42 protein-coding genes (1 of these 42 cut by a window edge) are annotated in these 53,722 nt (G+C 71.4%); 29 read left to right on the forward strand and 13 right to left on the reverse strand.

Features of this window, described 5'->3' with window-relative positions:
* From ACFWU9_RS19510 to ACFWU9_RS19540, 7 genes are all read left to right on the forward strand, one after another.
* Positions 1 to 91: the final stretch of a ferric reductase-like transmembrane domain-containing protein gene (locus ACFWU9_RS19510; protein ID WP_384319944.1), read on the forward strand. Its footprint begins 1,046 nt before the window's first position; the window shows 91 of its 1,137 coding nt (coding positions 1,047-1,137); the start codon falls outside the window, past its left edge; it ends in the stop codon at positions 89 to 91.
* Positions 92 to 392: 301 nt separating this feature from the next.
* Entirely contained in the window at positions 393 to 2,672 is a 2,280-nt protein-coding gene (locus ACFWU9_RS19515; RefSeq protein WP_384319946.1) for a septum formation family protein, read from the forward strand.
* 56 nt (positions 2,673 to 2,728) lie between these two features.
* Positions 2,729 to 3,610, forward strand: coding sequence for an FHA domain-containing protein (locus ACFWU9_RS19520; RefSeq protein WP_384319948.1), 882 nt, complete (start codon positions 2,729 to 2,731; stop codon positions 3,608 to 3,610).
* The gene (locus ACFWU9_RS19525) at positions 3,607 to 4,812 is read left to right on the forward strand and encodes a serine/threonine-protein kinase (protein ID WP_384319950.1); all 1,206 of its coding nucleotides are present in this window, start codon (positions 3,607 to 3,609) and stop codon (positions 4,810 to 4,812) included. Before ACFWU9_RS19520 ends, ACFWU9_RS19525 begins: the two co-directional genes overlap by 4 nt.
* Entirely contained in the window at positions 4,809 to 5,768 is a 960-nt protein-coding gene (locus ACFWU9_RS19530) for a hypothetical protein (RefSeq protein WP_384319952.1), read from the forward strand. Before ACFWU9_RS19525 ends, ACFWU9_RS19530 begins: the two co-directional genes overlap by 4 nt.
* On the forward strand, positions 5,761 to 8,322 hold the full coding sequence (locus ACFWU9_RS19535; RefSeq protein WP_384319954.1) for an Hsp70 family protein: 2,562 nt from the start codon (positions 5,761 to 5,763) through the stop codon (positions 8,320 to 8,322). The genes ACFWU9_RS19530 and ACFWU9_RS19535 overlap by 8 nt, the downstream gene beginning before the upstream one ends.
* A gap of 5 nt (positions 8,323 to 8,327) precedes the next feature.
* The gene (locus ACFWU9_RS19540) at positions 8,328 to 9,563 is read left to right on the forward strand and encodes a hypothetical protein (protein WP_384319956.1); all 1,236 of its coding nucleotides are present in this window, start codon (positions 8,328 to 8,330) and stop codon (positions 9,561 to 9,563) included.
* 24 nt (positions 9,564 to 9,587) lie between these two features.
* On the opposite strand, the gene ACFWU9_RS19545 is transcribed toward ACFWU9_RS19540, so the two are convergent.
* The 5 genes from ACFWU9_RS19545 to ACFWU9_RS19565 form a co-directional block, all read right to left on the reverse strand.
* A complete protein-coding gene (locus ACFWU9_RS19545) occupies positions 9,588 to 9,953 on the reverse strand; it encodes a PH domain-containing protein (RefSeq protein ID WP_356595303.1) in 366 nt (121 codons plus the stop codon).
* Between the two features lie 295 nt (positions 9,954 to 10,248).
* The gene (locus tag ACFWU9_RS19550) at positions 10,249 to 11,097 is read right to left on the reverse strand and encodes a DUF4097 domain-containing protein (protein WP_384319958.1); all 849 of its coding nucleotides are present in this window, start codon (positions 11,095 to 11,097) and stop codon (positions 10,249 to 10,251) included.
* Positions 11,098 to 11,534: 437 nt separating this feature from the next.
* Positions 11,535 to 12,311, reverse strand: a complete 777-nt coding sequence (locus tag ACFWU9_RS19555) for an ABC transporter permease (protein ID WP_384319960.1) — start codon at positions 12,309 to 12,311, stop codon at positions 11,535 to 11,537.
* A complete protein-coding gene (locus ACFWU9_RS19560) occupies positions 12,308 to 13,831 on the reverse strand; it encodes an ABC transporter permease (RefSeq protein ID WP_384319962.1) in 1,524 nt (507 codons plus the stop codon). The genes ACFWU9_RS19555 and ACFWU9_RS19560 overlap by 4 nt, the downstream gene beginning before the upstream one ends.
* Positions 13,828 to 14,826, reverse strand: coding sequence for an ABC transporter ATP-binding protein (locus tag ACFWU9_RS19565; RefSeq protein WP_384319964.1), 999 nt, complete (start codon positions 14,824 to 14,826; stop codon positions 13,828 to 13,830). The genes ACFWU9_RS19560 and ACFWU9_RS19565 overlap by 4 nt, the downstream gene beginning before the upstream one ends.
* Before the next feature lie 168 nt (positions 14,827 to 14,994).
* Between ACFWU9_RS19565 and ACFWU9_RS19570 the strand changes: the two genes are divergently transcribed.
* Complete coding sequence (locus ACFWU9_RS19570) at positions 14,995 to 16,170, forward strand: sensor histidine kinase (RefSeq protein ID WP_384319966.1); 1,176 nt, start codon at positions 14,995 to 14,997, stop codon at positions 16,168 to 16,170.
* A complete protein-coding gene (locus ACFWU9_RS19575; RefSeq protein WP_384319968.1) occupies positions 16,167 to 16,853 on the forward strand; it encodes a response regulator in 687 nt (228 codons plus the stop codon). The genes ACFWU9_RS19570 and ACFWU9_RS19575 overlap by 4 nt, the downstream gene beginning before the upstream one ends.
* A 66-nt stretch (positions 16,854 to 16,919) precedes the next feature.
* Here the strand turns inward: ACFWU9_RS19575 and ACFWU9_RS19580 are convergent, their stop codons facing one another.
* Positions 16,920 to 17,924, reverse strand: a complete 1,005-nt coding sequence (locus ACFWU9_RS19580) for an alpha/beta fold hydrolase (protein WP_384319970.1) — start codon at positions 17,922 to 17,924, stop codon at positions 16,920 to 16,922.
* A gap of 685 nt (positions 17,925 to 18,609) precedes the next feature.
* Between ACFWU9_RS19580 and ACFWU9_RS19585 the strand changes: the two genes are divergently transcribed.
* A complete protein-coding gene (locus tag ACFWU9_RS19585; protein ID WP_384319972.1) occupies positions 18,610 to 21,489 on the forward strand; it encodes a LuxR C-terminal-related transcriptional regulator in 2,880 nt (959 codons plus the stop codon).
* A 187-nt stretch (positions 21,490 to 21,676) separates the two neighbouring features.
* Here ACFWU9_RS19585 and ACFWU9_RS19590 read toward each other — a convergent pair whose 3' ends face one another.
* The 3 genes from ACFWU9_RS19590 to ACFWU9_RS19600 form a co-directional block, all read right to left on the reverse strand.
* Positions 21,677 to 22,237, reverse strand: coding sequence for a hypothetical protein (locus tag ACFWU9_RS19590; RefSeq protein WP_384319974.1), 561 nt, complete (start codon positions 22,235 to 22,237; stop codon positions 21,677 to 21,679).
* A gap of 218 nt (positions 22,238 to 22,455) precedes the next feature.
* Positions 22,456 to 23,517, reverse strand: coding sequence for a threonine/serine dehydratase (locus tag ACFWU9_RS19595; RefSeq protein WP_384319976.1), 1,062 nt, complete (start codon positions 23,515 to 23,517; stop codon positions 22,456 to 22,458).
* A gap of 202 nt (positions 23,518 to 23,719) precedes the next feature.
* The gene (locus ACFWU9_RS19600) at positions 23,720 to 24,343 is read right to left on the reverse strand and encodes a TetR/AcrR family transcriptional regulator (protein WP_384319978.1); all 624 of its coding nucleotides are present in this window, start codon (positions 24,341 to 24,343) and stop codon (positions 23,720 to 23,722) included.
* A gap of 123 nt (positions 24,344 to 24,466) precedes the next feature.
* Here ACFWU9_RS19600 and ACFWU9_RS19605 point away from each other — a divergent pair, with 123 nt between their 5' ends.
* Both ACFWU9_RS19605 and ACFWU9_RS19610 read left to right on the forward strand, forming a co-directional pair.
* On the forward strand, positions 24,467 to 25,522 hold the full coding sequence (locus ACFWU9_RS19605; RefSeq protein WP_384319981.1) for an aldo/keto reductase: 1,056 nt from the start codon (positions 24,467 to 24,469) through the stop codon (positions 25,520 to 25,522).
* A gap of 209 nt (positions 25,523 to 25,731) precedes the next feature.
* Complete coding sequence (locus ACFWU9_RS19610; protein WP_384319983.1) at positions 25,732 to 28,362, forward strand: phosphoketolase; 2,631 nt, start codon at positions 25,732 to 25,734, stop codon at positions 28,360 to 28,362.
* Positions 28,363 to 28,920: 558 nt separating this feature from the next.
* On the opposite strand, the gene ACFWU9_RS19615 is transcribed toward ACFWU9_RS19610, so the two are convergent.
* Positions 28,921 to 29,637, reverse strand: coding sequence for a DedA family protein (locus tag ACFWU9_RS19615; RefSeq protein WP_384319985.1), 717 nt, complete (start codon positions 29,635 to 29,637; stop codon positions 28,921 to 28,923).
* Between the two features lie 270 nt (positions 29,638 to 29,907).
* On the opposite strand from ACFWU9_RS19615, the gene ACFWU9_RS19620 reads away from it, so the two are divergent.
* The 3 genes from ACFWU9_RS19620 (at position 29,908) to ACFWU9_RS19630 (ending at position 34,001) form a co-directional block, all read left to right on the forward strand.
* Complete coding sequence (locus ACFWU9_RS19620; RefSeq protein WP_384319987.1) at positions 29,908 to 30,552, forward strand: TetR/AcrR family transcriptional regulator; 645 nt, start codon at positions 29,908 to 29,910, stop codon at positions 30,550 to 30,552.
* A 94-nt stretch (positions 30,553 to 30,646) separates the two neighbouring features.
* On the forward strand, positions 30,647 to 32,884 hold the full coding sequence (locus ACFWU9_RS19625; protein WP_384319989.1) for an MMPL family transporter: 2,238 nt from the start codon (positions 30,647 to 30,649) through the stop codon (positions 32,882 to 32,884).
* 121 nt (positions 32,885 to 33,005) lie between these two features.
* Positions 33,006 to 34,001: a sporulation protein gene (locus ACFWU9_RS19630; protein WP_384319991.1), complete on the forward strand. Its 996-nt coding sequence runs from the start codon at positions 33,006 to 33,008 to the stop codon at positions 33,999 to 34,001.
* 34 nt (positions 34,002 to 34,035) lie between these two features.
* On the opposite strand, the gene ACFWU9_RS19635 is transcribed toward ACFWU9_RS19630, so the two are convergent.
* On the reverse strand, positions 34,036 to 36,225 hold the full coding sequence (locus ACFWU9_RS19635; protein ID WP_384319993.1) for an MMPL family transporter: 2,190 nt from the start codon (positions 36,223 to 36,225) through the stop codon (positions 34,036 to 34,038).
* Between the two features lie 202 nt (positions 36,226 to 36,427).
* Between ACFWU9_RS19635 and ACFWU9_RS19640 the strand changes: the two genes are divergently transcribed.
* On the forward strand, positions 36,428 to 37,204 hold the full coding sequence (locus ACFWU9_RS19640) for a vWA domain-containing protein (RefSeq protein WP_384319995.1): 777 nt from the start codon (positions 36,428 to 36,430) through the stop codon (positions 37,202 to 37,204).
* Between the two features lie 617 nt (positions 37,205 to 37,821).
* Positions 37,822 to 39,714, forward strand: coding sequence for a LamG-like jellyroll fold domain-containing protein (locus ACFWU9_RS19645; protein ID WP_384319997.1), 1,893 nt, complete (start codon positions 37,822 to 37,824; stop codon positions 39,712 to 39,714).
* 25 nt (positions 39,715 to 39,739) lie between these two features.
* Here ACFWU9_RS19645 and ACFWU9_RS19650 read toward each other — a convergent pair whose 3' ends face one another.
* On the reverse strand, positions 39,740 to 40,735 hold the full coding sequence (locus ACFWU9_RS19650; RefSeq protein WP_384319999.1) for a helix-turn-helix transcriptional regulator: 996 nt from the start codon (positions 40,733 to 40,735) through the stop codon (positions 39,740 to 39,742).
* A gap of 140 nt (positions 40,736 to 40,875) precedes the next feature.
* Between ACFWU9_RS19650 and ACFWU9_RS19655 the strand changes: the two genes are divergently transcribed.
* From ACFWU9_RS19655 to ACFWU9_RS19705, 11 genes are all read left to right on the forward strand, one after another.
* Positions 40,876 to 41,451 carry a DinB family protein gene (locus ACFWU9_RS19655; RefSeq protein WP_384320001.1) on the forward strand — a complete coding sequence of 192 codons (576 nt, stop codon included), beginning with the start codon at positions 40,876 to 40,878 and terminating at the stop codon, positions 41,449 to 41,451.
* Entirely contained in the window at positions 41,451 to 42,545 is a 1,095-nt protein-coding gene (locus ACFWU9_RS19660; protein WP_384320003.1) for a winged helix DNA-binding domain-containing protein, read from the forward strand. Before ACFWU9_RS19655 ends, ACFWU9_RS19660 begins: the two co-directional genes overlap by 1 nt.
* A gap of 194 nt (positions 42,546 to 42,739) precedes the next feature.
* Positions 42,740 to 43,498, forward strand: coding sequence for a GntR family transcriptional regulator (locus tag ACFWU9_RS19665; protein ID WP_384320005.1), 759 nt, complete (start codon positions 42,740 to 42,742; stop codon positions 43,496 to 43,498).
* 151 nt (positions 43,499 to 43,649) lie between these two features.
* Positions 43,650 to 44,774 carry a TIGR03364 family FAD-dependent oxidoreductase gene (locus tag ACFWU9_RS19670; RefSeq protein WP_384320007.1) on the forward strand — a complete coding sequence of 375 codons (1,125 nt, stop codon included), beginning with the start codon at positions 43,650 to 43,652 and terminating at the stop codon, positions 44,772 to 44,774.
* Between the two features lie 5 nt (positions 44,775 to 44,779).
* Entirely contained in the window at positions 44,780 to 45,478 is a 699-nt protein-coding gene (locus tag ACFWU9_RS19675) for a phosphonatase-like hydrolase (RefSeq protein ID WP_384320009.1), read from the forward strand.
* Positions 45,475 to 46,560, forward strand: a complete 1,086-nt coding sequence (locus ACFWU9_RS19680) for an ABC transporter ATP-binding protein (RefSeq protein WP_384320010.1) — start codon at positions 45,475 to 45,477, stop codon at positions 46,558 to 46,560. The genes ACFWU9_RS19675 and ACFWU9_RS19680 overlap by 4 nt, the downstream gene beginning before the upstream one ends.
* The gene (locus ACFWU9_RS19685) at positions 46,553 to 47,401 is read left to right on the forward strand and encodes a 2-aminoethylphosphonate ABC transporter permease subunit (protein WP_384320012.1); all 849 of its coding nucleotides are present in this window, start codon (positions 46,553 to 46,555) and stop codon (positions 47,399 to 47,401) included. The genes ACFWU9_RS19680 and ACFWU9_RS19685 overlap by 8 nt, the downstream gene beginning before the upstream one ends.
* Positions 47,388 to 48,185: an ABC transporter permease gene (locus ACFWU9_RS19690; RefSeq protein WP_384320014.1), complete on the forward strand. Its 798-nt coding sequence runs from the start codon at positions 47,388 to 47,390 to the stop codon at positions 48,183 to 48,185. The genes ACFWU9_RS19685 and ACFWU9_RS19690 overlap by 14 nt, the downstream gene beginning before the upstream one ends.
* A gap of 98 nt (positions 48,186 to 48,283) precedes the next feature.
* Positions 48,284 to 49,345 carry a 2-aminoethylphosphonate ABC transporter substrate-binding protein gene (locus ACFWU9_RS19695; protein ID WP_384320016.1) on the forward strand — a complete coding sequence of 354 codons (1,062 nt, stop codon included), beginning with the start codon at positions 48,284 to 48,286 and terminating at the stop codon, positions 49,343 to 49,345.
* Positions 49,346 to 49,521: 176 nt separating this feature from the next.
* Positions 49,522 to 51,018 carry an alkaline phosphatase family protein gene (locus ACFWU9_RS19700; protein ID WP_384320018.1) on the forward strand — a complete coding sequence of 499 codons (1,497 nt, stop codon included), beginning with the start codon at positions 49,522 to 49,524 and terminating at the stop codon, positions 51,016 to 51,018.
* Positions 51,019 to 51,118: 100 nt separating this feature from the next.
* Positions 51,119 to 51,685 (forward strand): snapalysin family zinc-dependent metalloprotease, encoded by a 567-nt coding sequence (locus ACFWU9_RS19705; protein ID WP_384320020.1) that lies wholly within the window; start codon positions 51,119 to 51,121, stop codon positions 51,683 to 51,685.
* Positions 51,686 to 51,862: 177 nt separating this feature from the next.
* Here the strand turns inward: ACFWU9_RS19705 and ACFWU9_RS19710 are convergent, their stop codons facing one another.
* A complete protein-coding gene (locus ACFWU9_RS19710; protein WP_384320022.1) occupies positions 51,863 to 52,549 on the reverse strand; it encodes a DNA-binding response regulator in 687 nt (228 codons plus the stop codon).
* Positions 52,550 to 52,615: 66 nt separating this feature from the next.
* Between ACFWU9_RS19710 and ACFWU9_RS19715 the strand changes: the two genes are divergently transcribed.
* Entirely contained in the window at positions 52,616 to 53,458 is an 843-nt protein-coding gene (locus ACFWU9_RS19715; RefSeq protein ID WP_384320024.1) for an oxidoreductase, read from the forward strand.
* Positions 53,459 to 53,722: the final 264 nt, after the last annotated feature.

The following is a 53,722-nucleotide window of genomic DNA, read 5'->3' on the forward strand; positions in this document are numbered from 1 at the left end:
TGTCCTGGTCGCGGTGATCGCCTCGGGCCGTGACGGCGGGCGTACGGTGCCGCCGGAGGACACGTCGTCCACACACGTCCACGACGACTGACGGCGACGACTGACGGCGGCGCCCGACACCGGCGCCCGCCACGCCCAACAACGGCACCCAACAACGGCGGACGACCGCTTCCCACCGCGGCCGTCCGCCGCCTCCCAACCGGACCGTTACCGTCCACCCCGTAACGTCCGCACCTTCTCCACCAGCCTGCCGCCTTCTCCGCCCCGCCCCCCGCGCGCAGGGGCAACCGGCCGCGCCGGAGCGGGCGTTGCCCATGTGAATTCCATTCAGTTGCCATGGAGCACGGCACCCGAGGTCGCCATACTTTCCAGAGGGAACAACCACCCTCGACATGGTCGATTCGGAGCGTGCTGTGATCGACGAGACGACAGCGGGGCTGCTGGAGGCGGCAGGCCCGCAGATGTACCGGCGGAACGCTTTCCGCATCACCGGTCTGCCCACATACGCGGACCGGCGGACGGTACGGCAGCGGCAGCAGCGCATCACCCCCGCGCTCGAACTCGGTGCCGACGTCGACCTCGGACACTCGCTCCCCGTCGGTCTCGACGACATACGGGGCGCCTTCGACCGTATCCTCGGCGACCCTCGCCGCCGGCTGGTCGACGAACTGTTCTGGCTCTGGGACGCGGACGAGGACGGGAGCGGGGGCGGGGACGGGGGCGGGAACGCGAGCGGCGTCGGCGGGAACGCCGTCGGGGGCGGAAGCGGCGGAACACAGCACGGGCAGGGCCCCTCCTGCGACTGCCCGAAATCGCTGCACCGCGACCACGACGCCGCCGTACGCGCGCACAGCGCGGCGCTCGACATCAGCGCCGACGAACTGTCGGCGCGCTGGGGTGACTCCGAGGCGACGCGACTGTGGACGGAGGCCTCCCGGCTGTGGGGCCAGGTGCTGCGCCGCGCCGTCTTCTGGGACCACGTGCGGCACCGTATCGCCGTCCTCGACGACCGGCAGCTCGACGACTCCGTGGTCGACACACTGCGCGACGCCATGCCGGCCACCCTGGTCAAGCCACTGATCGAGCTGGCGTCGACGGCGTCGAACACCGCCGACCGCCTGCTGCTCACCAAACTGGCGCACGGCTGGCCACTCGTACCGTCCAGCCTGGTCGAGGACCAGTTGGAAGAGGCCGCCGCGCCTCACTACGAGTCGCTCCGCGCGACCGCCAAACGGGCGTCGTCCCAGTTGGAAGGGGGGGACTGGGACGGCGCCGCGGCACAGGCGTACGAACACGCCCTGCCGGCCCTGAAAGAGCTGGAGGCCCTGGTCCCGTACGCCAGGCACCGGCGCACCTCGACCGCCCGCAACGACATCGCCGTCCTGCTCAACAACTGCGCCACCGCCGCCACGGACGCGCTCGGACCGGCCGCGAACCTGAAGGCGTCGAAGTGGTTCCGCACCGCGGGCGAACTGGCGACGGACCCGGTCACACAGCAGACGATCAGGACCAACCGCGAGGGTCTGCGCGACATGATGGAGACGTTCAACTCCATCGAGACGCAGGTCGAACAACTGGTCGCCGCCGGCCGCATCAGCCTCGCCAGAACCCTGCTGCTGAACGTCAAACGGCAGCTCGCCGGCGGCCCGGGGACCGAGGAGATCGACCAGATGCTGGCCGATCTCCGTGACTGGCCCCCCGGTTCGTACCTCACGGGCAGCTCGGGCGGGAACCGCACCCCCGGCCTTGGCCGCAAGGTCTTCACCCTGGTCATGGCCGTCGTGCTGCTGCTCCTGCTCGCGCGGGCGCTCACCGGCCTGTTCGACAACGACGACGGCGACGGCACTGGCGCCCGGCCGGGCGCAGGCACCGTCGTCCTCTCCGCCACCGACGCGGACGAGAACGACCCGGTGGGCGGCTGCATAGAGCGCGAGTCGGACTGGGAGATCGGCGCCCGCGAGGTGGCCGTGGTCCCGTGCGAGGACGCCCACTGGGGTGAGGTGGTGTCGTACGAACCGCTGATCAGCGCGGAGTCCACGTATCTCACCCGCACGTACCCGGGAGCGGACCAGGCGGTGGCGCTCGCCCGCTTCCGGTGCGAACTCAGGCTGGCCAGGCTCGGTGACGAGGGAGAAGGGCTGGCGGTGAGTTACACGGTGCCCCCCAAGGAGGTCTGGAACACGGGGGTCGGATCGCCGCTGGGCGCCGAGTACACGACGTGTGTGGTGCACCGGGCGGACAACGGGGCCATGACGGAGGAGGACCGGGTGCCGCTGAACATCACCGGAGGCGGGGCACCGGCGCTGATGGACACCTTCAGCCAGTTCGTCCGGGACAACGCGCCGGTGGGGTCGTGCGTCCAGACCAAGAAGGATCTGTCCGCCGAGTCGATCGATCTCCCCATCGTGCCCTGCGAGGAGCTGCATTGGGCGGAGATCATCGGCTACCCCGTTCTGTACGAGGCCGATTCCACACATTGGCCGGGCAACGAAGTTGTCTACGCCCGCGCGAAGGCCGCGTGCGAGGATCTGACCAAGGACTCGCCGAGCGCCAGCATGCGCCTGCATGTCGTCTATCCCGCCCAGGACTGGTGGAGTGGCCTGGACAGCCCGATCTACGCCATGTGCGCCATGTCCTACCCGGGTGACAACAGCTTCGGCGGCGGGCTGTGACCACACCCCCGTCCGAGCGGCGGCTACCGATGATGACCATGGAGGAGAGACGGTTGGTGGGGGTCAAGGGGGCCGCTCTGCGTGTGAGTTCACCGGAGGGGACACAGACCGTCTTCGAGCTGAGCGGTGTGTCGGTCACCGTCGGGCGCGCCGTGCCCGAGCGGGCCCCCGACGTGGGGCTCGGTCCCGACCCGCAGCGCTGGGTCGGGAGACTGCACTGCACCCTCGACTTCGCCGACGGCATGTGGTCGGTGACGGACAACGCGAGCGTCAACGGGACCCTGCTGCGGCACGGCGACACCATAGAGCGCCTCCAGGCGCGCAAGCGCATCCAGCACGGGGACACGGTGCTGATCCTGGGCGACATGGACCCCGAAGGGGAGCCGGTGTACTGGGAGTTGACCTTCCTGGACCCGCACACCACCCGGCCGGCGCCGTTCGGTTCGCCGTCGGACGTACGCCACACCGGGCCGTGCCTGCGGTACGACTGGGTCGCCGCCAGGGCGTACCGCAACGAGGACGGCGAGGAGACCCTCATCACCGGACTGCGGCCCCAGGGGCACCAGTTGCTGCGGTACATGGCGGGACGCAGTACGAGCGGGGCGGCCGTCGCCTGCGAACACGCGGAGCTGATCACGGCGTTGTGGGGATCGAACGAGGAGTGGGCGGCGCACCGCTCGTACAGCAGGGCCGACATCGCGGGTGTCGTACGGGCCGTACGGCGCTGCATCGAGTCGGATCCGTCGAATCCGAAGATCCTGGAGACGGTGACGGGCATCGGCTACCGGCTCAACGTCCTCTCGGTAGGCGGGAGTACGGGGCAACGGGCGGCCGGTGGCCATGAGGCGGGAGAGCGCGGCTCCAAGGAACGCGGTGCCGGCGAACGGGGTGCCGGGGAACGCGGGGACCACGCGGGTGAGGGGGAGTTAGGGCTATGACACTCCTCGGCCCCGGTGACCGGGTCAGCGACACCCTCGTGATCGACCGCCTGCTGGGAGAAGGGGCGTTCGCCGAGGTCCACCGGGTGCAACACGCGTATCTCGGCTCCCAGGCGATGAAACTGTTCAAGCGCGTCGCGTCCCTGGAGGAGACGGCGCAGATGCTGGACGAGGCCCGGCTGCTGTCGACCCTCGGACACCCCAACATCGTCCGGCTCTTCGACGCCAACACCGTACGGACCCGCGAAGGGCTGCGCGGCTACTTCACCATGGAGTACGTGGCGGGCGGCAGCCTCGAACGCCTCGCCGCCGCACACAAGTCGATGGTCCCGACAGAGCTGGTCGCCGAGGTGATGACACAGATCGCGACCGGTCTCGCCGTCGCGCACGCGCAGGACCCGCCGATCGTGCACCGCGACGTGACCCTCGCCAACGTCCTGATCGGCTACGACGATTCCGGCATGCGGGTGCGGGTGAGCGACTTCGGGCTGGCCAAGCGCGCCGATCCGTTCACGCATCTGGCCAGTGCCCAGGGGACGTACGCGTTCATGGCACCCGAAGTGATGCGTAACCAGGGCTACTCGTGCGCCAGCGACGTGTGGTCGGTCGGCGTGATCGCGTACCTGCTGCTGACGAACCGCTTTCCGTTCCACGGGGGCGGGGAGGAGTTCTCGTCGTTCTCCTTCGGGAGGTTCAACCGGTCGCTGCTCCCGCCGAGCAGTTACAACGACGAGGTCGACGCGGACCTGGACCGCATCGTGCTCGCCACGCTGGAGATCGACGCGCAGAACCGGCCGGCCACGGCCCAGTTCCTCGCGGACGCGCTGCGCGAGCGCGCGGAGTCGCTGGCGGACGCGGCGGCCGAGGCCGCGGAGGCGGCGCGCCGCGGCGGGGCGGACGGAGGCGGGGTCGGGGTCGGGGGCGAAGGCGGTGGCGGGGCTTCCGCGGGTTCCGACTCCGGTACGGCGGGGGCCTCGACGACCATCGCCGCCGCCGCTCCCAAGGGTCCCACCAAACGTCCCAACAGGCCGCCCACGGAACGTGCCAAGCGGCTGGCCGAAGAAGCACTCGCACTGGCCCGCTCGCCGGGGGAACTCGACCGCGCCGCCGACCTCATGGAGGAGGCCGTCAACTTGTCGCCATATCTGCGTGACCTGCATCTGTCCAAGCTCACGCTGTGGCGCCGGGGGGTGATGATGTGAGCGGGCGGCTCTCCCGGCTCATGGCCGACCTGCATCAGCGCAGGCACCACCGGGCCTTCCGGATCGCACCGTTGCCGTGGGACGAACAGTCGCGCGAGGAGCTGGAACGGCTGCTCGCGTCGGTGGCGGCATCGGCTGCGGCTGCCGCTGCGGCTGCGGCGGTGGCCGTGGATACGGGTGCGGGCTCCGGGCAGGGTGCGGGGGCCGGTGCGGGTGCGGTGTCCGGGGCGGGCGGTGGCGCCGGCTCCATAAGCGGCGGGGCGTCGGCGGGTTCGGACGGGTCCGGCGGCTCGGGGGACCCCGCCGGCCCCGTCGATCCCGCCGGCGATCCGCTGGACGCCAAGGCGCTGGCCGACGCCGCGACCAATCTGTGGCGTGCCCAGCGCAGGCTCAACCGCCGGGGGGAGGCGTCGTCTTCGCGTTCACGGCAGACCAGCCGCTATCTGCGTTACTGCCGCGAGGCGCTGGACGAGGCGGGGTTGCTCGTACAGGAACACGAGGGCGACGCGTTCCATGCCGGACTGTCGCTGGAGGTCCTGACCTTCCAGGAGGACGCCTCGCTGACGGCCGAGACGGTCCTGGAGACCGTCAAGCCGACGATCTATCTCAACGGCCGCCGCATTCAGATGGGCGAGGTGATCGTCGGCTCTCCGCCCGCGCCCCCTCCGTCGGAGCCCCAGCCTGAGCCTGTAGCCGAGCCCGAGCCCGAGCCCGAGCCCGAGCCTGTAGCCGAGTCCGTGCCCGGGTCCGCGCCCGCTGACGCCGTTCCGGCTCCGGAGGACGTGCGGCCGGAGCCCGAGGACTCCGTCCCCGCGGACTCCGTGCCCGTGCCCGTACCCGCGCCGGCTCCCGCATCCGCGTCCTCCCCTACCTCCACCCCCACCCCCACCCCCACCCCCGCATCTGTCCCGGAAGCACCGTCCAGCTCGGACCACGAGAGGACCGATCATGCGTGACACCGTCGACTTCGGTATCGACCTTGGTACGACCAACAGCGCCATCGCCGTCGTCGAGGGCGGCAACGTGTCCGTCATCAAGAACAACGACGGCTGGGACATCACACCCTCGGCGGTGTGGATCCCCAAGAAGGGCAGGGTCCACGTCGGCCGCCAGGCGCGGGACCGCGTGGAGCACGATCCGGGGAACGCCACGGCGGAGTTCAAGCTGGAGATGGGCCTCGCCGACTCACGTAAGACCTTCACCGCCGCCGACGTCTCCCTCAGCCCGCCGCAACTGTCGGCGGAAGTGCTCCGGTCGCTGCGCGCGGACGCCGCGCACCACACCGGCACCCCGCCCGAGTCGGCGGTGATCACGGTCCCGGCGGCCTTCGCCCTCAACCAGAACAAGGCGACCATCGAGGCTGCCGAGCTGGCCGGATTCACCTCCGCGTGCCCGCTGGTCCAGGAGCCGACGGCGGCGGCCTTCGCGTACGGCTTCCAGGACGCCACCGACCGGGCGTACTGGATGGTGTTCGACTTCGGCGGCGGCACCTTCGACGCGGCTCTCGTCAGCAAGCGCGACGGCGACCTGCGGGTGCTCAACCATGCCGGTGACCCGTTCCTGGGCGGCAAGCTGATCGACTGGGCGTTGATCGAACGGCTGCTGGTGCCCGCAGCCGCCACCGAGCTCGGGCTCACGGGCATGCGCAGGGACAACCCGCAGTGGCGCGGCAACTTCGCCAAGCTGAAGCGCGCGGCCGAGGACGCGAAGATCCATCTGTCCCGGCGGGACCAGATCGAGATGATGATCGACCTCAACGACGCCGACGGGAACCCCCTCACCCTCGAACACACGCTGACCCGTGGCGAACTCGACTCGATCGCCGAGCCGTTCTACGTCCGGGCCATCAACCTGTGCCGTGACGCGATCACCGAAGCCGCCCTCACCCCGGACGACATCGACCGACTGCTGCTCGTCGGCGGTGTGACGCTCTCTCCCGGCCTGCGCGAACGGCTGGCCGACCCGCGCCACGGCCTCGGCATCGAACTCGACGTCAGCCTCGACCCGACGACGGTCGTCGCTCGTGGCGCGGCGATCTTCGCCAGTACGGTCCGGATCCCGCGGTCGAAGACGGCGCCGGTCCCGGCCGGGCAGTTCGCCGTCGAGCTCTCGTACGATCCCAGTGTCACCACCCTCCAGCCCACTGTCGCCGGGCGCGTGCGCGGCTCTTCGGAGTCGGGGGCAGGGGCGGGGGCTGGAGCGGCCTCGGGGGCGGTTTCGGTGTCGAAATCCGGGGCCGGGTCGGGGTCCGGGTCGGGGATGAGCTTCTCCGGTTACACGGTGACGGTGAACAATCCGGACGGTCAGCCGCCGTTCCACTCCGGCGCCATCTCGCTGAACGCGGAGGGCGTGTTCATCACGGATGTGGCCGTCGCCCCGCACACGACGTCGAAGTTCGTCGTCGAGCTGACCGACCCGTCGGGCGCGCGCTGCGAACTCGCCTCCAACACGCTGTCGATCACCCACCGGGACGTGGAGTTCGGTGGCGTACGGCTCGCGCACTCGCTGGGCATCCAGCTCGCCGGGCAGGTCTTCGCGCCGATGCTGCGCAAGGGCGCGACGCTGCCGACGTCGGTGCGTGAGGTGTTCCGTACGTCGGCGGCGCTGCACCGCTCCGACGCGGACGCGACGATCCGGATCCCGGTGATCCAGGGCGAACGCACCCGGGCCGACCGCAACCGTGGGGTCGGCATGCTGGAGATCCGGCCGCGCGACATCCGGATCGACCTGCCGGCGGGCAGCGAGGTCGAGGTGACGGTCGAGGTCGACGCCTCCAGCATGGTCACCGTGGTCGCGGATGTGCCGCTGGTGCAGGCACAGTTCGAGGCGGAGATCAACTTGGACGACATCCGGGCCAAGGACCCCGAGGAACTGCGCGACATCCTGGACGAGGCCGAGGGGCGGCTGGTCGCGCTGCGTGGATTCGTGGCGGACGCCGGCTCGGCCGACGCCGAGCGACGGCTGGCGAAGCTGGACGAGGAGCGGTCCGTCAGCACGGCCCGCGAGCAGGTGGACGCGTCCGCCGTGGACAACGGCGCCGCCGCCACGGCGGAGGAGAGACTGCGCGATCTGCAGGCCGAGTTGGACGACATCGCGGACGCGGTGGGGCTGCCCGGTCTCGTACGGGATCTGCGGTCGGCGATCGCCGAGGCGGAGGAACTCGTGCGCCAGCACGGCGACACGGCCGACCGGCAGGAGCTGGCCGCGATCCAGAGCCGGGCGAACGAGGCGATCAACGCGCAGGACTCGGTGGCCGTTCGCGCACTCATCGACCGGACGGGGTCGCTGCTGTTCGAACTGGAGCGGCGGAGCCCCGACTGGTCGGTGAAGCTCTTCTACACGCTTCAGGAGATGCTGCGGGCGTCCGGGCAGGCCGGACCGCTCATCCAGGAAGGGCACCGGGCCATCGCGGCGAACGACCGACAGGGTCTGGACGCGGTGAACCAGCGGCTCTACCGGCTGCTCCCGAAGGATGAGCAGGAGAAGGTCGTCTGGCTGGGCAGGGCGTGAGCGGCATGACTGATGCCAGCGGTGGTACGAGCGGTGCGGGCGGGGCGGCGGGTGGGAGCGGGGCGAGCGGTGTGGATGGCGCGACTGGCGCGGGCGGGGCGAGCGGGGTGAGCGGGGTGCGGGTGACCGATTCCGCGCACGCGCGGGCCCTGAGCCTGCAACTCACCGTCAACCGCGCGCACTCGGCGGCACGCGCGGGCGATCTCGACCGGGCGGCGCGGCTGCTGGACGAGCTCGACACCGGCGGCCACCTGGACACGGCGCGGGTCAGCTTCGCGAAGGCCGACTCCGGCGCTCCGTCGGGCGCTGCCTCGGGGGCCGAACGGGCGACCGTGGTGGCCGCCCTCAACCTGCGGGCCAAGGTCCACGCGCAGCGGGGCGAGCTGACCGAGGCGGACGCGTGCTGGACCCGGGTGGAGGCGCTCGCGCCCGACGATCCGGACGCGGCGGCCGGCCGTCTCACTCTCGCGAAGATCGCCTCCGGACGCCGCCACGCCCGCCCGGTCGTCCACACCGGGCGGGTCGCGGTGATCGCTGCGGCGCTGGCCGCCACGGTGGCGGGAGTCGCCCTGGTCGGCGGCGCCGTCCGGCTGATCTCGGACGGTGGCGACGACGCTGGCCGACCCTCGGGTTCGGTGACCGAGGCGGACTCGGAATCGGACCGGCTGCAGGCCGAGTCGCGACGTGCCGATGAGTTGGCGAAGCGCATTGCCGACCAAGAGGCGGACGACTCTGCGGAGGCGGAGCGCCGCGACAGCACGCTCGACGAGGTCGCGAAACGACTGGCGATGCCGGGCGTCGAACTCCGGCGGCATGCCGATGACATCCAACTGGTCTTCAGCACGGGGGTGTTCCCGTACGACTCCGTGATCAGCCGGGAGGGTGCCACGGCCCTGACGGAGATCGGCCGCAGGCTGGCCGACCTGAACTCCGGTGCCGATGCCGGTCCGGGAGCCCCGGAGAAGGGGGCGGGGGCGGAGACCGGGGTGGAGACCACGGTGGTGGGCCACTCGGTCGTCGTGCCCGGTGGGTCCCCGAGCGGCGGCTCGGTGGTCGCCCTGGAGCGGGCCAGGGTCGCGGCCCAGTATCTGGCGGAGGACAGTGATCTGCGGCTGACGGACTTCCGGCTCGTCAGCGCGGACCAGCGGCGGGGCCCCTTCCCGGCGACCGACGCGAACGCCCCCCGGAATCGCACCGTGACGCTGCTGATCACCCCGAAGGAGCCACCTGCCGCCCGCTGACGTGGCTCCCCCACCCGTCGCTGACTACCGTGCGGCGAACTGCGTGAGGATGGCCTGCACTTCGTAGATGTCGACGCCCTTGGTGAAGGTTTTCTGGATCGGCACCGAGGCTCCGGAGAGCCAGATCTTCAGCTCTGCGTCGAGATCGAAGGTGCCGGCCGTCTCCACGGCGAAGTGCGTGATGCTCCGGTACGGGATGGAGTGGTACTCGGTCTTCTTGCCGGTTATCCCCTGCTTGTCGATAAGGATCAGCCTCCGGTCGGTGAAGAGGATGCTGTCCCGGATCAACTGGTAGGCGGCATGCACCTGTTCGCCCTGTCCCAGCAGACGCGCGTAGTCCTGCTGGGCGGTGGCCGGGTTGATGGTGTGTGCGTTTCCGAAAAGCGCCATGACATCCCCGATTCATCCAACGTGCACGATTTTCGTACTGTACGGCTGAGAGGGCCGGGGCCGGGGAGTCACCGTAGGCCCGTAGCGCAGCCGTAGCAGAGCTGTATCCGGGGGCCGGGTGCGCGAGATCCGGCGGGCGGGCGGGGGGGATTGGGGGGTCCGGGGCCCTGGCGTCCGGGCCGCTCTCCGAACTGTACGACTCCCTCCTACGAAGGACACGGAAGCCGAGCGGGGCTCCGCGGCCCCAGGGGCGGGGCCGCGGACGCGGAGGCCTGCTTCCGGACCTGATCACAGGTCAGACGCGCCGGACGGTGATGTCGCCAACGCCGGTGACGGCACTGACCCGGACGGTGTCGTCGGACTTCCGGAGCACGTCGGCGGGCCAGACGGCGTCGAGGCCGTTCCTCACCCTTCCGCTTAGGGTGCCGGTCTCCAGCGAGACGGCGGTGCCGCCCCGGACACCGACGTCCAGCGCGCCGACCGAGGATTCGAGCACGACGGTCCCGCGCATCACCTCGTCGACCCGGATGGCGCCCGCTGCCGTCTCGGCCCGGACATCGGCGTGTGCCCGCCCCACACTGATGGCGCCATTGGCCGCGGTCACCCGCAGGTTGCCGGTGACATCGGCCGCGTTGGTGTCGCCGTTGACGTTGCTGATGACCGCCGGCCCGTCGATCTCGCCGATCCGCACCCTGCCGCACCCGGAGATGTCGGACCGGCCGACCGCGCGCCGCACGTCGACATCGCCGTGCGAGGTGGTCACGCTCAAGGCGCCGGACTCGTCGACCCGGATGTTGCCGTACTGGGTCTCGAACCGGCATTCACCGATCCGCCCCTCGCAGCTGAGGTCCGCCATGGCCGAACTGCCGTGTACGGCGGAGCCGGTGGGCACCGAGATCTGTACGTGGATCGAGCCGCCCTTGCGGAACGAGGAAGGCCTCTGCTTCGGCCCCCTGATCAGCAACTTTCCATGCGAGTAGGTGACCTCGGTCTTCTCGGCGGCCTTCCGGTCGCTCTCACTGGAGGCGCTGCTCGGCCGTACCTCCACGACGGTGTCGGCGCGGTCCCCGGCGATGACCTCGACCGTGCCGAGATCCAACTGCACGTTGGCGGTGATCGGTTCAGGAGTGTTGAAAGTAGGCATGGCTGTCCCGTCCTTGTCGGTCTGTAGGAACCCCCGCCATCTGGGACGGAGGTGAGATGCATGGGCCGTGTCGGCGGTAGTCGTTGTGGCAGGGGCGGGGTTACCGCGTCCAGCCGGTGTGGCTCTGCCCGCTCCCCTGCGCCGGGCAGAGACGGTCGGCGTACCGCTTGAGGCCCATAACGCCATCATGGCATCAGTGTGGCGCCAAAGCAAGAGTGAATGGCTCAGAGGTGGCGCACCGATGGCGCGCCTATCCATCTGCTCTGGTGAAGCCGCAGTTCAGACGCCCCCTCCCGGATGTGTCACCGCACCGAAAACGGTGGTGTCACTGCCATGCACTCCCGGCACTCGACACCATCGAGTGCACCAGGCACCCCGAAGCTCCAGGGGGCCCTATGCGCCAGATGGCATCACCCCGGTTACCGCCGGCATCCGGCTCACGCGTCGCGGAATTTGAACATCGCCGCCCCCGCGACCAGCCCTGCTCCCGCCCATGCCCCCAGGACCGCGAGACCCGACCAGGGTCCGATGGGCAGGGCGTCCAGGTTCTTGGTCGCTTGAACGGCCAGCCCCGCCGAGGCAGGCGCCCACTCGCGTATTCGTTCCCGCCAGTCCTCGTTGCCCAGCAACTCGACCAGGGCGGGCAGCGCGTAGAGCAGCGCGAGCACCGTGGTGATTGCCCCGGCCGTGTCGCGGACAACGGCGGCCACGCCCAGCGCGAGCAGAGCTATCAGGCCTAGGTAGAGGACAGTGCCCACGGCCGCACGCAGGGCCGGTCCCTCGGCGAGGGAGAGAGGCGCCGCGCTGAAGCCGTTGCCGGGCAGGATCAACCGGCCGACGAACAGCGAGCCGAGCACGGCGACGATCCCCGCGGCCAGCGCTCCACCCGTGACGACCACCGCCTTGGCGGTGAGGACACGGACCCGGCCCGGCACCGCGGTCAGCGTGGCCTGGATCGTCCCCGTCCCGTACTCGCTGCTCATCGCCAGCACCCCGAACGCGGCAACGGCCGCCTGGCCGAGCCAGACTCCGGTGAGGCTGAGCCTGACGGTGTCCTCCTGACACTCGTCCGGCGACGGGCACTGGTCGGTCGACACCGTCCCGGTGGCGGCCGCGCCCAGCACCCACGTCAGCGCCGCCACGGCGACCAGCAGCCACCATGTGCTCGGTACCGTACGGAGTTTCGTCCACTCCGCGTGGAGGGCGCCCCTCATGCGTCCCTCCTGCGCATTCGCCAGACCGCGACTCCGAGGAGCACCACTGCCCAGGCGCACAGCACCAGGAGTCCCGCCCAGGGGCCTTGTGGATAACAGCCGTTCTCGGGAAGACAGACGGCGTCCACGTGCTCGTACTCCGGCAGCGTGCGCTGTACCGCGAAGCCGGCGAGCGGGGTCAGTTTCATCACCGATTGCGCGGCACCGATCGGCAGCCCGGAAAGCAGTACGAGCGGCAGGACGAGCGCGACCACGATCAAGGTGACGGCCACGGCGGTGTTCCGCAGGATCGCGCCCACGGCCAGAGCCAGCACGGCGACGGCGGCCAGCAGCACGGCGGTGCCGACGACGGCGCGCAGCACGGGCCCGTCGGTGAGGGCAACGTCCGGATGGAAGAGGGGATTGGGCATCCGCTCGCGCAGCTCGGGCTCGCCGAGCACGAACGACAGCACGGCTGCGACAAGGCCGGTCAGGAAGGTGACCCCGGCCAGGACGACGGCCTTCGCGACCAGCACCCTGCCCCGGCGCGGACTGGCCGTCAGCGTGGTGAGGATCACGCCTCGCCGGTATTCGGCGGTGATGAACAGCACCCCCAGCGCCACCAGCGGAATCAGCCCTATCTGTGCTCCCGCGAGAGACTGCTGCGTGAGGTCGGCGTCGGGTGTGAACGGCGCGACGTCGCCGGAGCCCGTCAATGTCCACGTGCCGGACTTCTCCGTGGAACCGCTGCCCAGCGCCCCCTTGAGGTCCTCGATGCTGCCCCCGCCGACGGTGTCCTGGCGCCAGGCACCCTGCCCGCCGTCCACCGTGGCATGGTCGAAGGCGGCGGTGATCCGTGCGGGCCTCCCCCCGACCGAGGTGGAGCCGAACTGCCTCTGCACCATGGTCTCTTGGGGCGTTGCCACGAACAGGCCCGCCTGAACGGTCTCCGGCAGGCCGGCGACCCGCGTCGTGCCGACCTTCGCCCACGTATCCCCGTCGGCCGACCGGTACGCGGTGAACCGGTCGTCGGAGCGGGTCAACCGCAGCCAGTGCGGCCGGTCCTGGGCGATGGCGCCCCCGGCGGAGTCGTGGGTGAAGTCCGACTGGAGCCGGACACCGTGTCCCGGCGTGATCATGACCGCCGCATAGGACGATCCTGCCTCCGTGCTCTTTTTGATCACCACTCCGGCCTTGGCCCACGGCTCGGCCTTCCGCCCTTCCCGTCCCTTGGGCGGGAACACCCGGGCGGTGACGCTGCCGTCGCCGGTCAGAGTCTGGTGCGTGAAGGGGAAGGTGTCGGAGACGACCCCGCCGTGCGGTCCCACCGGGGGCGGAGTGCGGTCTCCGGAGACGTCGCTGCCGCCGCTGAACGCGGAGAGCAGCGAGACCAGCACCGTGATCAACACTCCGGCGAGAAGTGTCAGGCTCCACCGGCGCACCGTGCGCAACTTGGTCCACTCGGCGTGCAGCAGTTGCGGGAACCCGTCGCGCGCGGGCGGGAGTTCGGAGCGGTAGGGGGTGATGGTGGGAGTACTCATGAGTGCGTCCCCTCCGTCTCGTTGGCCGTGATCGTTTCCGCGTTCGCCGCCGGTGCGGGGCTCGATGCCCTGCTCTCCGTCGGTTCGACCGTGTGGAACTCGGAGGCGTCACGGGTCAGTTCCATATACGCCTCCTCCAGCGTGGCCCGATGCGCACCGATCTCCGAGAACGGCACCCCGCCCGTGGTGAGCAGCGCCACGATCCGCTCCGTCGGCAGGCCGCTGACGGTGAGGGACTGCGGCCCGTCCGCCGCGACCGTCGCCCCCTCCCGGGCCAGCAACCTCATGGCGTCCGTACGCGCGGACGTCCGCAGCGAGACCCGTTCACCCGAGGCCGCGGCCAGCAGCTCGGCGACGGAGGTGTCCGCGATGAGCCGGCCGCGCCCGACGACCACGAGATGGTCCGCGGAGTCCTCCAGCTCACTCATCAGATGACTGGAGACGAGAACCGCCCGTCCCTCGCGCGCGAGCCCGCGCAGAAAGCCACGGATCCAGCGGATACCTTCCGGATCAAGGCCGTTGACCGGCTCGTCCAGCACCAGCACCGGCGGATCGCCGAGCAGCGCGGCGGCTATGCCGAGCCGCTGCCGCATCCCGAGCGAGTAGTTCCCCGCCCGGCGCCGGCCCGCGGACGCGAGACCCACCCGCTCCAGCAACTCGTCGACCCGGGAGGCTGGGAATCCGTGCGAGTGCGCGAGCCACAGCAGATGGTCCCGGCCGCGCCGGCTCGGGTGCACGGCCGCCGCGTCCAGCAGCGCCCCCACCTCGGTCAGCGGCCGGCGCAATGTCGCGTACCGCCGCCCGCCGATCAACGCCTGCCCGGAATCGGGCGCGTCGAGGCCCAGGAGCATACGCATGGTCGTGGACTTCCCCGCGCCGTTGGGCCCGACGAAGCCGGTGACCTGACCCGGTCGCACGGTGAAGGACAGATCGTCAACCGCGAGGGTCTGCCCGAACTGCTTTCGCAGCTCCTGAATTTCGATGGTTGCCTGCATGCTCGAAAGGCTAGGGAGCGGGGGTGCCCCGGGTCGTCACGCGAGAGAGCGCACTTCGGTATCCCTGGCACGAGGGAGGAACCGCCGCTGATATAGCTCGCGTGGGGGATGCCAAGAGCACTGGTCAGGGGGACGCGAACTCGTCCTGGCGTCGGGACAATGGTGGACGTGAGCGAAGAAATCAAGCGCGTGGCGAAGCGAATCGCGGAATCGCCCGACCGGCAGGTGGCGGTCGGGGCGACGCTCGCGCTGCTCGCGTGCGGGGAAACCGCGGTGCGCGGGGGAAGTATCGACACGGACCTTTCCTTCGCGCTCACGCTCGCCATCAGCACGACGACACCGGTCGGGCTGCTGCGCACGCCGCTGGCCACCACGGCCACCGTCTGCCTCACATTGGCGGGTGTGGTCTCGCTCGTGAGTTTCCACGTGTTGACCGTCGCCGGGCTTGTCGCGCTGCTGCTCGCCCTGCACTGGCTCGCCGGCCGAGGCTCCCGCCGCCTCGCCGTGCTGCTGGTGCTCCCCTATATCGCGACCGCGCTCGCGGGCCCGCAGATCAATGGGATAAGGGTGTACGGGGTTTTGACTGCCGTGTTGGCGGCAGCGGCGGTCGCGGACGGCGCAGGTCGTCGTGCGCGCGCCGAGGAGGTGGCGCGCGACGCCACCGAGAGGGCCATCGCCGACACCCTCCACGAGCATGTGGCACGTGGTGAACGGGCCCGCATCGCCCGCGAATTGCACGACGTCGTCGCGCACCACATCTCGATGATCTCCGTGCAGGCGGAGACGGCCCGGCTCACCACGCCCGGTATGCCCGAGGCCGGGGCGAAGCGCCTGCTGGACATAGGTGACACGGCCCGCGCCGCGCTGACCGAGATGCGTCGGCTCCTCGGTGTGCTCCGGGAGGACGCGGGCACCCCGCCCGTCACCAGGAGACCGCAGCCGGGACTGAACCAGCTCAACGAACTGCTGGACGAGGCGCGGGAGGCGACCGGCGCCGCCACGCGGCTGATCGTCAGCGGGCCGGTGGCGACGCTCGACCCGGGCATCGAGCTCACGACGTACCGAATAGTCCAGGAAGCCCTCACCAACGCCCGCCGGCACGCCCCGGGGGCGGCCGTCGATGTCGAACTGCGTTACTACCCGGAGGTGCTTGAGGTGCGGATCAGGGACAACGGCCCGGGGCCGGTGCCAAGAACGGGAGGCCGGTCCTCGGGGCACGGACTGCTCGGGATGCGCGAGCGCGTCGCAGCGGTCGGAGGCGAGCTTCGCGCCGGTCCGGCCCCCGGTGGGGGCTTCCTGGTGGAGGCGAAGCTGCCGCTCCCGGTGACGGAGGCCGTCCGATGAGCACCAACATCGTCATCGTGGACGACCATGAGCTGGTGAGGGCCGGCTTCGCCGGACTGCTCGCCACACAGAGCGACTTCACCGTGTCCGGCAACGCGTGCGACGGGGCCGAGGGGGTGCGTATCTGCCGCGAGCAGAAGCCCGACGTCGTGCTCATGGACGTCAGGATGCCGGTCATGGACGGCATCGAGGCAACCGGGCGGATCGTCGCCGAGGCGGGGGAGGGCGCGGGCCCGCGCATCATCATTCTGACCACCTTCGACCTGGACGAGCATGTCTACGACGCCCTTGGGGCGGGGGCCAGCGGCTTTCTCCTCAAGGACGTGGCGGCGGAGCGGCTGTTCGACGCGGTGCGCGTGGTTGCCGCGGGGGACGCGCTGCTCGCGCCGAAGATCACCCGCCGCCTCATCGGCGAGTTCGCCCGGCAGCGCCGAAAGCAGGCCACGGCGCCCTCCCGGCCGCTTGCCGCGCTCACCCCGCGTGAGACGGAGGTACTGCGGCTGATCGCCGAGGGTCTGTCCAACCCGGAGATCGCGGCACGGTTGATCGTCAGTGAGGAGACGGTCAAGTCGCACGTCAGCCGTCTGCTCAACAAACTCGGCCTGCGTGACCGCACACAGGCGGTGGTCGCGGCGTACGAATCGGGCCTGATCGTCCCGGGCGTCGGCGGAGCGGAGGGGTGAGCGGCGTGGGCGGAAGGAGCCGGCCAGAGAGCGCCCGAGAGGTCGTGGAGCCGGACCGATGGCCGGTCAGGCCGGCTGGGGAGCGCCGAATACCTCCGGTTCGGTGGCGTAGGCCAGGCCTTCCAGTGGGCGGTCGGTGCAGAAGCGAGCCATGAGGTCCGCGAAGTCCGCGATCCGCTCCACCGGGGCGAGGTGGTCCGTCTCCTCGATGGTCATGAAGCGGGCCGACGGCAGGCAGGCGGCCATCGTGCGGCCCATGGCGGGTGTGGTCAGGGTGTCGTACTCGCCGGTGACGACCAGGCTGGGGATGGCCGGGGTCGGTTCGGGGCGGTACCACTCGTGGCGCATCAGCCGGGAGTTGTGCTCGGCGGACTTGCGCAGCTGCTCGGGGTTCTGCGCGGCGATCTGCTGGTAGACGAGTCGGGCGACGGCCGCCTTCTTGCGTACGTGCCCGATGCCGGCGGGGGACATGAAGCGGTCGGCGAGCTCACGGGCGATGGGCTCCGTCTCACCACGTCGGATCATGCCGTCCCAACGCTCCATGGCCATCGCGTAGTCGGCCGGAATGCCGGTGGTCATCCCGACGAGCATCAGCCGTTCGAGGAGGTGAGGGTAGTGCTGGGCGAACCGGACGCCGATGGCTCCGCCGTAGCAGGCGGCCACCAGGTTGAGGCGGGGGATGCGGAGTTCCTCGACCACATGGCGTACCGCCGCGGCGAGGAAGTCGACGCCGTACTTCGCGGGGAGGAAGTCGGCCGTCCCATAGCCGGGCAGGTCGATCGTGATGACGGAGCTGAGAGGGGTGAGCCACTTCTCGTGGCGTTGCCACGAGTGGCGGTCCTGGGAGGACCCGCCCAGGATGACGATGGGCTCGGTGGCGAGGCGGCCCTGGCGGGCGATCCGGCAGGTGTAGCGGAACCCGCCGAAGGTCAGATCGTGTTCGACGATCTCTGTCTCCATCTGCTGCTCGGCCGCGTCGCTCTGTCGGCCGGTGAGGTCGGCCGGGAAGGGGAGGGCGACATCGGAGATGGGGGTGCGTGAGCTGGGGATCGCGTCGGTGGGCGCAGGCACAGGGTGGCTCCAAGCACTGAGGTGGGGGTGTCGCCGTCCGGCAGGTGGCCCTGCACGTCCCGCAGCGGCGGCAGACCGGATCCGGACGCGAGCGAGCAGGAGCAATTCCGCTTCACTGCTCCTACCAACGACCAGAATTCGCCACGAAATCATCTGTGGACGAGTCTTGGGCAGAAAGTGGAACGGGATTCCCCCATACGAGTTCCGGGAATTCGCGCACATCTGCGCCATGCGGCCGGGTGCCCCACCGTTGACCGGCGGTGCCGGGTGATTGTTCGACTGCGGGACAAGGCGGCGGAGAAAAGGGGCGGGTTCACGTACGAGGTGGTGTTCCGGCGCTGTCCGGGCCCTGGGGAGATAGGCATCGTGCGGGAGGGCTAGTTCATGTGCGCCTTCTGTGGTGGCGATCTGCCGAAGGTGTGGAACGTGGGGTAGTCGCTCCGGGGAGCTGACCGAGCGTTCTCTGTTCTGTACATGTCGATGGGTGATAGGGAGCGAAGACCGGAGGGAGGCTGTCTGTGAATCCGGCCGTGGACAGGCCGGTTGGGGTGGCCAGGGCGTGACGACCGTGAGGAGTGGACCTCTCGCGCAGGAATGGGCGTGGGAGCGGCGATTGACGGCCGCGCTCCCCGGTGCCGGGACCGGAATCGGGGCTTGTGCCGGTGCCGGGCAGGAGCCGGCGCTGGTGTTGGTCGAGGGCGAGGCCGGGATGGGGAAGAGCAGACTGGTGCACCGTCTGCTGGAGTTGCCGCAGGCGCGGGCGGCGGCACGGCTGGTGGTGACGTTCCGGGCGTCGGGCGGCTTCGTGGTCGCCGATCCGCTCGGCCCGGAGCCGCGTGTCGGCAGTGCGGCGGCGCCGGACGCGGCTCCGCTCGGGGGGCGGCTCAGCGCGTACCAGGCACTTGAGGCGCTGCTCGCTTCTACCTGTCCCGTGCTCCTGGTCGCCGAGGATCTCCATCACGCGGACGACGACTGCCTCGCCTTGCTGCGGAGTCTGCTGAGGGAGCCGCCCACGCCCTTCGCGGCGGTGCTGACCTACCGGCCCGAGCAACTGCCCAGACCAGGGCTGCCATTGGGGAGGGCGGTGGACTATCCCGCGCGGTTGTCGGTTGTGCGGTGGCGGCTGGAGCCGTTGGACGAGCGGCGTGTGCGGGATGTCGCCGGTGAGCTGCTGGGGGCGCGGCGGTGTCCGCAGGAGTTCGTGGCCCGGCTGTGTCAGCGTTCCGGCGGGGTGCCGCAGGTGCTCGTTGACCTGCTGCGGATGCTGCGGGACGCCGCCGCCGACCGGGACCGGGACCGGGACAGCGATCGCGCGCTGGAGCGGGCCGGGCGGGAGTGTTTCACCGCCAGGGACGTGGACGAGGTCGGAGTGCCGGTGCGGCTCGGTGAGTTGGTGCTGGACCGGACGGCCGCGCTGCCGGAGCCGTACCGCCCGATCGTCTGGGCGGCAGCGGTCCTGGACGAACCGGCGGCGGCCGAGGATCTGGCGGCGGTCGCGGGTCTCGACGGGGATGCCGGCCGTACGGCGCTGATCGCGGCGCTTCAGGGCTCGGCGTTGCGGGAGACGAGCGAGGGGCGGTACGGCTTCGCCGTACCGCTGGCGGCCTCGGCGCTCCACGCGGAGCTGCCGGGTCCGGTGCGGGAGCGGCTGCACGAGCGGGCGGCGGCGATGCTCGCCGCTCGGGAGCCGGTGCCATGGGCGCGGATGGCACGCCACTGGCGCGGCGGCGGCCGTACGGAGGACTGGCTGCGGGCAGCGGAGCACCTGGTGAACGACGACGAGGCGGCGGTCGCGTTGCTGGAAGAGGCGCTGGACGTGGGCGGTCTTCCGGCGGAGAGGCGGGCGCGGTTGGCGCTGACACTTGCCCGGGGCGCCGTACTGGGACGGCGGTCGGACGGGACGGCACGCGTGCTGCGCGAGACAGTGGAGGATCCCGCGCTCCCCGCGGCCGAGCGTGGCGAGATACGGCTCGAACTGGGCCTGCTCCTGCACAACCGCAAGAGACGCTTCGAGGAAGGGCGATGGGAACTGGGCCGGGCGGCTGAGGAGTTGACCGGGGCCGGACGGCCGGCCCTGGCTGCGCTGGCGATGGGGGCGTTGGCGAACCCGTTCTTCCCCGGCGCCCCCCTGGGTGAGAACGTGGCCTGGCTGGAGCGTGCGGAGGCGGCGGCCGAGGCGTCGGGGGACCGTGCGGCACGTACGGCGACCGCCGCCTGCCGGGCGACCGTGCTGATGAACACCGGTGATCCGGAAGCGTGGCGGTTGGTCGAGCGGCTGCCCCGTGACAGTACGGACCGTGCCGCCCGTCAGCAGGTCGCGCGCGGCCTGTGCAACACGGCGAACGGCGCGGTGTATCTGGGCCACCACCGCGGTGCGGACAAGCTGCTGACGGAGGGCATCGAGCTCGCGGCGCGGAGCGGTGCGCCGTTCCTGGAGCGGGTGGGGCGGGGCACGGCGCTGTTCCGCGACTGGCTGACCGGCCGTTGGGAGGGTCTGGCCGAGCGGTGCACCGGTCTGGTGGCTGAGGACGGCAGTGCGAGCGACGCCCGGGTGGTGCTGGCCCTGCTGGCGCTGGCGAAAGGCGACTGGGAGGCGGTACGGGACTGGCTCCCCCGGGGTGTCGAGCCGTCGCCGCTTCGGTCGGGTGGCTGCGAGCGGTCCGACACGTCGTATGCGAGCTACCGCGCGTACGAGACCTGTGAGGCGCCGGTCGCGGCCACGGCGGCCGGCGCCCATATCCGGCTCCTGCTGGCCCGGCAGGAGGTGGAGTCCGCCACCGAGGCCGCCGCGTCGGCCTGGGCGTGGCTCGGCCGGAAAGGCGTCTGGGTGTGGGGCGCCGAGCTGGCGCCCTGGGTGGTGGAGGCGCATACCCGCGCGGGACGGCGGCAGTTGGCGCAGCGGGTGGTGGCGGAGTTCGCGGCCGGGCTGACCGGGCGGGACGCTCCGTCGGCGACCGCCGCCCTGCTCTGGTGCCGGGCCGTCCTGGCGCAGGCCGAGGGCGAGTTGGCGGAGGGACGGGTGCTTTTCCGGCAGGCGGGCGCGGCGTACGGGGAGCTGTCCCACCCGTACGCGCGTGCGCTCATGGCGGAAGGCGCGGGACGTTGCGCGTTCCAGCTCGGTGGGGGCGAGGTGGACGAGGCGGTCGCGGAACTCACCCGCTGTGTCGCGGAGTTGACCGATCTCGGGGCGGTCTGGGACGCGGCGCGCGTACGGGCGACCCTCCGCGCCTACTGTCCGGCGGCCCAGCGGCGGCGGCCCGGTCGGCCCGCGTACGCGGAGCGTATGTCTCCGCGTGAGGGGGAGGTCGCGGAGCTGGCTGCCACCGGGCTCACGAACCGCGAGATAGCGGCCACGCTGTATCTCTCGCCGCGCACGGTGGAGCAGCATGTGGCCCGGGCGATGCGCAAGCTCGGGATAGCGAGTCGGCAGGGCCTGGCGAACGAGGTGTCGCGGGTCCGTTCGAGGTACGGCGAAAGAGGCGCGGACAGCGAGAGAGTAAGAGACGGCTACGGCGGCAGCGCCTACGGCGACGGTCGTAGCGCCGATGCCGGCGCCGGGGCGTGAAGCGGTGGCGGCGGCCACGACCAAGGGGGAAGACAGAGCGGCAAGCCGGGGAAGCGCGGTGGTCGGGCGGCGTGGCCGAGCCGCGGAGGGCGACGGGAAGCGGGCCGACCCGTTTGCCTGGGTCGGCCCGCTCGGTACCGGCCGGGGGCCGGTCAGTTCCGGTGGAGAGGGGTGAGCCGGTGACGTATCAGCTGCACATGGTCGTGCGCATCACGTCGGCCTGGCTTGCCCAGCTCGCGCAGCCTGTGCCCGAGTGGCCGTACCAGTTGTGGCCGAACTCGTGGGCGGCGAGGAGAGCGAAGTCGCCGACCATGGTGGAGAGTTCGATGCGCTGGCCCGCGCCCCAGTTGCAGCCCACGACGTTGCCGCCGCCGCAGCCCTGGATGTAGCCGCCGACACAGGAGACCGGTGTGCCGCTGGAGGCCGTCTCGGTGGCGCTGCCCCAGTAGTTGGCGCCCTGGCGTATCGCGCCTTCGCGACCGCTGCAGGACGAGGTGATGTGGTAGCTCCACGCCGGTACGCGGACGTCCCGCTTGTCGGCGCTCACCGGCGGGAGGTTCGAGAGGTCACCGGTCTCGAAGCGGGGGGACGGGGCCGGGTCGGCGACGGAGGCCTGGGCGGTCTGCGTCACGGCGGCGGGACGGGCGGTGTCACTGTTCTCGACGGCGTTGGCCGACATGGGGAGCGCGAAGAGAAGGGCGGCCGCGACGGCTGATGCCCCAGCGATTCTTCGGATTGACGAGAGCATGACATATCTCCTTGTGGGGGGAGTGGCGCACACGTTCACGTCGGGGCGACCCGCCGTGGACAGCGCCGCGAGACCTGGCCCGTGGAGCGGGCCCGTACATGGGGGGATCGCCAGCAAAGTACGTGCGCCCGTGCCGCCCGCCTATCCGGGTGGGCCGACATACGGATACGCAAAGAACCCCCGCCCCTGGTCAGGGCGGGGGTCCAAGGAGGTGTGGTTCAGCGGAGGTTGAAGCGTTCGGCCCAGGAGATGACGTCCGTCGTGGTCGCGTTGCCGCCGCACAGGACCAGGCCCAGGTGGACATCGCCGCCGACGCGTTCCCGTACGAGACGGGCGGCCGGGAGGAGGCAGCCGGCGGCGGGTTCGGCCCAGACCTTCGCGTGGTTCGCGAGATCGAGGGTGCCCTGGACGGCCTCGGCGTCCGAGACCACGAGTACCTCGCTGACCAGGGCCGACACATGGTCGTAGGTGAGCTGCGAGACGGTCGGGGCGCTGAGGGTGGAGACGATCGACGACAGCTGGGTCGGCCGCGGGCCCCCGGCGGCCAGGGCGTCCGACATGGCCTGAGCGCCTTCGGTCTCGACGCCCCAGACCCGGACGCCGGGCAGTCGCGCGTGCAGAGCCGCCGCGACGCCGGAGATCAGCGCGCCGCCGCCGATGCTGACCAGTACGTCCGTCAGGCCGGTGCCCTCGGCACTCGCCGCGTCGGACCCGGACCCCGACCCCGACCCGACCCCCGCACCAGACCCGGACCCGCCCCCCGACCCCACCCCAGCGCCCAACCCGGGCGCGTCCTCGGCGAGTTCGAGGCCGACCGTGCCCTGTCCCGCCACGACGAGCGGGTCGTCGAAGGGGTGCACCATGGTCATGCCGTCGGCCTGGAGCTGTGCCATGAGTGCGAAGGCGCCGTCCATCGTGTCCGTCAGTCGCACCGTCGCTCCGGCCGCCTCCGCGATCTCGACGGCGCGCGCGGGCGCGGACTTCGGCATGACGACGGTGGCCTTCACGCCCAGCGAGTTGGCCATGACCGCGACGGAGATGGCGTGGTTGCCACCGCTCACCGCGACGACACCGGCCGCGCGGTCGGCCTCGTTCAGCGACAGCAGCTTCGCCGTCGCGCCGCGTGCCTTGAAGGAGCCCGTGCGCTGCAACAGCTCAAGCTTCGCGGTGACGGGGACCCCGAGCAGCGCCGAAAGGCCGGGGCTCTCGACCGTCGGCGTGCGCACGACATGTCCGGCGATCAGGCGCGCCGCCGCTTCGATGTCCGAGATGCCGATCACGACACGTACCTCCTGTTGACGCCTGATTGCTGCCGCCTCAGAAGAGACCGTACAGATCGGGTCCCGAGGAATCGGCCGGGGGTACGGATACGCGCGGAGGCAGTCTTGCGGGCCGGCGAAGCCGCGGCCTCGCGTAGAGCCCTGGCCTGCGCGTAGAGCTCCGGCCTCGCGTAAATCCCTGGCCTGCGCGAAGAGCCCCGGTCTACGCGTAGACCCCCGCCTTCGCCGCCGCCGCTGCCGCCTCTGCCGCCCGCACCCCCGCCGCCCTGTCCAAGGGCGCGTCGCTGGTCAGCAGGCGGTAGTAGAGGGGGGCCGAGACCGCGCGGATCACCTCGTACGCGTCGGTCCCCTCCGGCAGCTCGCCGCGCCGCACGGCCTGTTCGACGCACGGCGCCCACTCGGCGATCCGGATCTCGTAGAAGCGATGCAGCGCCTCGGCGGTCCTCGCGTCCGTCGTCGCCGCCGCGATCACCGCTTTGAAGAGCGCGCCCTGACGCGGGTCGGCCAGCGTGCGGCGTACGAGTTCGGCGTTGGCCCGCAGGTCACCGAGGAGCGAGCCGGTCTCGGTGCGCGGCAGCGACTGTTCGGCCATGTCGCTGAGCAGGTCGGCGACGAGGCCGGCCACCGTTCCCCAGCGGCGGTACACCGTCGACTTCCCGACGTCCGCGCGCCGCGCGATGTCGGCGAGATCGAGGCGCGCGAAGCCGCCCTCGGCGAGGGCGTCCCCCGCCGTGCGGAGGACGGCGGCCCTCACACGTGCTGTACGGCCTCCGGGGCGCAGAGTCCCGGGATCGCCGGCGGCGTCGACGTTCTCCTCAGCGCTCATCACCGCACCACCCTCTCATAACGGGACCACGGTTTCATTAGGCCGGATCCTCTGTTACGTTGACGGCAACTAAAGGGACTGTGGTCCCGTTAATGCTCGAAGGTCTCGGATGAGGGGTCGGTCATGGAGTACAGGCAGTTGGGCGCGTCCGGGCTCAAGGTCCCGGTTCTCAGCTTCGGAGCAGGCACGTTCGGCGGTCAGGGACCGCTCTTCGGTGCCTGGGGGAACACCGACGCCCAGGAGGCGCGCCGGCTCGTGGACATCTGCCTGGAGGCGGGCATCACGCTGTTCGACACGGCGGACGTGTACTCGGCGGGCGCCTCCGAGGAGGTCCTCGGCCAGGCGATCAAGGGCCGCCGCGACGAGGTGCTGCTGTCGACCAAGACGAGCCTGCCGATGGGTGACGGGCCGACGGACGCGGGCTCCTCGCGTTCACGGTTGATCCGGGCCACGGAGGACGCGCTGCGCAGACTGGGCACGGACCACATCGACCTCTTCCAGCTGCACGCGTTCGATGCCGCCACACCGGTCGAGGAGGTGCTGTCGGCGCTCGACCAGCTCGTACGGTCCGGGAAGATCCGTTACGCCGGGGTCTCCAACTTCTCCGGCTGGCAGCTGATGAAGTCGCTCGCCGCCGCCGAGCGGCACGGCCACCCCCGCTATGTCGCGCACCAGGTCTACTACTCCCTCGTCGGCCGCGACTACGAATGGGAACTGCTGCCGCTCGGTCTCGACCAAGGCGTCGGGGCGATGGTCTGGAGCCCGCTGGGGTGGGGGAGGCTCACCGGCAAACTGCGCCGTGGCCGGCCGCTGCCCGAAGGCAGCCGGCTGCACCGGACGGCCGACTTCGGGCCCCCGGTCGAGGACGACCATCTCTACCGCGTGATCGACGCGCTCGACGGGATCGCGGAGGAGACGGGCAAGAGCGTTCCGCAGGTGGCCATCAACTGGCTGCTGGGGCGACCGACCGTCTCCACGGTGATCATCGGAGCACGTAACGAAGCGCAACTGCTCCAGAACATCGGCGCCGTGGGGTGGGAGCTGACGCCCGGGCAGGTGGCCCGGCTGGACGCGGCGAGCGCCAAGGTGGCGCCGTATCCCTACTTCCCGTACGAGCGCCAGGAGGGCTTCGCCCGCCTCAACCCCTCGCCCCTGCCCCTCGCCGGCGCCCGTCGCTGACCGCATCGCCGGTCGCTGACCGCGTGGGCGCGCGGCTTCCGGGTACGAGGGCGAGGAACCGAACATCCCCCGACAGGGCCGGTCAGCCTCTGCCACCGCCCCGCCCACGCTGTGCGACGGTGACCGGGATCGATGCCGACGAGCACACACGGTGACCGGCCGGCGTATCTCACCCACCCTGTGGCGACGTGACGAGGGAGAGAAGACCCATGCGGCTGGAGAAGCGGACGGCGAAGGCGAAGGGCAAGCGGGGTACGAAGCGCGGCACCGTACCGACCGGCGCGGACGCGGACCTGACGGGCGGGGACCTGAGGGGCGGGGACCTGACGGACGCGGACCGGACAGGCGCACACCTGACAGGTGCGGACCGTGCGGGCGCAGGCCCGACCGGCGCGGACCGGGCGGGCGCAGGCTCGACCGGCGCAAGCCTGTCCGGCGAAGAGCTTGCCGCGCTCGACGCGCACTGGCGCGCCGCGAACTATCTCGCCGTCGGCCAGATCTATCTCATGGCGAACGCGCTCCTCACCGAGCCCCTGCGCCCCGAGCACATCAAGCCACGGCTTCTCGGCCACTGGGGGACCTCCCCGGGCCTCAACCTCATTCACACCCACCTCAACCGGCTCATCAAGAACCGTGACCTCTCCATGCTCTGCATCTGGGGTCCCGGACACGGCGGACCGGCCGTGCTGGCCAACTCGTGGCTGGAGGGCTCGTACACGGAGACCTATCCCGATGTGACCCGTGACGCGGCCGGTATGGACCGGCTCTTCCGGCAGTTCTCCTTCCCCGGCGGAGTCCCCAGCCATGTCGCCCCCGAGACCCCCGGTTCCATCCACGAGGGCGGCGAACTCGGCTACTCCCTCGCCCACGCGTACGGCGCCGCGCTCGACAACCCCGACCTCCTCGTCGCCTGCGTGATCGGCGACGGCGAGGCCGAGACGGGTCCGCTGGCCGGGTCGTGGCACGCCAACAAGTTCCTCGACCCGGTCCACGACGGCGCCGTCCTGCCGATCCTGCACCTCAACGGCTACAAGATCGCCAACCCCACCGTCCTCGCCCGTGTCCCCGACGACCAACTGGACGCTCTGCTCCGTGGATACGGCCACGAACCGTTGTACGTGGCGGGCAGCGACCCCTCCGAGGTCCACCGCGCCCTGGCGGCGGCACTCGACCGCGCCGCCGACCGCATCGCCGAGATCCAGCGAGAAGCACGGGACGCGTGGGAAGCACGGGACACGCAGGCGGGGCGGGACACGCAGGCGGGGCGGGACACGCGGGACGCGCCCGACGGAGCCCCCGCCTGGCCCATGATCGTGCTGCGCACGCCCAAGGGCTGGACCGGCCCCGGCGAGGTCGACGGGCTGCCGGTCGAGGGGACCTGGCGTTCCCACCAGGTCCCGCTCTCCGCCGTACGCGAGAACCCGGCGCACCTCGCCCAACTGGAGGCATGGCTGCGTTCGTACGGCCCCGAGGAACTCTTCGACCGGGACGGCCGCCCCACCGCGCAGGTCCTGTCCCGTATCCCGGCCGGCACCCGCCGTCTCGGCGCCACCCCGCACGCCAACGGTGGCCTGCTCGTCCGCGATCTGCCGGTCCCGCCGCTCGACGACTTCGCCGTCCAGGTCGACAGGCCCGGTGTGGCGCTGCACGAACCCACCCGCGTGCTCGGCGGGTTGCTGGCCCGGATCATGGCCGACACCGCCGACCGCAGGGACTTCCGGGTCGTGGGGCCGGATGAGACCGCGTCCAACCGCCTGGAGGCGCTCTTCGACGAGACCGGCAAGGCCTGGCAGTCACGCATCCTGCCCACCGACGAACATCTGGCCCGCGACGGCCGGGTGATGGAGATCCTCTCCGAGCATCTGTGCCAGGGCTGGCTGGAGGGCTATCTCCTGACGGGCCGTCATGGGCTCTTCTCCTGCTACGAGGCCTTCGTGCACATCGTGGACTCGATGGTCAACCAGCACATCAAGTGGCTGAAGACATCGAGGGAGTTGCCCTGGCGCCGGCCGGTGGCGTCCCTCAACTACCTGCTGACCTCGCACGTCTGGCGCCAGGACCACAACGGCTTCTCCCACCAGGACCCGGGCTTCGTCGACCACGTACTCAACAAGAGCCCGGAAGTCGTACGGGTCTACCTTCCGCCGGACGCCAACACCCTGCTCTCCGTGGCCGACCATGTGCTGCGCAGCCGGGACTACGTGAACGTCGTCGTCGCCGGCAAGCAGCCCGGCTTCGACTGGCTCACCATGGACGAGGCGCGCGCGCACTGCGCCCGTGGCGCGGGGCTGTGGAAGTGGGCCGGTACGGAGGACGGGACCCGGGAGCCGGACGCCGTCCTGGCCTGCGCGGGGGACGTGCCCACCCAGGAGATCATCGCCGCGGCCGGCCTGTTGCGCCGGCATCTGCCGGAGCTGGCGGTGCGCGTGGTCAACGTCGTCGACATGGCGCGGCTGATGCCCCGCGAGGAGCATCCGCACGGGATGGCCGAGGCCGAGTACGACGACCTGTTCACCACGGACAAGCCGGTGATCTTCGCGTACCACGGCTACCCGTGGCTGATCCACCGCCTCACCTACCGCCGTATCGGCCACGCGAACCTGCATGTCCGTGGCTACAAGGAGATGGGCACCACGACCACGCCCTTCGACATGGTCGTCCGCAACGACCTGGACCGCTACCGCCTGGTGATGGACGTCATCGACCGGGTGCCCGGGCTGGGCGTGCGGGCGGCGGACGTACGCCAGGTCATGGAGGACACCAGGACCCGCCACCACAGCTGGATCCGCGAACACGGGGTGGATCTGCCGGAGGTCTCGGACTGGCGCTGGGAGGCCTGACGCCCCCGTCGGCGGGTCCGGCGACGGGGTTACGGGGGTGTCCCCCGCCCCTCGGCGCGCCTGCCACCCGCCGGGTACGTCCTGCCCGCGCGGGCGGGGGAGCCGTCCGTCCCGCATGGGCCCCAGCCCTGCGGCTGGGCGCCCGCGCGTCGGCCGTGCCGGCCCCCGCCCCGCCGCCCGCCGGGTACGTCCTGCCCGCGTGGACGGGGGAGCCGTCCGTCCCGCACGGGCCCCAGCCCTGCGGCTAGGCGCCCGTGCGTCGGCCGTGCCGGCCCCCGCCCCGCTGCCCGCCGCGTCCGCCGCCCCCGGTCACGGCCGCCGCCGTGCCGCCCGTCGGGCACGTCCTGCGCGCTTGGGCGGGGGAGCCGTCCGTCCCGGTCGGGGCTCCGGCCTGCGGCTAACGCCCGCGCCTCGGCTATGCCGGCCACTGCCCCGCTGCCCGCCGCGTTCATCGCGACCGCCGGCCCCGGTCAGGGCCGTCGCCGTGGCGCCCGCCGGGCACGTCCTGCCCGCTTGGGCGGGGGAGCCGTCCGTCCCGCACGGGCCCCAGCCCTGCGGCTAGGCGCCCGCGCGTCGGCCGCCGCCCCGCTGACCGCCGCGTCCGTCCCGACCATCCCGACCATCCCGACCGCCCCGACCATCGCGGGAGCGCACCCGTACGAGCACATACGTGACGGCCGAGAGCACGATCAGTGCGAGAACGGCCTTGGACGCCACGCCGACGTACTTCTCCACCAGGTCCCACCGGTCGCCGAGCCAGTATCCGGCCAGCACCAGCACCGAGTTCCAGATCAGGCTGCCGAGCGTGGTCAGGGTGATGAAGACCGGCAACCGCATGCGCTCGACACCGGCGGGGACCGAGATCAGGCTCCGGAATATCGGCACCATCCGGCCGAAGAAGACCGCCTTCGTGCCGTGCCTGGCGAACCACTCCTCCGTACGCACCAGATCGGCGTCCTTCACCAGCGGCAGCTTCGCCCAGATCGCATGCATCCGCTCGCGGCCGAAGAGCATCCCGACCCAGTACAGGACGGCCGCGCCCACCACCGAACCGAGCGTGGTCCAGAAGAGCGCGGAAGCCAGGCTGATGATCCCCTGCCCCGCCGCGAAACCGGTCAGCGGCAGGATGACCTCGCTCGGCAGCGGCGGGAAGAGATTCTCCAGCGCGATGGCGAGGCCCGCGCCCGGCGCCCCCATCGTGTCGACCAGTTCGGCGGCCCAGCCGGCGATACCGCCCGCGGGTTCCTGGGGGAGGGCGAGCGCTACGACGTCCATGTGCTGTCTCCAAGCCGGCGGTTGAGGGGCAGTTGGCGGGCGGTCGGTGGGCGGTCGGCGGTGGGTGGAGGCGACCGGCGGGACTCCGCTCCTCGCCCGACGCCTCGCCACCACCGTAGAAAGCACAGGCTGCCCCCGGAATGCGGGTTACCACCCGGCTCGCTGCGGGATTCCGCATTCCCCACCCTGCGGTTCTCCGCAAGGAGGTGACGGGCCGTCCGGTCACCCCCTCGTGTCATAGCTGACCGATCGGACAGTTATGGTGGGGGCATGGCACGTCCCGCCTCCGCGCTGCGCGGACACATCCTGGAATCGGCGTTGCAGTTGTTCGCGACGCGCGGCTACGAGGGCACGTCCCTGCACGACATAGCGACGGCCGTCGGCTGCTCGAAGGCCTCGCTGCTCTACCACTTCACCAGCAAGGACGCGATCCTCACCGAGCTGCTGACCCCCGCCGGCGAGGGACTCGCCGCGCTCGACGCGCGGCTCGCCCCCCTCGACGGGAGCGAGGCGGCGGAGGCGGCCGTCACCGGTTACGTCGATCTCGCCATGCGCTTCCGGCGCGAGGTCAAGATCCTCTTCGCCGACATCCCCGGTATGACCACGCACCCGGCGCTCGGGCATGTCCCCGCCATAGTCGACGGGTTGCTGGACGCGCTCGCCGGGCGGTCGACCGAGGCACGGGACGTGGTCGCGGCCTACATGGTCCTCGGGGCCGTCTTCGTCACGGGCGCGAGCGACATCGCCGTACCGGACGAGCGACTGCGCGCCGAACTGATCCGCGGCGCCCTGCGCACGCTACGACCGGACTCCGACCCGGAGTTGACGCCCGACCCCGACCCCGAGCCGCCCCCCGCCCCTGCCCACGACCCCGACCCCGCCCCAGAGCCCGCCCCCGCCCCACCCACCGACTGACCCACCCCTCTCCGCCCGCCCCATCCCCCACCCCCCCCGTACCCCCAAGCACTCACCCCCCCCGACCACCGAACCGAGAAGAGAAACCTCCGCCATGGCTTCCCTCCTGTACCGGCTCGGCCGGTTCTCCTTCCGCCGGCGCAAGCGCGTCGTCGCCGTCTGGCTGCTCCTGCTCGCCCTGCTCGGCGGAGCCGCCGCCGGGCTCATGGGCCCCACCAGCGACAAGTTCACCATCCCGGGCACCGAGTCCCAGCACGCGCTGGACGCGCTCAAGAAGCAGTTCCCGCAGGCCAGCGGCACGACCGGCACCATCGTCCTGGCCGCGCCCGAGGGCGGCACGCTCGACAAGGCCGCCGTGGCGCCGGTGGTACGAGATGCGGCAGCCGTCCCGGGTGTGGTCGGCGCGGTGGACCCGTTCCAGGCCGGGACCGTCTCCGAGGACGGTCGGTACGCCCTGGTCCAGGTGCAGTTCGACACCGTCGCGGACGAGGTGACCGACGAGCAGCGCGCCGCGTACGAGAAGGTCGGTGCCGCCGAGGAGGAGAACGGGCTCCGGGTCGAGCACGGCGGTGAAGTGCTCAAGTCCGAGGTCGAGGTGGGCTCCACCGAGGCGATCGGTGTCCTGATCGCCGCCGGCGTCCTCGTCGTGACCTTCGGCTCCATGGTGGCCGCCGGTATGACCCTGCTGAACGCGCTCGTCGGCGTCGCGGCCGGGATGGCCGGGCTGTTCGCCCTGAGCAGCGTGGTCGAACTCACCAGCACCGCCCCCATCCTGGCGCTCATGCTGGGGCTCGCGGTCGGTATCGACTACTCGCTGTTCATCACGTCCCGGCACCGGCAGTACCTGGCCGAAGGCGTGGACGCCGAGGAGGCGGCCGGCCGCGCGGTCGGGACCGCGGGCTCGGCCGTGGTCTTCGCGGGCGCCACCGTCGTCATCGCGCTCGCGGGCCTGACCGTCGTCAACATCCCCTTCCTGAGCGTGATGGGCCTGGCCGCCGCGGGTACGGTCGCCGTCGCCGTCCTGGTCGCGCTCACCCTGCTGCCGGCGCTCATCGGGTTCGCGGGCGACCGTGTACTGCCCCGCAAGCAGCGCGCCGGGCACGCGCCGGCCGAGGCCGGCGACCCCGCCGAGCAGCCCCGCGAGGGCGCCGGCTTCCGCTGGGGCCGTACCGTCACCCGCTTCCGCGTCCCGGTCCTCCTCGTCGGCATCCTCGGCCTCGGCGTACTCGCGCTGCCCGCCTCCGACATGCGCCTCGCGCTCCCCGACGCGGGCACCGCGGCTGAGGGTTCCGCCATCCGCGAGGCGTACGACCTGACGAGCGAGGGATTCGGTCCCGGCTTCAACGGCCGCCTGATCGCGGTCGTCTCCAGCGACGACGCGGCGACCACCTCGGCCGCCGCCAAGGAGGCCGCCGCGCGGATCAAGGCCACCAAGGACGTCCTCACCGTCGCCCCGCCCCTGCTGAACAAGCAGGGCACCACCGCGCTCCTCACCGTCATACCCAAGGCCGGCCCCACGGACGAGGCCACCGAGAACGTCGTGCACACCGTCCGCGACCGCGTCGCCGACATCGGGGACGGGGGTGTCGCGGGCGCGAAGGGCGCGGAGGTCGAGCTCTCCGGCACCACGGCGGTCGGTATCGACGTCTCCGAGAAGGTCGCGGACGCGATGCTGGTCTATCTGCTGCTCGTGGTCGGTCTGTCGATCCTGCTGCTGATGCTCGTCTTCCGGTCGCTCCTGGTGCCGGTGAAGGCGGCCCTCGGGTTCCTCCTCACCATCGGTGCCACCTTCGGCATCACCGTGGCGATCTTCCAACAGGGCACCTTCGCCGAGCTGGTGGGCATCGACGTCCCGGGACCGCTGGTGAGCTTCCTGCCGATCCTGCTCATCGGCATCCTCTTCGGCCTGGCGATGGACTACGAGGTCTTCCTCGTCTCACGTATGCGTGAGGACTTCGTCCACGGCGCCGGAGCCCAGGAGGCGACGGTCAGCGGTATGGGTCACAACGCGCGCGTCGTCACGGCCGCCGCTCTGATCATGACGGCGGTCTTCGGCGGGTTCATCTTCATGCCGGACCCGATCATCAAGTCGATGGGATTCGCGCTGGCCGTCGGTGTGCTCGTCGACGCGTTCGTCGTGCGCATGGCGCTGGTCCCGGCGGTCATGTCGCTGCTCGGCCGGGCCGCCTGGTGGCTGCCGCGCTCCGTTGACCGGATCCTGCCCAACCTCGACATCGAGGGTGAGAGCCTTCAGCGCGAGCTCGTACCGGAGCAGCGGCGGCGCGCGGCCGACAAGGACAAGGACAAGGACGCGGACGCCGTCAGGGTCTGAGAGCGGGCCCGCCGCCGTCAACTCCGTATGATTGACGCGTACTTCTACAGAAATGTAGAAGCACGCGTACGTCAGAAGTCAACGCGTATCAGAAGTCCGGGAATGAAGGAGGAACACCTCCATGGTGTTCAAGCGGCTGCTCGGTTCACTCGGCGTGGGTGGGCCGACGGTGGAGACGGTGCTGGAGGACGGTGCGGTCCGGCCGGGCTCCACCCTGCGGGGAGAGGTGCGGCTGGCCGGCGGCAGCGCGCCGTACGACATCGAGCGCGTCGGCCTGGAACTCGTCGCCCGCGTCGAGGCGGAGCACGGGCTGGGCGAGGACGGCGAGAGCGAGGGCCTCGTCGCGTTCGAGCGGTACGAGATCGGCGGCGGCTTCCGGCTGGGCGAGGAGGACTCGTACCGCGTGCCGTTCGCGGTGACGCTGCCGTGGGAGACACCTGTCTCCGAGCTGCACGGTGAAGCGCTCGGCATCACGCTGGGCGTACGGACGGAGCTGGAGATCGCGGGCGCCAGGGACAAGGGCGACTTCGATCTGTTCGCCGTACGGCCGCTGGCGGTGCAGGAGGCCGTGCTGGAGGCGTTCGGCCAGCTCGGATTCGGCTTCAAGTCGGCGGACCTGGAGCTGGGGCACATCAACGGGAGCGGCCAACAGCTGCCGTTCTACCAGGAGATCGAGCTGATCCCCGCGCCGGGCTACGCGCACCGGCTGAACGAGATCGAGGTGACGTTCCTGGCCCACGAGGGCGGGACGGAGGTCGTCCTGGAGGCCGACGGCCGGGGGGAATCGGGTGTGGACGACGCCCTGAACCGATACGCCGTCGCGCACGAGGACGTGCTGCACACCGACTGGAACACGGTGGTCAAGGGCTGGATCGACCAGCTCGCCGCCGCCCACCCGGGTCACGGCCACAGCTCCGGCCACGATTTCGGTCACAACTCCGGTCACAGCCACGCCCACGGCCATGGCCACGCCCACGGCTCCGGCTCGGCGGTCGCCGCCGGGGCGGCCGGGGTGGCCGTCGGTGTGGCGGGCGGCATGGTGGCCGCCGAAGTCGTCGACGAGGTCGGGGACTTCTTCGAGGGTGACGAGGAAGAGGAAGCGGAGGAAGAAGGCTAGAGGGCGAGAGGCCAGAGGCCCCTGTTCGCGCCCCTCAGCGTGGATCCTGTCGCGTCGGCTCGATCGAGAGATTCGGCACGATCCGGCTCAGCCACCCGGGCAGAGCCCAGTTGAGGGGCCCGATCAGATGCATCAGGGCCGGCACGAGCAGCCCTCTGATGATCAGGGCGTCGACGAGTACGGCGAAGGCCAGGCCGAATCCGAATTCCTGGAGCACGTGGTTGTCGCCGATCAGGAACGAGCCGAACACCAGGATCATGATCCCGGCCGCCGCCGCGATGACCCGGCCCGTCTTCGCCTGACCGTTCGTCACCGCCCAGTGGTTGGCCTCGACCTCGTCCGTGTGCGACGAGCTCCGCCGCCGGTGGTGCCACTCCTCCTGCATCCTGCTGACGAGATACACCTCGTAGTCCATCGAGAGCCCGAACAGCACCGAGAACAGCAGAACCGGGATGAAGGCGTCGACCGGCCCGGCGACCGGCACGTTGAGCACCGAGAGGCCCCAGCCCCAGGTGAACACGGCGTTCAGCGCGCCGAGCGCGGCGCCGACGGACAGCAGGTTCATCACCGCCGCCACCAGCGGGATCAGCAGACTCCGGAAGACCGCGACCAGCAGCAGGAACGCCAGGATGACGACGACGGCGATGAACAGCGGCAGTTTGTCGCTCAGCACCCGCGAGAAGTCGATGTTGGTCGGCGTCACTCCGCCCACATGGACGGGCGGATGGCCGGGCCCCTCGGCCCTGGGCGCCAGGTCGCGGACGGTACTCACCAGGGTGACGGTCCGCTCCGCGCCCGGACCGGTGCTCGGATAGAGGATCGCCAGTGCCACCTTCCCGTTGGGCGAGGCCGTCGCCGGGGTCACGGCGGCCACGCCCGGCGTCTTGGCGGCGGCGGCGAGGAAGGTGTCGAACGCCTTCGCGTCGTCGGGCGATTCGAGCTCCGTCACCAGCTGGAACGGCCCGTTGAAGCCGGGCCCGAACCCCCTGGCCAGGGTGGTGTACGCCTGGTGGGTGGTGGAGTCCGTGGGGTCGTTCGCGGCGCCCGACGATCCGAGGCGCAGCGAGAACAGCGGCAGCGCGACCACGACGACCAGCGCCAGGGCGCACGCGGCGACCGGGACCCTGCCCCTCTCCACGAACCTCGCCCAGTGCAGCCAGAATCCGGCGGCGTCGTCGGCGACCGGTCCCTTCTCCTCGTGTGCGCGACGCTCCCTCCGCGAGAGGGTCTTGGGGCCGAGGAAGCCGAGCATGGCGGGCAGGAAGGTCAGTGAGGTGGCCATCGTCAGGGCGACCGTGAGCGCGGACGCCAGGGACAGCCCGTACAGGAAGTCGATCCCCAGCGCGAACTGCCCGAGCAGCGCGATGCACACGGTGATCCCGGCGAACAGCACGGTCCGCCCGGAGGTGTTGACCGCCTGCACGGTCGCCGCCTCGTACGGCATCCCGGACTTCACCGCGCTGCGATGGCGGCTGATGATGAACAGGCCGTAGTCGATGCCGACGCCGAGCCCGATCAGTACGGCGAGATCGCTGGAGACGCTCGGGGTGTCCATGACGTGTGAGACCAGGCTGATCAGGGAGGTGCCGATGAACAGCGCGACCCCCGCGGTCACCAGCGGCATCAGCGAGGCGAACAGCGCGCCGCCGAAGACGATCAGCAGGATCAGCAGCGCGGCGACGGCGCCGACCACCACCGAGAGGCCGGGTCCCGAGCTCTCCTCGGCGGCGATCGCCGGACCGCCCAGCGAGATACGGACGTTGGGCGCGGCGGCTGCCTTGGCGGTGGTGATCAGCGTCCGGGCGTCGTCCGTCGTGACGTCGGCGGCGCGCATTCTCCAGTTCACGGCGGCGAAGGCGATGGTGCCGTCCCGGCTGATCTGCTTGGCGCCCTCCGGGCTGTACGGGCTGACGACCGAGGCGATGCCGGGGATGTCGGCGACCTTCGCGAGCATCGTCGTGACCAGGTTCCGCACCGAGTCCGAGTGGACGGTGGCGCCGCCGGTGGCCTCGATGACGATCTGGTCGCCCTCGCCCGACGCCTGCGGGAAGTTCTCGGTGAGGAGGGTCACGGCGGCCTGCGCGTCGGTGCCGGGCAGGCTGGCGCTCTCGTTGTACCTGCTGCCGAACGTCTGGCTGAGGGCGACGGTGGCGACGAGGATCAGGAGCCAGCCGGCCACCACCGCGCGGCGGTGCAGGAAGCACCAGTGGGCCAGACGAGACACGATGTTTCTCCGCCGGGATGTCGGGTGGCCGGACAGGACGAATGAAGAACTACGCGACATCCGGGCCGTTATGGCGAAACGTCACTCCAACGTGGGCGGGTCACTCGCCCGTGCGCCGCGCCGGGCGGAGCGGGGACCGGCCCCGCACGGGTGCGCCGAAAGTCCGTACAGACGGCGGTCAGTTGCCGCACAATCACTGCGTATGGCCATCGACTACCGCAAGTTCACCAAATTGGGGCGCCGGTACCCGAATTACGAGGTCCCGGTCGAAGCGATCACCGAGCAGAGGGTCGCCGAGCGTGCGCCGGGGCTCGTCAGCCTCTACAAGACCGCCGCGGTCTCCCTCGCCAAGCACGACATCGGCGGGCAGCGTGCCGCCGTCTATCTGGTGCTGGACCGCTCGGGCAGCATGCGGCCGTTCTACAAGGACGGCTCGGTGCAGCATCTCGCGGAGCAGACCCTCGCGCTGGCGGCGAATCTGGACGACGACGGGGTGGTCCCGGTCGTCTTCTTCTCCACGGAGGTCGACGGAACCACCGAGATAGGCCTCGACGACTACCGGAACCGGATCAATGTGCTGCACCAGGAGCTCGGGCACATGGGCCGGACCAACTACCACGTCGCCATGCAGGCCGTCATCGACCACTACGAGTCGTCCGGGGCCACCGATCCGGCGTTCGTCGTGTTCCAGACCGACGGCTCGCCCTCGTCCAAGGCGGCGGCGGAGCATGTGCTGTGCACGGCGGCGAGGCTGCCGCTCTTCTGGCAGTTCGTGGGCTTCGGCAACGACCGGTTCCAGTTCCTGCGCAAGCTCGACGACCTGCCGGTGCCGGAGCGGCGGGTGATCGACAACGCGGGCTTCTTCGCGGCGGGCCCGTCGCCGAAGACCCTCTCGGACGCGCGTCTGTACGACCAGTTGCTGAACGAGTTCCCGGAGTGGCTGGCCGAGGCGCGGAGGGCGGGCATCGTACGGCGCTGAGCGTTCCGGCCCACCGCGGCGCCCCCGACCCGGCCCCCGGCCCACCGCAGCGCCTCCGGCCCGGCGGGCCTGGAGCCCCTGGCCCCCGGAGGCCCCGGACCTGGAGGCCCCGGCCCCGGCCCCCCGACCCGGAGGCCCCTGGCCCTGGAGCCCCTGGCCCCGGAGGCTCCGGACGCGGAGCCCACCGACCCGGGCTCCGGCCCGGCGGGCCGAGGCTCCCGGACCTGGAGGCCCCGTACCCGGCTCCGCGGCCCCGGCCCCCCGACCCGGAGGCCCCTGGCCCGGAGGCTCCTGGCCCGGAGGCTCCTGGCCCCGGAGGCTCCGGACGCGGAGCCCTCCGGCCCGGCCTCCGGCCTGGAGCGCCCGGACCTGGAGCCCCCGGACCCGGAGGCCCTGGCCCCGGCCCCCCGGCCCCGGTCCGGCGGGCCGAGCCCCCCGACCCGGCCCCGGCCCCGGCTCCCCGGCCCGGAGCCCCCGGACCCGGCCCCGGCCCCCCCGGCCCCGGGGGCTCCGGACCGGTCCGCGATGGCCGGTGTTCAGTGCGGCTTTGTCGGGCGGTCGCCGGAGAGGCACACGATCCCCACGGACACGCAAGGTGTCGAGAGCTGGGAGATCGTATGAGCAAGTCCAACACTTCCGGTCCGGACCGCCGGTCGCTGCTGCAAGCGGCGATCGCCGTCCCCGCGGCCGGAGCCGCCACCACGGTCCTGGGCGCGCAGTCGGCCCAGGCCGCCGCACCGCACGCGCCCGGCGCCGCCTCCTCCGGACGAGGCCGTTACGACGAGGAGAGCCCGCGCTTCGCGCTCGCCGTGCTGCCGGACACGCAGTACCTCTTCGACGCCGACAGCGCCGACCCGGAGCCGCTGCGGGAGACCTTCGACTACCTCGTGTCGGAGCGCGAGGAGGCGAACATCGCCTTCATGACGCACCTCGGTGATGTGACCGAGCACGGTACCGAGCAGGAGATCGAGCTCGCCGCCCACACCTTCCGGACCATCCACGGCAAGCTGCCCTACAGCGTCCTGGCGGGCAACCACGACATCGACGGCAGCAAGGACGACCAGCGCGGCGACTCCGCCTATCTGAAGGCCTTCGGTCCCGCCCGGTTCACCGGCATGCCGACCTTCGGCGGCGCCTCGCCCGGCGGCTACAACAGCTACCACGTGATCAAGGCGGCCGGCCGCAGCTGGCTGGTCTTCGCCCTCGACTGGCGCGCCTCGGACACCGCACTGGCCTGGGCGCAGGGCGTCCTGGACAAGCACCCCACCATGCCCGCCGTGGTGACCACCCATGACATCGCCTATGCCGAGGACAACGGCGAGGCACACCTCTCAGACAACGGTCAGCGCCTCTGGGACCGTCTCATCCGGGGCAACGACCAGATCTTCCTCGCGCTGGGCGGGCACTACTGGCCCTCGGGCCGTACGGTCCTGAAGAACGACGCCGGCCACGACGTGCACGTGCACATCACCAACTACCAGGACCGCTACTACGGCGGCGCGGCCATGATCCGGCTCTACGCCTTCGACACGGCGCGCGACGTCGTCGACGTCGAGACCTTCTCCCCGTGGTTCCTGCGCCGCGACCCCGAGAAGCGGACGCCGCTGGAGGCCGAGACGGTCGAACTGACCGGAGACGTCGACCGGTTCACCCTGGACATCGACTTCGCCGAGCGGTTCAAGGGCTTCGACGGCCTCGTCCCGCCGAAGCCGCGCCCGGCCGGCCGCGTGATGCCGCGGGGCACCGTGGCGTACTGGCGTTTCGACTCCGACGGTCTCGCCGGTCCCGGCGGACCGGGGTCCGCCGTGGGCACGGGCGTCGTCGCCCGCGACCTCTCCGGCCACGGCAACGACCTGCGTGTCCAACTCCTGCACGACAGCGCGGCGGAGGTGCTCACCCGCTCCGCCGACCACCACACCCACCAGCCGGCCCACGCGAGCCTGCGCTTCGACGGCGGCAAGAGCCCGGACCGGGGCGCGGTGCTCACCACCAGCGCCAAGGCACCGCTCAACAGCGCCCGGTTCACGTCCGGTTTCACCATCGAGACGTTCATCAAGCTGCCGGACCCCTACGAGGGCGACCACGCCTGGATGGGCATCCTCAGCTGGGAGGGCCGCAACGGCGACGCCGGCAAGACGACGGGCTGGTCGACGGACGAGCCGACGTGCAGCCTCAACATCACGCCCGAGCGGTTCCTCCAGTTCGTGCTCTACCCGCACGTGCAGGACGCCGACCCCACGTCGTGGAGCCACGCCCTGCCCGTGGGCCGCTGGACGCACATCGCGGTCGTCAACGACGGCCGCCGCACGGTGATGTACGTCGACGGCTCGAAGATCGCCCGCAACCCCTCGCAGCGGGCCACCGGCATCGCCACGCTGGGCAAGCCGTTCGCCATCGGCGGTACCCAGTTCGACGAGAAGTTCGGCCAGGGCTTCTACGGATGGATCGGCGACACCCGCATCGTCGACCGCGCCCTGAGACCGGGCGACTTCCTGCTGCCCGTCGAGTAGACGCGCGGCCGACGCCGCGGCCGGCCTACGTCCCCCCGGGGCGGCCGGCCGCGGCGTCGGCGTAGCGACGGGCCAACTGGGCGAAGGCCTCGCGGAGTTCGGGCGGTCCGACGACCTCGATGTCCGCGTCGAACTTGCCGACGGTGGCGGCGAGACCGGCCCATGACCACGAGCCGAGGACAACCCGGCAGCGGCCCGGGCCCAGTTCCTCCACCAGTCCGTCGCGGAGGAAACGGGACACCTCCCCGGCCGGCAGATCGAGGATCACCTCGCCCCGGCAGGGCCACTCACCGGAGCCGTCGGAGCCGTAAACGCCCTGGAATCTCCTCACGACGAAGGCGGCCACATCACCTCCGGGCACCTCACGCGGGGTGAAGCGGGGGCCCGTCGGCGTACGCGGGGTGATCCGGTCGACGCGGAACGTCCGCCAGTCCTCCCGGTCGAGGTCCCAGGCGACGAGATACCAGCGCCCGCTCCGGGTGACCAGATGGTGCGGCTGTGTCCGGCGCGGGGGCGCGCCGTCGCCGTCGCCTTCTCTCGCGTAGTCGAAGCGCAGCTCCTCGCGGGCGTGGACGGCGGCGCTGAGCGCCATCAGCACACCGCTGTCGGCCTGCGGAACGGCCCGTGCCGCGGGCGGTTCGACGGCCGTGATCCGCAGGGTGTCGATACGGCGGCGCAGCCGCGCCGGCATGACCTGCCGTACGGTGCCCAGCGCCTGTACCGCGGCCTCCCCGATCCCCGCGCCGGTGGTCGTGGCGATCTGGAGCGCCACGGCGAGGGCCACGGCCTGGTCGTCGTCGAAGAGCAGCGGGGGCAGTTCCGTACCGGCGTCGAGCCGGTACCCGCCCTCCGGCCCCTTGGTGGCCACCACGGGGTAGCCCAGTTCGCGCAGCCGGTCGACATCGCGGCGCACGGTCCGCGGGCTGATGTCCAGCCGCTCGGCCAGCAGCGCCCCCGGCCAGTCCCGGCGGGCCTGGAGCAGCGAGAGCATCGACAGCAGTCGTGCTGAGGTCTTCGGCATACGGTCGATTGTCCCCGGAGAAGCGGCCACACCCTGTCCTCTTCTGTTGAGAAGGTTGTCCTGTGCCGGAGAACAAGTACGACAGTCCGGGCACGACACCGCGATCCCGAGTGACGGACCTCCGAAAGGCGACGCCCACGATGAACGCCACACCCGCCTCCCCCACCCTCGACGCCGAGCGCTCCGACCTGCTCGCCGCGCTCGCGGAAGCGCGTTCCGCCCTGGTCAACACCGCGCGCGGGCTCACCGACGAGCAGCTCGGTGAGCGCCCGACCGCCGGCGAGCTGTCGCTGGGCGGCCTGATCAAACACGTCGCGTCCACCGAGGAGGCATGGATGCGCTTCGCCGTCGACGGCCCGTCGGCGATGAGCTTCGAGCTGCCGGAGGGCGTCACCTGGGCCCAGTTCGCCGACGGAACGGCCGCCGAGTACCCGCAGTGGGCGATCGACCGCGAGAACGACTTCCGGATGGGGCCCGGCGACACGTCGGCGGGAATCCTCGCGCGTTACGAGAAGGTCGCCGCCAGGACGGCGGAGATCGTCGCCGCCCTGCCCGACCTGTCGGTGACGCACCCGCTGCCGGAGGCGCCCTGGAACGAGGCCGGGGCGGTCCGCAGCGTACGCGGAGTGCTGATGCACCTCGTCGTCGAGACCGCGCAGCACGCCGGCCACGCCGACATCGTGCGCGAGACGATCGACGGGCAGAAGTCGACCTGATGACCGTCGTTCTCGGCACCAGGGCGCTCAACCGCGCCACCCTGGCCCGGCAGTTGCTGCTCGACCGCTCGGACCTGCCCGTCCTCGACGCCGTGGCGCACCTCGGCGGACTCCAGGCGCAGGAACCGCAGGAGCCCTATCCCGGACTCTGGTCACGGCTGCGCGCCTTCCAACCGGCCGCGCTCTCGGACCTGTTGACCGGCCGGCGCGTGGTGCGGACGCATCTCATGCGCCGTACGGTCCATCTGGTCACGGCCGAGGACGCGCTGGCCTGGCGGGCCCGCCACGAGGCGATGCTGCGCCAGCGGGTGCTGGGGGTCTACCGCGCGGAGCTCGCGGAGACGGACCTCGAAGAGCTCGCGGCGGCGGGCCGGGCGGTGCTGGCGGACGGTGAGCCGCGCTCGATGACCGAGCTGGCACGCGCGGTGGCCGGACGCTGGCCGGCGGCGGGGCACCGGGCGCTGGGGGAGATGCTGATCACCGCGCTGATCCCGACGGTCCAGCTGCCGCCGCGCGGACTGTGGCGGACGAGGGCGGGGGTACGGAGCGTCCCGCTCGCCAGCTGGCTGGGCCGGGAGATCGCCCCGCTGTCGCCGGACGCTTCCGACCCGGTGGGCCAGGCGCTGCTGCGCCGCTATCTGGCCGCGTACGGCCCCGCCGCCTCGGCCGACCTGCGCGCCTGGTGCGGGCTGGCCGGGCTGCCGGCCGCGGTCTCCGCGCTGCGCGAGGAGCTGGTGACCTTCCGGGACGAGCGGGGCCGGGACCTGCTGGACCTGCCCGACGCGCCGCGCCCCGACCCGGACACACCGGCTCCGGTGCGGTTCCTGCCGGCGTTCGACAACGCGATCCTCGGCTACCACGACCGCGGCCGGATCATCGACGACGCTCACCGCGGTCTGTCGGTCGCCGGCGAACGCGTGGTCCTGCTCGACGGCCGGGTCGCCGCGACCTGGACGGTGGAGTCCGGCACGGTGACGGTGACCCCGCTGGTCCGGCTCTCCCGCGCGGACCGGGCGGGCGTCGCGGAACAGGGCGGGGAGATGGCGCTGTTCCTCTCGGACGGGGAGACCGACGGGGTGCGCGTGGGTGACTGACGGGCCGTCAGGTGGGGAGGCGGCCGGGCGACGCGATGTGCGCGACACGATGCGCTCGGCGGGGTGCGTGTGACGAGGTGCGTGCGACGGGGTGCGCAGGTCAGTGGGGTGAGGGGCTGGGGCGACCTCCGCGCGGAGGGCCCGTCCGGAGAGGGCCCGGACGGGCCCTCTCGCGCGTCTGACACCATCGGGTCGTGGACCCCCTGAACGCCTACGCACCCGGCGCACCCATCCGTTCCGGCATCCCGGAGCACGGCCGCATCCCCAAGTACTACGCCGTGAAGGCCGAACTGAGCGTACTGGTGGACGAGTTGGGCGAGGGGGGACTCCTCCCCACGGAGCGTGACCTGGCCCTGCGCTACGAGGTGTCCCGCGAGACCGTACGCCAGGCGCTGCGGGAGCTCCTGCTGGAGGGCCGGCTGCGCCGGCAGGGCCGGGGCACCGTCGTCGCGGGCCCCAAGCTGGAGCAGCCGCTGTCGCTGGCCAGCTACACCGAGGGCGTACGACGGCAGGGGCGCCGGCCGGGCCGGCATCTGATCGGCCTCGACCGCTTCCCGTGCCCCGGGACGCTCGCCGCCGAGGTCGGGGTGCGCCCCGGTGAACCCGTCTGGCATCTGGAGCGTGTGCTGCTCGCCGACGACGAGCGCGTCGGCCTGGAGAGTACGTACGTCTCCGTCGACCGTGTCCCCGAGCTGGACACCCGGTTCGATCCCGACTCCTCCTTCTACGCCTACCTCCGCGACCGGCTCGGTATCTCCTTCGGGGACGCGGACGAGCGGATCGAGACGGTGCTGGCGACTCCCCGCGAGGCGCTGCTGATCGGTACGCCCCCGGCCCTGCCGATGCTGCTGATGCACCGGCTGTCGCGGGACAGCGACGGGCGTCCGCTGGAGCGGGTGCGGACCCTCTTCCGGGGCGACCGCTTCTCCTTCACCACCCACCTCGGCGCCTGACCGGGCGCTCGCCCGGCCCGATCGGCCGAGTCCCGCGCGCTCTCATGCATCACGGAAAGATAACGGGTCTAGTCCAAGTTTGGCAGGTCGTTCACCGTCCCGTTGCCGTTCCGACCTGTGCGGGCCGCCCTCCGCACCGAGCGTGGACGGCGTGAGAGTCATCGTCGTAGGAGCCGGCGTGGTGGGAACCATGCACGCCTGGCACGCAGTGAACCGCGGCCACGAGGTCGTACAGATCGAGCGCGAGAGCGAGGCACGCGGAGCGTCACTCCGTAATTTCGGCCAGATATGGGTCAGTGGCCGGGCCGGCGGCGAGGAGCTGGTCACCGCGCTCCGGGCCCGGGAGCTCTGGGAGGAGATCGGCGCGCGCGTACCCGCTCTCGGCTTCCGGCCCTGCGGCTCCCTGACCCCGCTGCGTGACGAGCTGGAGACCGCCGTCGCCGAGGCGGCCGTCGCCCGGCCCGACGCGGCCGACCGCGGGTACAAGCTGCTCACCGCCGACGAGGCCCGCGTGGCCAACCCCGCGCTGCGCGGCGACTTCACCGGCGCGCTGTGGTGCGAGCGCGACGCGGCCGTCGAGCCGCGTACCGCGCAACTCGCCCTGAGGGAAACCCTGTCGGCCTCCGGCCGCTACACCTTCCTCGGCGGCCGTGAGGTCCGCGAGGTGGTGGGCACCGCTTCCGTACGCGACGACCACGGCGACATCCACACCGGCGACGCCGTGATCCTGGCCACCGGCGCCTGGCTCGGCGGCCTCGTCCGCGAACTGGCCGGCCCCGGCCTGCCCGTGCGCCGTGTCCGCCTCCAGATGATGCAGACCGACCCGCTCGGCGAGGACCTCACCACCTCCGTCGCCGACGCCGACAGCTTCCGCTACTACCCCGCCTATCTCGGCGACGCACTGGACGCCTTCAACGCCGCCCGGCCACAGGCCCCGGCCGCGGCCGAGCACCGGATGCAGTTGCTGATGGTCCAGCGCGCCGACGGCGGGCTGACCATCGGCGACACCCACGAGTACGAGCACCCCTTCGCCTTCGACACGGTGGAGGAGCCGTACGAGCACCTCACCCGGGTCGTCGAGTCCTTCCTCGGCCGGCCGCTGCCACGCGTCCGGCACCGCTGGGCCGGGGTCTACGCCCAGTGCACCGACACCGGCCGAGTCGTCCACCGCCAACAGGTGCGTGACGGCGTCTGGCTGGTCACCGGGCCCGGCGGGCGGGGCATGACCTGCTCGCCCGCCATCGCAGAAGCCACCGCCGACGAACTGGACTGGTGAGGAACATGCCTACCGCCGACAAGCTGAACCTGATCGTCCTCGACATGGCCGGTACGACCGTCGCCGATGGAGGCCTGGTCGAGCAGGCGTTCTCGGCCGCCGCCGAACGCCTCGGCGTGGCACCCGGCTCCGCCGACCACGCCGAGAAGCTCGACCACGTCCGCGCCACCATGGGCGAGTCGAAGATCTCCGTCTTCCGCCATCTCTTCGGCGACGAGGACCGCGCCCGGCGGGCCAACGCCGCCTTCGAGGAGGCGTACGGAGAACTCGGTTACGGCGGCCGGATAGCGCCGATCCCCGGCGCCCGGGAGGCCATCGGGGCGCTTCAGGCCGAAGGCCGCACCGTCGTCCTGACGACCGGCTTCGCCCGCGCCACCCAGGACGCGATCCTCGCAGCCCTCGGCTGGCAGGACCTCGTCGCCCTGACGCTCTGCCCGGCGGACGCGGGCGGCAGGGGCCGCCCGTACCCGGACATGGTCCTCGCCGCCTTCCTGCGCACGGGCGCGGTGGAAGGGGTCCAGCGGATGGTCGTCGCCGGGGACACCTCGTACGACATGCTCAGCGGCGTCCGCTCCGGGGCCGGGATCGTCGCGGGTGTCCTCACCGGCGCCCACGACAAAGACCGGCTCACCCGCCACGGGGCCACCCACGTCATCGGGTCGGTCGCCGAACTGCCGGATCTGATAGCGCGGGCCGAGGCATGAAGCGCGGCCCCGAAGCCGTACCGGAGGCGCAGGCCGGCGGGATCAGGTTCGACCAGGTCAGCGTCGCGTACGACGGCAACACCGTCCTCGACCGGTTCGATCTGACCGTCGGGCCCGGCGAGGTCATGGCCCTCCTCGGGCCGTCCGGCTCCGGGAAGACCACCGCCCTGCGCGCCGTCGCCGGCTTCGTGCGGCCCGTCTCGGGGCGGGTGTTCCTCGGCGGGCGCGACGTCACCGGGCTGCCCCCGCACAAGCGGGGCATCGGCATGGTCGTCCAGCAGTACGCGCTCTTCCCGCACATGCGTGTCGCGGACAACGTCGCCTTCGGGCTCAAGGCGCGCAAGGCGCCGAAGGCCCGGATCCCCGAACTCGTCGCCGACGCCCTCGAACTCGTGGGCATGGCCGGCTACGCCACCCGCCATCCGCGCGAACTCTCCGGCGGCCAGCAGCAGCGCGTCGCCATCGCCCGCGCGCTCGCCACCCGCCCCGGCGTCCTGCTGCTCGACGAACCGCTCTCCGCGCTCGACGCCCAACTGCGCTCCGGCATGCTCGCCGAGCTGGCCCGACTCCACCGTGAACTCCCGGACGTCTCCATCCTGTACGTCACCCACGACCAGGTCGAGGCGCTCACCCTCGCCGACCGGATCGCCGTCATGGACCGGGCGCGGCTCCAGGACTGCGGCACCCCGCAGGAGCTGTACCGCAACCCCCGTACGGAGTTCACCGCGTCCTTCGTCGGCAACGCCAACCTGCTGCCGGTCACCGTCGCCAAGGACCACGTCGATTTCGCCGGCCACCAACTCGCCGTTTCGACAGGCGACTTGAGCGGCGGCGTCACCGCCACCCTCTGTGTCCGGCCGCATCTGGTCGGGCTCGGCGACGGCCCCAACGCCCTGACCGGCACCGTCACCGAAGTCCAGTGGCGCGGCTCGACCCACCGTCTCTACGTGGACGTCGACGGCCACCGGCTCAAGGCGGACCTGCGCGAGCTGCGCGAGCCGCCCGCGCCCGGAGCCACCGCCACCCTCCACTTCGCCACCGAGGACGCGGTGCTGCTGCCTGTGGGGGCGGGGGATGAGTAGCACCGGTCTCGCGGAGAGGGGGCGAATCCCGCGCGTCGTCTGGGCGCTGCCGCCCGTGACCGTCCTCGCGCTGGTCCTGCTCTATCCGCTGGCCCTCGTCGTCCAGCAGTCCGTCTCCCCTGACGAGGGCGGCACCTCACTCACCCCGTACGCCGACGTGTTCGCCTCCGAGGCGTTCCGCGAGGCGCTCACCACCACCGTGTGGCTCGCGGCCGGATCGACCGCCGGCTGTCTCGTCCTCGGCTTTGCCCTCGCCCTGATCATCGCCTTCGTGCCGTTCCCCGGCGGAAAGGCGGTCGCCAGGTTCGTCGACGTCTTCCTCTCCTTCCCGTCGTTCCTGATCACGCTCGCCCTGCTGTTCATGTACGGCACGGTCGGCATGGCCAACGGTCTGTGGACGGATGTCACCGGCGCCGCCGACGGCCCGTTCCACTTCCTGACCACGCCCTGGGGTGTGCTGCTCGCCGAGATCACGTACTTCACGCCGTTCGTGATGCGGCCCCTGCTCGCCGCGTTCTCCCAACTCGACACCGCCCAGCTGGAGGTGGCGTCCTCGCTCGGCGCGAAACCGGCCCGGATCGTACGGCGGGTGATCCTCCCCGAGGCCCTTCCGGCGCTCGCCGCGGGCGGCAGCCTCGTCCTGGTGATGTGCCTGAACGAGTTCGGGATCGTGCTGTTCACCGGCGCGAAGGACGTCACCACCCTGCCGATGCTGATCTACGGCAAGGCGATCCTGGAGTCCGACTACCCGGCCGCCTGTGTCGTCGCCGTCGTCAACATCGCGATCTCCGTGGGCCTCTACAGCCTCTACCGGATGGTGAGCCGCCGTGTTGGTGCATAGCCGGGCCGGGAAGTGGGCCGCCTGGACCGTCTTCCTCCTGCTCTTCGTCCCCCTCTTCGCGGTGCCGCTGTTGGTCGTCGTCGCCGCGTCCCTCGCCACGAACTGGTCCGGGGCCTTCCCCTCCGGACCGACCACCGAGCACTACACCGCGGCCACCAGCGGCGACTCCGTCCGGGCGCTCACCACCAGCCTGGTCACGGCGGTCACCGCGAGCCTGCTCGCCCTGCTCGTCGGCAGCTGGGCGGCGCTGGCTGCCCAGGCGCTCCGCAAGCGCGGAAAGCGGTTCATGGACGTGCTGTTCATGCTGCCGGTCGCCGTGCCGTCCGTCGTCGTCGGCCTCGCGGTGCTGGTCGCCTTCAGCCGGCCGCCGGTGCTGCTGAACGGGACGCGCTGGATCGTCATCCTGGCGCACACCGTCCTGGTCACGGCCTTCGCCTACCAGTCCGTCTCGGCCGCCGCCTCGCGCCTCGACCCGATGTACGAGCAGGCGGCGGCCAGCCTCGGCGCCCGTCCCTCGTACGTCCTGTGGCGGATCAGACTTCCGCTGCTGCTGCCGTCCCTGACGGCGGCCGCGGGGCTCTGCTTCGCCCTGTCCATGGGCGAGTTGAGCGCCACGATGATGCTCTACCCGCCCGACTGGACGCCCCTGCCGGTGCAGATCTTCGCGGCGACCGACCGCGGCTCGCTGTTCACCGGCGCGGCGGTCGCGGTGGTCCTGATGGGGACGACGCTGCTCGTACTGCTCGCCGTCTCCCGTGTCCGGACCAGGGCGTCGTACCGCTGAGACCGGTCCCTCCCGCCTTCCGCCTCCCGTCACCCCTTGCCTTTTCCGCTTCCCGCTTCCCGCGACAACCCGCTGACCGTTCCACAGGAGGACCAGCCATGCGCAAGAACCAGATACAGCCCGCCGCCGCCGTCTGCGGCACGTTCGCCCTCGTCGTGACCCTGGCCGCGTGCGGCGGCTCGTCGAGCGCCGCCGACGAGAAGGTCGTCACCGTCTACAGCGCCGACGGACTCAAGGGTGAGAACGGCGACGGCTGGTACGACAAGGTCTTCGAGGACTTCGAGAAGGAGACCGGCATCAAGGTCGAATACGTCGAGGGAGGCTCCGGAGAGATGGTGCAGCGCGCCGTCCGCGAGAAGTCCAACACCCAGGCCGATGTCATCGTCACCCTGCCGCCGTTCATCCAGCAGGCCGACACGAAGGGCCTTCTCGCCGCGTACGAACCTGTGGGCGCCGACCAGGTCGACGGCGCGGACAAGGCGTCCGACGGCAAGTGGACCTCGGTCGTGAACAACTACTTCGGCTTCGTCTACAACAAGAAGGAGCTGACGAGCCCGCCCACGTCCTGGGAGGAGCTGCTCGACGGGAAGTTCGAGGAGAAGGTCCAGTACTCCACCCCCGGCGTCGCGGGTGACGGGACCGCCGTCCTGATCAAGGCGATGCACGACTTCGGCGGCGAGGAGCCGGCGATGGAGTATCTGAAGAAGCTCCAGACGAACAACGTCGGCCCGTCCGCCTCCACCGGCAAGCTCGCGCCCAAGGTCGACAAGGGCGAACTCCTCGCCGCCAACGGGGATGTCCAGATGAACTTCGCGCAGTCCAAGGACATGCCCAACCTCGGCATCTGGTTCCCGGCCAAGGGTGACGGCCGGCCCACCAGCTTCGCGCTTCCGTACGCGGCGGGGCTGATCGACAAGGCGCCCCACACGGCCAACGGCAAGAAGTTGCTGGACTTCATGCTCTCCGAGCGGGCGCAGAAGGACGTCAGCGCGGTGGGCGGCGGTTTCGCGGCGCGCAAGGACATCAAGGCCACCGACCCCAACGCCGAGAAACTGGCCGCTCTGATGGACGGCGTGGAGATCTTCGAGCCGGACTGGTCGGACATCGGCACGAACCTGGACGGTTACGTGGACGCATGGAAGTCGGCCACCGGCAGCTGATCCGGCACGACGCGGACGGCCCGTCGCCACGTATGACGACTTCATAACAGGTCTGGACCCAGATCTGTTTCTCCTGCTCATCCCCCCAAGGCCCGCCCATCCCCCAAGGCATGCCCCCACGCCTTTGCCCCCTATGCCTCAACTCCTTTGCCCGGACGTGAACTCGGAGGACCCACGTGTCATCAGGTCTGTCTCGCCGCAAGCTCCTCACGGGCGCGGTCGCCCTCGCCACCGCCGCCGGACCCCTCGCCGCTGCCACCGCGCACGCCGCGGCCCGTACTCCCAAAGTCCTGGTCATCGGCCTGGACGGCGCCCTGCTCGGCCGGATCAGGGACACCGACGCGCCGCGTCTCGACGCTCTGATGGCGAGCGGTCTCACCTCGGTGAGCCCGCTCCCCGCCGATCCCATGGCCCCGACGGTGTCGGGGCCCGGCTGGTCCACCGTCATCACCGGTGTCTGGCCCGACAAGCACGGGGTGAAGGACAACAACTTCACCGGTCACCGGTTCGGCCAGTACCCGGACTTCCTCACCCGTATCGAGACCGCGAGGCCCACGCTGTCGACGTACGCCGTCGCCTCCTGGAATCCGGTCACCACGACGATCTTCTCCGCCGCGGTCGACACCCGCGTCTCCACGCCCTCGGCCGAGTACGACACCGGCACCACGGCCCGGGCGGTCGCCGAGCTGCGTGACGGCAACCGCGACGCGGTCTTCGTCCATCTCGACAACATCGACCACGCGGGCCACAGTTACGGCGCCGCTTCCGCGCGCTACCTGGAGGCGATCCGGGAGGCGGACGCGCAGGTGGGGCGAATGGTGGACGCGGTGCGGGCGCGGAGCGGTTACGGCTCCGAGGACTGGCTCATCATGGTCACCACCGACCACGGGCACACCGACGCGGGCGGCCACGGTGGCTCCAGCAGTGCCGAGCGGCAGACGTTCCTCATCGCGGCCGGCGGCTCCATCACCGCGGGCTCGACGCGCCACGACATCAAGATGCCCGACGTCGCCGCGTCGGCGCTCGCGCACCTCGGCATTCCCATCGCCGCGTCGTGGGGGCTGGACGGCCGCCCGCTGCAACAGCCCGCGCCGGACGCCTTCGACAGCCTGCGTCCCCTGCTGACGGGCCGCGTCGACGAGACCGGAATCCCGGCCGGCACCCTGGGCTTCACCCACACCCCGCCGGCCGGCTGGTCCGTCGACAACCGGGCGATGGGCAGCGGCGGCGTCACCGAGTGGCGCGGCTGGGCCTTCACCACCGACGAGTTCTGGACCGGGGCGGAGCGGGGACAGTGGCGCGAGAACAACGTACGGGCGCGGAACGTCTTCGCTGTCGCCGACGGTGACGAATGGGTGGACAAGGCGTCGACGGGCACCTTCGACTCCACCCTGGTCAGCCCGGCCTGGCCGGTCACCGGAGGCCGTACAGCCACGCTCACGTACACCACGCACTACCGTCACGAGTCGCCCCAGAAGGGCGAGGTGCTCGTCTCGTACGACGGCGGCACCCCGGTCCCGGTGAGGACCTACACCGCGGACGTCGTGTCCCGGGTCGAGTCGATCCCCCTCCAGGTCCCGGCGGGTGCCCGCACGGCGCAGGTCCGGTTCCGCTACACGGCGGGCAACAACTGGTACTGGACGGTGGATCGGGTGGGGATCGGCGGTGCGTGAGCCGTCAGGGGATTGACGGATTGGTGTCAGGGCTCGTTGGGCAGTGAGCAGGGGAACTTCATGTCATGTCCACGACTCTCTCCCCCCAAGGAGGTCGACCATGCACATCCGTAAGTTGACCGGCGGACTCGTTGCCGCGCTGGCTGTCACGTTCTCCCTGATGAGCGGCCAGGCCACGGCCGCCCCTTCCACCACCGAGGACGTGGCCGCGGCGGCTCGCGTCGTCACCTACGACGCGAGCGCCTCGGCGGAGTTCAGGTCCGCGGTCGACCGGGGGGCGGCGATCTGGAACGAGAGCGTCGACGCCGTCGAACTGCGCCCGGTCGCCTCCGGCCAGCGCGCCAACATCCGCATCCTGGCCGACAACGGCTGGCCCCGCGCCCAGACCACGTCGCTGGGCAACGGAACCGTCTGGATCGGCCGCCAGGCGGTGAACGAGGGTCACAACACGATCCGCATCTCGTCGCACGAACTGGGCCACATACTGGGCCTGCCGGACATCAAGCCCGGCCCCTGCAGCAGCCTGATGTCCGGCTCCACCGCGGGCACCTCGTGCACCAACGCGTACCCGAACGCGGCCGAGAAGTCGGCGGTCGAGGGCTACTTCGGCGGCGCCTTCGCACGCACGGCCGGAGACGCACCGCTCAACACGCTGATCGTGGACTGATCACCGGGACCTGACTCCCACCACCCGTACGCCCCGGAGCGCGATCCGCACTCCGGGGCGTACGGCCCTCGACACCCCCAATTCGCCTGCCGCCAAGCCCTGTCCGGCGCTACGGTGCGCTGATCGAGGGCCGCGACGCCGGGGCCCCGGACCGTTGGGCCCGTGGCGTCGGGGTGGTCAGGGGCGGCGGGGCAGGCCCAGTTCGGCCGCTCTCAGCCCGGCCTGGAAGCGGGAGTCCGCCTCCAGGGCGGACATCAGTTCGGCGACGCGCCGGCGGTACGTGCGCAGTGAGACGCCGAGCCGTCGGGCCGAGGTCTCGTCGGTGAGTCCCGAGGCGAGCGCTTCGAGGATCGCGCGGCCCTCCGCGTCGAGGTGCGGGACATCACCGCGCAGATAGGTGTCGAGATCGACGGCGCTGTCCCAGATCGCCCGGAACATCGAGTGGACGCCCTCCACCAGGGTCTCCGACGTCGTCACCGTGTACTCGCGGCCGGCGGGGGACGCCGGGGCCTCCCGGCCCGCGAGGATCATCACCCGCCGGTCGATGAGGATCGTCTCGTGCGGCAGCAGCGACCCGCTGATCCGTACGAGCGCGCCCCGGTCCCGTACCTCCCGCAGATGGGCCCTCGCCTCCTCGTCGGCGAGCGCCACGGGGCTGAGGAGCTTGCGGACCGTGATCCGGCCCCCGGAATCCGCAGGACCACCCATCCGCTTCGCGATCCCCGCCCTGGCCTCCGGCAGCGACCAGGTGTCGAGGTCCCGTGCGGCGCACACGAACTCGGTCCGCGCGGAGTCGAAGAGATGGCCGGCACGCGCGACGAGCTCCGCGTCGCCCCGCACCGAGAACACTCGCTCGTTCCGCATACCACCAGTCTGGCAGCAAGCTGCCACGACCTCGCCGGGCTCCGCGCCCGGGGCCACGATGAAGCCATGACGATCACGACATTCCCCCTGGGCGGAGACCTGCCCGTCAACCGTCTCGGCTTCGGCGCGATGCGCCTGGCCAGGAACACCTTCGACGGCCCGGCACGAGACCCCGGCACCGGCCGGGCGGTGCTCCGGCGGGCGGTCGAGCTGGGCGTGAACCACATCGACACGGCCGGTTTCTACGGCGTCGGGGACGTATGGGCCAACGAGATGATCCGTACGGCGCTGACGCCCTACCCCGAAGGCCTGGTGATCGCGACGAAGGTCGGCCCGCTGCTCGGACCGACCGGCAGGCCGACCGGGCAGGCGGCCCCCGACCAGCTGCGCGGCCTGGTCGAGGGCGATCTGCGCGCCCTCGGTCTCGACCGGCTCGACCTCGTCTATCTGCGGGTGGGCGCGGCGGGTGGGCCCGGCGGCGAGTCGATCGGCGAACGGTTCGCGGTGCTGGCCCAGCTCCGCGAGGAGGGGCTGATCCGCCATCTGGGCGTCAGCAACGTCGACCTCGCCCAGTTCCAGGAGGCCCGCTCGGTCGCGCCCGTCACGGCGGTGCAGAACGCGTACGCGGACGACATGGCGCTGCTCGCCGAGTGCGAGCGGGCGGGCATCGCGTACGTGCCCTACTTCCCGCTCGGCGGCGGCCACACCCCGCTCGACACCACCCGCCTCGAAAAGGTCGCGGCCCGCCTGGGCGCGACCGTCCCCCAGGTCGCGCTCAGCGCGCTGCTGGCATCCTCGCCGAGCGTCCTGGCGATCCCCGGAACGGGCTCCGTCGAGCACTTGGAGGAGAACCTCGGGGCGAGCGGTCTTGCTCTCGGGGAGAGGGAACTGGCCGAGCTGCGTGGCTGACGGCCCCGCGTCGACAGCCGCCCGGACGGACGGGCGCCGCCCCCCGGCGAAGGCCGGGGGGCGGCGTCGTACCCAGGGGCGGTCGCCCGACACCGTTACGTCGGGATGGGTTTGATTTTGCTGCAGTTCTTCCAGTCGACCCAGGGGCGGGCGCCGCCGCTTTTGGGGGCGGTGGCGTAGGTGGGGTTGCCGGTGATCTGTTGTGATTTCTCTTCGTGGGTGACTTCGATGCCGAAGAGTTTGAAGCCGAGGGTGAACTGGCCG

This window comes from Streptomyces sp. NPDC058653 (genome assembly GCF_042716895.1).
GTDB lineage: Bacteria > Actinomycetota > Actinomycetes > Streptomycetales > Streptomycetaceae > Streptomyces.

Bases quoted from the DNA above. Each gene is read 5' to 3' on its own strand.
- ACFWU9_RS19590 (WP_384319974.1), bottom strand. From the start codon at position 22,237: ATGCTCTCGTCAATCCGAAGAATCGCTGGGGCATCAGCCGTCGCGGCC.
- ACFWU9_RS19575 (WP_384319968.1), top strand. From the start codon at position 16,167: ATGAGCACCAACATCGTCATCGTGGACGACCATGAGCTGGTGAGGGCC.
- ACFWU9_RS19655 (WP_384320001.1), top strand. From the start codon at position 40,876: ATGAACGCCACACCCGCCTCCCCCACCCTCGACGCCGAGCGCTCCGAC.
- ACFWU9_RS19640 (WP_384319995.1), top strand. From the start codon at position 36,428: ATGGCCATCGACTACCGCAAGTTCACCAAATTGGGGCGCCGGTACCCG.
- ACFWU9_RS19525 (WP_384319950.1), top strand. From the start codon at position 3,607: ATGACACTCCTCGGCCCCGGTGACCGGGTCAGCGACACCCTCGTGATC.
- ACFWU9_RS19705 (WP_384320020.1), top strand. From the start codon at position 51,119: ATGCACATCCGTAAGTTGACCGGCGGACTCGTTGCCGCGCTGGCTGTC.
- ACFWU9_RS19625 (WP_384319989.1), top strand. From the start codon at position 30,647: ATGGCTTCCCTCCTGTACCGGCTCGGCCGGTTCTCCTTCCGCCGGCGC.
- ACFWU9_RS19545 (WP_356595303.1), bottom strand. From the start codon at position 9,953: ATGGCGCTTTTCGGAAACGCACACACCATCAACCCGGCCACCGCCCAG.
- ACFWU9_RS19660 (WP_384320003.1), top strand. From the start codon at position 41,451: ATGACCGTCGTTCTCGGCACCAGGGCGCTCAACCGCGCCACCCTGGCC.
- ACFWU9_RS19650 (WP_384319999.1), bottom strand. From the start codon at position 40,735: ATGCCGAAGACCTCAGCACGACTGCTGTCGATGCTCTCGCTGCTCCAG.
- ACFWU9_RS19535 (WP_384319954.1), top strand. From the start codon at position 5,761: ATGCGTGACACCGTCGACTTCGGTATCGACCTTGGTACGACCAACAGC.
- ACFWU9_RS19610 (WP_384319983.1), top strand. From the start codon at position 25,732: ATGCGGCTGGAGAAGCGGACGGCGAAGGCGAAGGGCAAGCGGGGTACG.
- ACFWU9_RS19515 (WP_384319946.1), top strand. From the start codon at position 393: ATGGTCGATTCGGAGCGTGCTGTGATCGACGAGACGACAGCGGGGCTG.
- ACFWU9_RS19685 (WP_384320012.1), top strand. From the start codon at position 46,553: ATGAGTAGCACCGGTCTCGCGGAGAGGGGGCGAATCCCGCGCGTCGTC.
- ACFWU9_RS19645 (WP_384319997.1), top strand. From the start codon at position 37,822: ATGAGCAAGTCCAACACTTCCGGTCCGGACCGCCGGTCGCTGCTGCAA.
- ACFWU9_RS19600 (WP_384319978.1), bottom strand. From the start codon at position 24,343: ATGAGCGCTGAGGAGAACGTCGACGCCGCCGGCGATCCCGGGACTCTG.
- ACFWU9_RS19615 (WP_384319985.1), bottom strand. From the start codon at position 29,637: ATGGACGTCGTAGCGCTCGCCCTCCCCCAGGAACCCGCGGGCGGTATC.
- ACFWU9_RS19605 (WP_384319981.1), top strand. From the start codon at position 24,467: ATGGAGTACAGGCAGTTGGGCGCGTCCGGGCTCAAGGTCCCGGTTCTC.
- ACFWU9_RS19560 (WP_384319962.1), bottom strand. From the start codon at position 13,831: ATGAGTACTCCCACCATCACCCCCTACCGCTCCGAACTCCCGCCCGCG.
- ACFWU9_RS19695 (WP_384320016.1), top strand. From the start codon at position 48,284: ATGCGCAAGAACCAGATACAGCCCGCCGCCGCCGTCTGCGGCACGTTC.
- ACFWU9_RS19715 (WP_384320024.1), top strand. From the start codon at position 52,616: ATGACGATCACGACATTCCCCCTGGGCGGAGACCTGCCCGTCAACCGT.
- ACFWU9_RS19675 (WP_384320009.1), top strand. From the start codon at position 44,780: ATGCCTACCGCCGACAAGCTGAACCTGATCGTCCTCGACATGGCCGGT.
- ACFWU9_RS19710 (WP_384320022.1), bottom strand. From the start codon at position 52,549: ATGCGGAACGAGCGAGTGTTCTCGGTGCGGGGCGACGCGGAGCTCGTC.
- ACFWU9_RS19565 (WP_384319964.1), bottom strand. From the start codon at position 14,826: ATGCAGGCAACCATCGAAATTCAGGAGCTGCGAAAGCAGTTCGGGCAG.
- ACFWU9_RS19620 (WP_384319987.1), top strand. From the start codon at position 29,908: ATGGCACGTCCCGCCTCCGCGCTGCGCGGACACATCCTGGAATCGGCG.
- ACFWU9_RS19540 (WP_384319956.1), top strand. From the start codon at position 8,328: ATGACTGATGCCAGCGGTGGTACGAGCGGTGCGGGCGGGGCGGCGGGT.
- ACFWU9_RS19550 (WP_384319958.1), bottom strand. From the start codon at position 11,097: ATGCCTACTTTCAACACTCCTGAACCGATCACCGCCAACGTGCAGTTG.
- ACFWU9_RS19680 (WP_384320010.1), top strand. From the start codon at position 45,475: ATGAAGCGCGGCCCCGAAGCCGTACCGGAGGCGCAGGCCGGCGGGATC.
- ACFWU9_RS19630 (WP_384319991.1), top strand. From the start codon at position 33,006: ATGGTGTTCAAGCGGCTGCTCGGTTCACTCGGCGTGGGTGGGCCGACG.
- ACFWU9_RS19555 (WP_384319960.1), bottom strand. From the start codon at position 12,311: ATGAGGGGCGCCCTCCACGCGGAGTGGACGAAACTCCGTACGGTACCG.